Source organism: Bacteroidia bacterium, from assembly GCA_016218155.1.
Lineage (GTDB): Bacteria > Bacteroidota > Bacteroidia > Bacteroidales > GWA2-32-17 > GWA2-32-17.
Genome location: JACREQ010000027.1, coordinates 1 through 48219 on the forward strand (window position 1 = coordinate 1; position 48219 = coordinate 48219).

Below are 48219 nucleotides of genomic sequence, written 5' to 3' on the forward strand. Positions count from 1 at the left end.
AAAATCTTTTCAACTCCTTCCGGCTCTTGTTCCGGTTCTTTTTTGTCAGTTGTGTTTTTAGCGGAAGCGGATTCCTTTTTCGGTGGACTGGTCTTTGAGATTTTCCGAACAGCTTTCTCTGCTTTCTTTTCGATTTCTTTTTCCTTATCCTGTTTTATTTCAGATTTGGGTTTTTCCGGTGGATTCTTTTCCAAGTATTCATTCAGCTTTTGAATATAAGCATCTACAACCCTTTTGATATTTTCATTTGAGTTGTATGCAGACCAGTTATTTGTTGCAGCTCCTTTAGTGAGTTTGTCACCGTTCTTTAACGCTGCCGGTAATTTATCGAAATCAATGTTTCGGGTTTGCTCGATGTAATTAGATGTGGTTATCATAATTTTTAGTTTTGATTTTATAACTTTGAAAAAATTTGAATCATGCAATTGAGATTTAACAAGGAAACCAGTAAGCATACTCTCATGTGTGAAAAGATATTTTTCTTATCCGTTGTTTTTAAGAAAGGGGATGAAAAAAATGCTTTTGTTAACCTTGCCTGGGAGAGTGAAGAAGGTAAACCATCCTTAGTAAAGAAAAAGAAACAATTAAAACTCAATTCCTTTATTGACATGTACGCTCCTAAAACGGCAGGAAAATTAATTCTCAGAAAAGATAGTCCGCAAGGCTGGATAACATTCCCGGACATTATCGGAGAACTGAAAATCAGTTTCCAGAACAGTCCTGATAGTACTGTTAATCCTGAGTTTGATGTTATAATTGAGTTTATCATAGCTTAAATCGATAATAAATCAAGTTCAACTTCCAATGCCAGTGCTTCCAGTTCCAATTCACTCATAGATGGAGCCAATGAAGGAGTTTCCGGTATTCTGGGTTCTGTTGCCTGAACATCTTCCGACTTAAATTCAAGCAGGTAATTCAATTTTGCAAATTCAGCAGCCCTGTCAGATACAGTTCTTCCTTCCACCTGTAAAGCAGATTTCTTTTGTTCAATTTCAACACGAAGGCTTTTCCAGCGTTCAGAGTTTACTTCACCTCCATAAAGTTCGGATTTCTTTATTACAGCTTGTTTTTCGAGTTGATATGTTTCAAGCACTTTGGCAAGGTCGCTGTCAATAGAATATCCTTTGGGTTTTAATATTGTGCGCTCTGTTTTCCTGACTTTGGAAACGTATTCTTTAAAATATTTTAAATACCAAGAATGGTCAAAATAGATACTCAATGTACTATAAGAATTTTCAATTTTTCTCCCGATTGCAAGTACATCCTTATCCTCAAAGGTGGATGAGTTCAGGAACGTTTCCATATCCTCTTTAAGTTCTTTTGCTTTCTTATAAATCTTGGCTTTTGTACTTTGTTCTGATTCCGGTTCAGCTACGGAAATATTTTCAAAATATTCAGAATTAATAAGGCTTTCGTAGAATTTACGGATAGCATCGAGAGATTCTCCACGATAACGGTTGTATTCCTCAATATCGGATTTTACTTCTTCAATCATTTCAATTGCCCTGCCTGCTTTTGCCATTTCACGGTTGAGTTGTTCTTTCTCCTGGTCGAAAAACATTCTTACCAAACGGTCAACATCTGTAATTAAAGCAAGTTTAATTTCTTCAGGGTCGAGACTTTCCAAATCAAGTACATTTCCACGATCTCCTTTAAACCAAATGTCATTTATCCGGCTTGTTTTTTCTTCGAGTTTCTGAAAGACAAAAACATCCATTGAATCCTGCACCAATGGCATTACAATACGCACATAAGCATAACGGTTGCCTTGTCTCCAGATACGTCCTTCTAACTGACGAATATCAGTAGGATTCCATTCAGGATAACAGTCATAAATTACCGTTCCCTGCTTTTGTAAGTCTATCCCTTCACGGATGGTTGCAGTACCAATAATCACTTTTACTACTCCTTCCAGAAAGGCTTCTTTTATAGTTTCTTTCCGGTTGTCGTTTATTTCGGAACTGATAATTTCTACTTCATCAACTTTGGTTTTATCGAACATTACACCCTTTTTAAAACCAACTTCATTTTCGAGGTATTGTTTAATTAGTTGAAAAAACTGTTTCCCCCGATTCATGTAAATAACCTGACCGGAAACAGATTCTCCACGTTGTTCGTGCCAATCCTTTACAGACTGAATACAATCCATGACATATTTAATTTTCGGACTTTCATTTACAAATTCATTGTAATCTTCCGGTGAACCATTCAAGAGAAATGGTGAAAGAGCATTGTCTAAAGAGTAAGCTAATGCCCGGAATAAATTACCCATATCTAATTTTCCGGCTGTTGATTTTTTTGCCATTGCAACAATACTGTTCTGATTCTCCCTTTGTTTCGGGGTCATGTTGATATAGGTTAGAACCTGCTTTTCATGTTCTAATCGTTCACGTTTTCCGGCAACAGCATTATATAACATCGGAAGGTTAATCTTTTTCGGTCTTTTTACTCCGGCTTCTTCTCCTGTACGGTAAAGAATATGATTGTAAATGAGTTTTTGAAGTATTCTGCGGTTGGTAAAGGATTTGATGACTTCCTTTTCTACAATTTCTTCTTTGTAGTTTGCTGTCCATTCAACAGTAGGTAATACAAACAGGTCAAAAAATGTATCAATGTTGTAGATTCCGCTTTTGTTTAAGCTCTCATAAGCAACTAATGAAAGCATGGAATAAATTTCGAGGGGAGAGTTGGTAAAAGGCGTTGCAGTCAGGAGCATGGTATTTCTGCCGAATTTCCGCTGAATATAGTTCAGGATGAGAAAAGCCTTCTGTCCGGTTTCGGAGGTTGCAGATTGAATATTATAGCGTTTATTTCCGTCTTCGTCCGCTTTTACATTACTGAATACATTTTTACAACGATGAGCTTCATCAATAACAACGTAGTCCAATCCCAGCAAATCCACATCGGCAACCGTATCTTTTAAACCGACACCAATCATTTCACGGAATTTCTGATATTCTATTTCTTTATCTCTGGCAGATTTTTCTTTGCTTTGTCCTAAAATATTGACAAGTTCAACAAATAGTTCATCGGAAACCGAATCACCAAAGCCCAGCTTTTTAAACCCTTCGTAAGTAACGATTGTAATGGATTTTTCAGGAACAACTTTATTCAGGTTGATTCTTTTGACAACATCAGTTCCCAGATTATACCAATCGTTTAGGGTGATTCCGGTATGAGAAAGTATGCCGGAAATGAACTCACCGGATTTTTTATCTTCAAATCCGAATATTTCATTAATCCATTTTTTATAAGTTGGTTTTGGTACTACAATCAAAGGTCTTTTACATTTACCGGAATAAATAAAATTAGCCAGAGAAGCTATGGCACAGGCAGTTTTTCCGACACCAACATCAAGTGTGCATATATTTTGTAATGCTGTTTAATATTTACTCTATTCTTTATTAAGGCACTATCACAGCGTATTACATAATTTTACACAAAACATAAATTTGCTTTTCAGAGTAAAGTTTTGTATCATTGCGTTACCTGAGTGTTACCCACGAGTGACAAATGGTTAAAAGTGACAAAAAAATGATTACGATACGCTATAAGCCTTTACGCAACGGAGAATACAGCATTTATCTGGACATTTATTCTATCGGAAAACGGGAACGGAAGTTTCTTGGTCTTCGTTCATCCAAAGACTACTCAAAAACAAAATTTATCTCCAAAGAAGATTTTGATGCTGTAGAAAAAGCCAGAAAAATGGTAAAGGAACTTTCAGGTGAAATACCGGAAATAACAAATCCTGATAAAAATCTGAACAAAAAAGAAACTGCACCCTCTTTTATAGAATTTATCCAAGCGACCAAATTATCACCATCTAAATCTCCGTTACTCATAAAACATCTGCAATTATTCATCGAAAAAAAGGATATTTCATTTAATGTAATCACTGAAAAGTGGATAAAGAACTTTGAAACGTATCTTAATAAACAATTAGCAGAATCTTATGTTAACGAGTTACTTTTAATATTACGGAATTTATTAAATAAAGCTGTTAAGTCAGGTTTTCTCAGCACTAATCCATTATCAGGATACAAGTATATCAAACATAGCAATGACAGACCATTTCTGACAAATACTGAAATTGAAGATTTGTCCATAACTTCAATACCAAATCCACTCATCCGGTTAGCCTTTTTCTTTTCCCTTCATTCCGGTCTGACTTGGGAACAGGTAACAACATTAACATGGGAACAAATAAAAGTTGAAAAGGGAAAGAAAAAAGAAAAATGGACAGTTACAATTAATGGATATTTAAACCATGCCGTTTATACTAATGAACTTTCAGATTCTGCTGTTGAAATTCTGAAAGAAATAGCTTCAATAAAAGTTTTTCTACATAAAATAAGACTTAGCGATAAATTTCAAACAGATAAAAACGTTTATTTAAACGTTAACGAACTTTCAGGAAACGTTTTTAAACATTTACCGAACAAGCCAAATGTTAATATCAGTCTTCGTTTATGGGGAGCAATGGCAGGAATTAAAAAAGACGTCTGTTTCAGTATGGCACGTAATACCTACGCCATGAAACAGGTTGAGAACGGAGCAAGAAAACAACAATTGAAACGTTTATTAAACGTTTCCAGAGCTTATAATATCAGTATTTACGAAAGAATGGGTAAAAAAATAGCTTATGATAAACCTACGGTATAAAAAACTCTCAACTGGAAAATTCAGTATTTACCTTGATTATACTATCAGGGGTAAAAACGGAAAATCCCATCGTGAATATGAGTTCCTGAAAATTCATGTATCGAAAGATTACAGCCATTCCAAAAGAATAACAACTGGAGATAAGCCATTGATGGAACTGGCTCAAAGTATCCGTTCAAAAAGGGAACTGGAACTCTATGGAACCGTTAAAGGACTAAATGCAAGTTCCAAAAGAGTAAATGTATCCTTGTTGGCATTTGTTAAGAAAGAATATATACGAACCAATCGAAATAGTTACCTTGCTTTCAGTAAGCATATAGAAAAATTTTCCAAAGGTAAGGATATCCTGTTTTCAGATGTAAACACGTTTTTTATTGAAGATTTTGCACAATATCTTAAAAAACTAAATTCTCACAACACAGTAATTCTTTATCTGGAAAACCTGAAAACAATTCTTAACAGTGCAATCCGTCAGGAAATAATTGCAGTAAATCCGTTTATACGGTATAAGATTCCTGTAAAACAGGATACTGACCGTACTTTTCTTGAACTACATGAAGTAAAAAAACTGAACGAAACACCCTGTAACTGCGAACCGCAAATCAGACAGGCATTTTTATTTTCCTGCTTTACCGGTTTACGTTTATCAGATATAACAACATTAAAGAAGGAACACATCCAGATAGATAAAGACAAAGACGGTAAATCGTTTCATGCATTAGTTATCAGACCAATTAAAACTACCCAAACATCCGGTCAGCTTTTAAAAGCTCCATTATCAGAACAAGCCGTTAAAATCATCAAAGAAGTTAAAAGCAGTTCCAAAAGTGATTTGGTATTTGATGCATTACCACACAAACAAATAATAAACAACTGGCTGAAAAAATGGGCAAAAGCAGCAGAGATTAAAAAAAATCTGCATTTTCATGCAGCACGACATACTTTTGCTACACTTTGTTTAACTTCCGGTATAGACATTTATACTGTTAGCAAGCTATTAGGACATACCCGTATTGATGCAACACAGATTTATGCCAAAATCATTGACGAAAAGAAACAAAAGGAAGTAAAAAAGTTTCCTTCATTCATGGAGAGAAAAAAAGTAAAGAAAGTAATTAAGTGATTGAGTTATTAGGTAATTAAGCAAATAACATAATAACATAATAACTCAATAACATAGTAACTTAATAACTCAATAACCAAACAGCGAACCACAAACAATAAACACTGAACAATAAAACAAAATGTTATGATACATGTTCGTTACAAATCACTCAAATCAGGTAAATACAGTCTTTACCTTGATATTTTCTCAACAGACGATCAGGGAAATCAGAAACGCCAGTATGAGTTTTTGAAGCTTTATACACAGAAAGATTACAGCAAACTAAAAAATATCATTGCAGACGATAGAAATGTTGTTGATCTGGCTGAAGACATTCGTAAAAAACGGGAAATGGAGCTGACCGGAGAAATCAAAGGATTACGAACCAAACAAAGAACAACTCATCAGTCGGCTCTTGAATATCTTCGTGCCTTTCAAAAAAAGAAAGGAGATTTTCATATAAAAAGTCTCATTTATCATCTGGATAATTTTACCGAAAATAAGGATGTAAAGTTCATGGATATTACCCCTGAATGGATAGTTCGATTTCAGGATCACCTCGTAACACGAGTATCGCATAATACGGTAAAGGGTTATCTGAAAATACTCAGGGCAAGAATAAAAGATGCGTATCGTCAGGATATAATCACAATCAACCCATTTGATAAGTTTGATATGCCTCATGAATTGGAAACAAGAAGAACAACTCTGGATGCAGAAGAAGTGCAAAAGCTTATTGCCACTCCGTTTCCCTCACATCCTCATGTGCGTTTGGTGTTTTTATTTTCCTGCTTTACAGGACTTAGGGTATCCGACTGCGAAGCTCTGCTTTGGGAAGATATTTCCGAAGAGAGGGACAAATCAAAAAAACTGGTACACTTTTTAAATATCCGTCCCATAAAAACACAAAGTACTTCAGGTAAAATATTAGAAGTACCCCTTACCGAATCAGCCGTTGCAATTTTAGATGAAGTGAAACAGGAAAAGAACCGTTCCGAAAAAGTGTTTTGTGATTTTCCAACTCAGAGAAATGCCCGAAATCTTCTTAAACTTTGGGCTGCCAAAGCTGGAATAAAGAAAAATATACATTTCCATGTTGCCCGTCATTCCTTTGCAACCATAAGCCTGACCTATGGAATGGACATCTACACAGTAAGTAAACTTCTGGGACACGTCAACCTTCGCCATACGGAAATTTATGCTAAAATTGTAGATGAAAAGAAACGACAAGAAATCCAAAAATTACCAACTTTGTAATCATAAAAAATAAAAATATGTCAACCAACCTCGATACCTATTTTAGTGAGACTACTGAACGTTATTTTAACCGTTTGGTTAATATTTACAAAAAACGCATGGCTAAAGCCAATGATAAGGATTATGCTCATAATGAATTTACAAATTATTGTGGAGCCATTCTGGAAATTCGTTATAAAGCAAGTGAAAGGGAGGTGATTGTTAATGCACTGGAACATGAATATAAAATCGGGAAAGAATTTGCCCTTGTCATAAAAGTATTGCGGAAAGAAATACATAAACAGATTCTCAATGATACGATTGACTTTATTGAAATAACACAGGATACTAAAACACCGGCATTTGATGAAACCATTCCTAAGAAGAAACCGGAAACTTATTTCATAGATCAATATTCGGATTTGGAATTAGTACGAATGTTTTCAGAATATAAAGCCTATGAAAAGTTTAGTGAGTTTTTGAAATCAGAAAAACTAAATAAAGAAATCGAAAAAAGATTAAAAAAAGAAAAATTTCTCCCTGAAAAAGAAACCGAAGAAAAATACAAAGACTATACAACAGCACGACAGGTTTTAGCAGTTCATTATCTCTTACAATATTACAATGTGAAAAATGTGGACAAAACCGAAATAGCCCGTTTTATTCAGTTTCTCACAGGAAAGAACTTAGATAATATCTATAAAAAAATACAAAATCCCTTTAAGGTTAATGATAAATCAGTAAAAGATGACCTTCGTTTTGTCAGGGAGTATTTTGAAAAGATGGGAATGGCAGAAGTGGTTAAGATGATTAATAGCGAACTGAATTCGTGACTTAAAGAATGTTTTATTAATCTGTTCCAGGAATATCTGGGATTTACTTTTCCTGCAATCTTAATGGTTTCTTGGCGATCTTCCTTTAGCTATGCTAAGTTCATTTTCTAACCGTTGAATTTTCTCGTCTTTATATTTCAACTCATTTTGAATGAGTTTCTGTTCTATCATGGATTCCATTCCTTCAAAGGTTTTCTGTTGAAATTTTTCTCTTTCATCCAACAGTTTACTTTTTATCTCAAGCAAATTATTTTTTTCCTGTAAGATTTCCTTTTCACGTTCATTCAGCCTGATTTCTTTCTCCTGTGATAACTTTTGTTTCATAAAAAGCTGTTCTTCCCAACGCCGAAGCCTCTTTTCGGTATTGGAATCTATCTTATTTGTTTCTAAATCTGACTGTTCCGAAGGGTGAATACATTTTTGTACATCATTTTCATTTTCATCCAGCTTTTCAAGGCAATATTCCATGATTATTAAAGCCAGAGCAGGTTTTTTACCTGTTTTGAATCTGCGTTTTTCCTGTTCGGCCTGTAATCTTTCATATAAGCTCTGTGGGACTTCAAGGCGGATTCCGGTAGTTGTGTTCATCTTTTTTGTTTTTAGGTCTAAAAAGGGACAATAATTATGTTATTGCCCCAGGTAAATTCTTTTGAGGTTAATCTTCTTCTTCTGGATCGAGTAGTTCTGTGAGTTCAAATACTGCCAGACGTTCGTCCGGTTCGTAATGCACATCAACTATAATTTCGTTATCATCATTAACTCCCTGAATATCGTTATTCAGTTCATGATTGCCGATGATTTCTGCAAATTCCGACATTTGTTCTATCGGAACTTCAAAGGTTCTTGTTTTCATCTTTTTGAATTTTAGATTGATTAATAATTGGTAAAAGGATTAGCTTTTCAGATGATCTTTCCTGTATAGGTAGTTTTCTGCTTCTTTTTCGGAATCATAGATGGTTTTTTGCCTTCCGTTTTTCAGCCATTCTTCTATCTGGGAATTTTCAAAAATGAGTTTTTTACCTCTTTTGATGTATGGTATCTGTCTTCGGTGAACCAGACCGTAAATACTTGGAACAGCCAGGTTGAGTTTCTGTGCTACTTCCTGAATGTTTAACAAATCATTTTCTGAATGTTCTTTGATCGGATTCTGACTAAATTCCCTGAGTGCCTGTCGTACTTCGTCCCGAAGCATGTTTCGTATTTCCTGAACCGATAGCTGGGTGAATACTATATTTTCCATTGGATAAAGAATTATAAACTTTCTCCAAAGTTGCTATCAAAAACGCCGTTAGGGTGACCCTACGGGTGTACCCTAAATTTATAAGTGACTGATATTCATGTTGAAAAAACAGTAAATAATCCTGATAAAATGAAAGTGTATTATATAACCATCAGAAATTTGTTGACCTTCAACCGGTAAATATTCAGTTTAAAGCTATTATTTATTATCTCAATACATTTTAAGTGATTTAAAATTCTAAATGCTTTGTATCTGCTTGTGAAACCATAAACAGCTTGTCGAATTTCATTAAAGTTTCATTGATTATTTTGTACGCTTTAAATATTTTCCATGTGCAAAACGAAAAAACCAGGCGATTTTTGGTAAACAAATTATAAAAATCATTGATAAACCGAATTTCAAAATGTACACTTTGTTTTTTTTCGGCAAATTCCAGAATCGCCCTAATAAAAAATCGAAAATTCCAGGCGATTTTTAAAAATCGCCAAAATGAAATGATGAAATTCTCATTTTTCTCTATTATTTCATGGTCGTCTTTCATTCACCAAAGGTAAAAACCAGAATGGGATTAAGAATTTTAAATAAAAAACTATATTTTTCTATTTTTTTTACCGTGTAAACTGAAAAAAGAAATTACAAATGAGAAAAATAAAAAACCCCGCAGTTGTACTTATCGTTCATCCTGCGGGGCAATATCAACCTTTCTACAAAATATGAAAAACAAATATACATAAATAAACAAACGAATTCAATTTTTATTTTTGAAAGATGAACTTTCTTGTTTTTTTACCGCCTTACAATTAATATTCTCAGTGTTTATAATGGATTCAGACGAAATACTTATAAAAAACCCCGCTGTTGTACTTTTCAGTTCAACTGGCGGGGTAGTATTAACCTATTTATAACAAATTATAACACTAAAGAATAAACGGTTTAAAATTGGATATATTGTTTTTTTTTACTTTAATTTTTTGCTGTTTCTGCTTTCATAGAATGATTTAGAAAAAATGATTTTTAGTTATTTTATCCTTTTCAAGTGTGGAAAATTTAAAGAATACAATCTCAAAATCTAATTTATGAGGACAAAACTTTGATTTTTTAACTGAAGAACGTTTTAAAACAAAGATAAAAATCTATTGGTCTTTAAATAACTATTATTCCAGTGTTCAAGTGTTCAAGTCTTTCAATCTTAAAACTACACAAAGTTATCATAAACTGCTTATTGAATTTTATCAATTTTGGGATATTTTTTTAATTTTTATCAAAAAAATCAAGTTGTAGATTTTACTTAAAACCCTGTTATACAATGCATATTATTTAGACTTAAAATATATTACAACAAATACGTATAATTATTCAATTCCTTTATTTATAAATTTATCTTAATTAAAATCAAGTAATACGATTGCAGTTATCACAATTACAGGATATTGTAAGGCATTGTTTTGATTTTTCAATATTTTTTTATTACAAGCTTGGTATTTTATATTTTACCAGTTAATCACTAAAACATGCCAGTTACAAAGTATTGGTAGCCAGTTATGGGATAACAACACCCATCTATAATTTTAAATATATGAATTTGGATTTTGTAACTAACCTTTGTAAATTTGGGAGTAATGAAAAACAACTTAAAACTATATAACCTATGAAAACATTGTTAATGTTTACTTTTGGATGTATTATTTCTTTCTTTTGTACAGCACAGGTGCAACTGATGGACTTAAACGTAATGCCTTTGCAATCTGGTTCAAATACTGATTCTGTTCTGGTGCTTATACAATTAAAAATAAGTAACCCCGCCAATGCACAAAATATTCATTTTCAGTTTGGATCTCAACATGATAATGGGGATGTGATTAATGAAAGTGCTTCTGTAATACTACAAGGTGCTGATTATTATACAAGTTTTAATGGGCGACAGGAAATAATACAAAACCACGACACCCGCATATATTGCAAAATGAGTATGAGTCAATACAATACGTGGCAACATTTAACTGTATATGCTGCAATTCCGGGAGGTGGAAGCTCTAACCATTTATATCAAACACGATAAAATAACATAAAAGATAAATACTATGAAAAAGATATTTTTCCTTTTAGCCGGAATATTCATGTTTATAATAAACATAAATGCTCAAACTATTTTTTATGTTATCAAACCAGGCGACTTCGACCCTTTTATATACCAATATAATTATATTGACAGTCTTTGCGATACAACCATGTATGGAACGTTGCAGTGGGCTGAAAGAAAATCTCTTGACACGCCCGGACCATGCGAAATACGTTTTGCAATTCCCGGAGCAGGACCACATATTATATATTTAAATGGCTTTTTACCCGGAATAAATAAAAAGGTATATATAAATGGGACAACCCAACCCGGTTATCAGGTTGGAAACCCACAAATAATTTTAGACGGTCAAAATACAGTTGTGCAGGGACTTTTCTTTTATCATGCTAATGGCTCTATTATAGAGGGTCTTTATATTAAAAATGTGACTACACAGGGTATTGGCATATCTGGAACAGATAGCTTAACGGTAAAAGACTGTATAATTAATCGGATTTTCAATGGAGCAAGCACTGATGCTGCTATGGGAATAGTAATAGTAAATTCATCATATAGTATTATTCAGGGAAATATTTTTGGAACAGATAATTTAAACTCTGTATTACCTATTGAAGATTATGGTATTTTCATGTGGCTATCTTCAAATAATTCAGTCATTGGTGGTACAGTAGCAGGCGAGTCAAACATTTTCAGAAATTGCGGATTTAGGGCAATTACTATTGGTGCTAATTGTATTTACAATCGCATATCGGGAAATATTATTACAGATTGTCCAAATGCAATTTATCTTGGACCGGGTGCCAATTTAAATAAACCGTCTCCGGTAATAGTTTCAGCAACAACAAATTTTATAACAGGAACATCAGAATCAGGAGATATAATTGAAATATTTGGTAGTACAGGAAATGAAAATGCAAATGAATACTTCACCATTACTCAAACAGATATAAATGGTAATTGGTCAACTTCTTTAAGTACATCTTTTAGTTATATTATTGCTACAGCTACAGATAATAGCAATAATTCTTCTATGCTTTCTGCTTCTTTTCAGAAACAAACAATAACAACAAAATTGATTAGCTCTGATTGTGGATTAACAAATGTTGCATTCAATCAAGATCTAACATCAGAAATAATTTCTGGAGCTGAAAAATATGAGTTTTTTGTTGAGAATAATGATTTAGTTTTTTCTGAAAGTATAACTAAAGGCACAAATGTTTTTAATTTACTTGAAGTATCGGATAATATTCAATATAATACTGATTATTCTATTTCAGTTAGAACAATAATGGATAATGACACTAGTGAATGGGGAGAAGTCTGTTTCATTACTACATGGAAAGAAGAGAAATTTAATGATATTGAAACCATCAGCGAGTTTACGTTACAAAGTAATCCTGAAATAAAGGAAGAAATCGATTATAAAAATCAAATAATTCAAAATTATATTAATGAAAAATCGACTTATTCTGGTCCCAAAAGCACGATAAATTATGTTATACCTGTAGTCGTTCATGTAATTCATAGCGGAGAACCATATGGTACAAACCCAAATATTTCGTATGCTCAGATTCAGAATCAAATCACCGCTCTAAATCAAAAATATGCAGGTGTTTATAGTATTTTTAATGGAACTGAAGATGTAACAATAAGTTTTTGCTTAGCAAGTAATTTACCAGTCGGCACTTCTGAAGTATGGGCAATTGGACCCGGCGGAAATGAATATGGAGTAACACGTAGAAACTCAACACTTACAAATCATGATTTTAATCCCACTGATGCAAATCAATTATTTAATTTAATTCATTTTCCTATAGATCAATATCTTAACATTTGGATTGTTTCAGCTATAGAACCAAATGGAGCAGGTATTTATCAGGGATATGCTCCGCAACCATTACAGTCTAATTTGAATATTTGGGAGTTAGATGGTATTGTAATGAGGAGTACTGTTTTTGGAAGTGATCCAAGTTTTACATTTGGTTATGATCTATATCCTAATAGAAGAGAAGGAGAAATATTAGCTCATGAGGTCGGGCATTATTTAGATGTAATTCATGTTTTTGAGTCTGGTACGTGTGCTGGCAGTAATCCAGCAACTTGTCAAACTGAAGGAGATAATGTTTGTGATACTCCTCCATGTATGGAACCTGCAAGTACTTCATGGTGTTCTGATCCTAACCAAAATACTTGTACAGAAACACCATCTGGACTTGATCCAATTCATAATTATATGTATAAGGCTTGGGACTTTTGTTGGACTGAATTTACAACTGGTCAAATAGAGAGGATGATTTCATGCATTGATCTATTAAGACCCAATCTAGTTACAGAGCAAAATCTTATTTATACTGGGGTAATTAATCCTAATGGATGCATGTCACCTGTTTTAGCAGCATATTTTGATAATCCCTCAATGTCATGTGTGGGTACAAATGTTCAATTTAATTCGGTTCTTGATGATCCAGGCGTTATAGTTAATAGTTGGATATGGGATTTTGGAGATGGAACAAATAATACAACAGATACAGATCCTGTTCACATTTATAATGTAGCAGGTGTATATAATGTTATATTAACTGCAATAAATGGTGGAAATACTGTAGTAGAGTCATCATCTATTTACATTTCACCATGTACAAATATAAATCTTTCACAAGCAAATTGGATATTTGGAAGATATTGTGCTTTAGATTTCCAATCAGGCTTGCCAGTTGTTTCTAATGTAGCATTAACCAATAATACAATTTATAGTGTTGAATCAGCAATAACAGAAAGTGACCCCTTAACAGGAGAACTTGTTTTCTATGCAAGTGGTGAACATGTTTGGAATCGTTTTCACATTGAAATACCATTAGTTGGGGGTCAACCGTTAGGTGGTCATATAAGTTCAAGCCAAATGGTTTCTGTTCCATTTCCAAACCATGCAAATCAATTTTTTTTAATAATGCCAAGAGCTTCAGAACAAGCTTATAATGGAATTAGATATGCATTAGTAGATGCCAATGGTACAGGTAATCTTTTATCGCAAAATCAAATATTAAGTCTATTTCCAGGAGTTACACAAATGTCTGAAGTTATTACATGTGTACCTCACTGTAATGGAATTGATTATTGGGTAATTACACATGGACATTCTAATGACGGTCGTTTTTTTGTTTATCTGGTAACAGAAAATGGAGTCTCAAATCCTTTGAATTTTTCTTTGCAATCACCTGTATCTTACGGCCCATTTTTATTAAAAGGAACAGTAGGGCAACTAAAAGCTTCTCCTAATGGTGAGTTTTTAGCATTGACTATTCAGGGAGTAGGAAGTCCTAATGGTTGTGGTTTGTACCATTTTAATAATTCTACAGGTGAAATTGCTAGTATATGGGAAAAAACAGGTTTATATTACTCTTGTTCATTTGATCATAGCTCTACATATCTTTATGCAACATTTGGAAGTTCATGGCCACCAACTCAATTATTTCAATATGACTTACTTGGAAATCCTTTATTAGTGGCTCAGAATAGTACAAATCCATATAGAAGAATGGGGCTTGGTCCAGATAACAATATATACATAAATAAATTTAATACTAATAACATGCACGTTATTATGAATTCTAATACTCCAACTCCAGTTTATATGCCTGATTTTATTAACTTTTCATCTGTCAGCACCCTGTTAATGCCGATATCAAGTGTTCCAAATATGATTGATGCCGTTAAACCTGCTCCATCTAATCCTGATTTTACAGTTGCAGTTTCCTCTAATTGCATTGATGTTACTGTTGATGCAGATGATTGTTTTGATGGCTACTACCATATATGGAATTTCGGAGATGGTACAATAACAACCCAGAACCCAGGAAATGTTCCACTTCTTAATCATTCATACTCTACTAACGGTAATTTTACAATTACACTTGATTTAGCTTATTATAATTCCATAACTGGGTACCAAATTGTGTATTCTATTCAACATAATGTATATATAGGAGTCCCTATTGTTAATATATCAGGGATAAATACAGCATGTCTGGGTTCAGAAACACATTACAACGCTAATAATTCAGGTGTATGGGCAATAACGAGCGGTTCTGGTAACTTTGTTGGCCCTAACAGCGGTGATAATGTAACTGTTATTTGGAGCAGCACCGGAACGAATTCTCTTTCTTTAACCGTTACCGATCCGTTAAGTAACTGTAGTGGAACAGATAATATTGTAGTACAGGTATTTCCTGTACCTGTTGTTTCTTACACTAATGGTAATTCATGTAATGGAATATGTAATGGTAGTATTTCAATAAATGCTTCCGGTGGAACTCCACCTTATTCATATTACTGGAATAATGGTTTAACAGGATCTAACTATAATAATCTTTGTTCAGGCACTTATGATATTCTAGTAAGCGATGCAAATTGTAGCGCAAATCCTATTTCAATTAATTTATTAGATTATCCTGCTCCCATAATAACTCTTGTAAATATAACTCCATCTGACCCATGCATACCAACCTGTAATGGCTCTATTGACATTTCTGTTTCAGGAGGTGGAGCACCCTATACATATCAATGGGGTGATGGAGAAAACCCGCCTTTCCCAATTACACAAGATTTAAATAACGCATGTGTAAACACTTATATGGTATTTGTTACAAATAGCTTTGGATGTACTGCAATGGGAACATTTTCTGTTCCGTTACCGTTAAATTATCAAACTATTACTTCTATTTCTGGAATAACCCAATCAGGAACTACTACAATTGTAAATGGTAGTTGCACAATTCCATTTGGAAGTACTTTTGAAATTCCGGGTCAATTAACAATAAATGCACTTAGTACTTTAATAGTAGATGGAACTTTGAGATTTACATCTGGCAAGAAATTATTTGTGAGTCCTAGAGCATCACTAGTTGTTAGCAGCACAGGAGTATTAACATCTAATACTGTTTGTCCGGCATTATGGTATGGCGTGTGGGCTGTAAAATCAACAACAGCATTACCTCATACTGTAATTGACATTAATTATGGAACAATCGAAAATGCTACAACAGGAATTTATGCTTCAGGATGGGTTCGTGTTAATTCTCTGGGCGGAACATATAATAACAACAGACAATCCATTTATTTGGTCAATTCTCGTACTGAATTTACAGGTATGCATGATATTTCACTTAATAATTTTAACACTACTTCTGCATCAATGGTGATTCCTTATGCTCAGTTGACGTTAAATAATGCACATTTAGTTAAAATTTCTACGAATATTTTCACTAATTTTAATTCATTATCATCAACGGGTTCTCCTGTAGGTCGTGGTATTGGAATTAATGTTATTGGAACAAATAATCAGATTTATAATGTTAGTTCATGTACGTTCTCAGGCTTGCAATATGGTATAAAGGCCGATTACATGATTGATGTTGATAATAATACTTTTAACAATAATAACCGTGGTGTATTAATTGAAAATACCAACTCATCCGGTTCAAAAATTATTCATAATACTTTTGATGGGAATAAGTATTTTAACAATAATGATATAAATACCTATCCGTGGGGCATAGGTTTGCAGAATTGCCCAAATGTTACTGTAGAACGGAATACTGTGATAAATGGATTTATTGGAATTGGTTTAATTAATAATTCTACCAATGTTAACATTATTTACAATAATGAGATTTATGGTAATAGTGTTGGTCTTGGAGCCTACATGAAAAACAATATGAAACTCACTTGTAACGACTTTGTTAAACCTTCTCCATCAGGATTAGCAAGCACAAATCCCATTAATTTTAACACAAAAGATATAATTGTTAATGCAGGGTCGTTATTTATTAATCAGGATCAGGCATATTGGGCTATAAATCTAGGGATAAGTATCAATTCACACAACCGTTTTACAAAAGGTAAAGATCTTAGTTCGTCACCAGAATATGCGCTTAAATTCAAAATTAAAAATCCTAATCCTATAACATATTATCAGTATTATTTTGGAGCTTATAATCCTACACCTGGAGGTATAAATGATCTTACACGAAATACCCCATTACCTACTTCCTCTGTTCCATACATTACTAATATTGGAAACATTGCCTTGCCTTGGGATAGTTCAACATATTGCAAACCTATAGTCCTGACTTTAAAATCTGTTCATTCATCACTTACTCAGATTGATTCTTTAAAAGATATTGCAGAAAATCAGTTGAATTATTATAATGAAATTGTTGATAATGGAAATACCGATTATTTTTTGTCATTAATTGAAAATCTAAGACCTAATAATTTCAACAGTTCATATGCTATACTTATGAATGCTTCGCCTTATCTTTCAGATTCGGTTCTTATAGCATTTATGACAAATCCTATAAACAAGCCACCACAGAAAACAAATCTTGTACTTGCCAACTCACCTTTGCCTAATAAGGTGCGTTCTTATATTAATCAGATGAATGTTAATAATCATTTTAAATTGGTAATGTGGGCTGCTCAAAATGGAAATAATCTGCGAGAGAATATCGAAAACAGTATTGCAAATAATAACTTTGGAATAGACAGTAAATTCGGAATGGTTTTAACAACCGTATTGAACGATTCATTATACGGTTCTTCAGTTGTTGATTCTGTACTGACTTACGTTCTACAAAGTGGTACGTTAAATGAAAGACTTATTACTAACCCTGTTTTTATCGGAAAAGAAAAGTATTCCGATGCACAATCTAACTTAAATAGTATCTCTTCATTGAATAATACAACTGATTTTCAGATTGATGATTTTATTCAATTACAGCAATTCGAAATACAATTATGTCAGGCTCCCGATTCTGTCAGGAAATCGCTGATTCAGCAAAACGAATCGTGGATAAGCGATATTGCTGCAAATCCTTCACATTTCTGCCAATCATCGGGCTTAAGTCTATTGGAAGAATTATATGATACCACTTTTGCAAGAGCTATTGATTTAGGAGATGATTTTTCGGGAAGATATATACCTGTAAAGCAGGAAGAAACGGTTGAGGAAACAGGATGTGTTTTTATTATTAACCCTAATCCTGCCAACGAAATAATCAGTGTTCTGTTAAATCCTGAAGAAATAACAGGCGAAGAAACAATTTCGATTTACAATTCGGAAGGAAAGAAAGTGAAATTTATTACAGCCGAGAAAAACAGGGGTTTGTATATTATTGATGTAAGCAATCTTATAAAAGGTAATTACATTGTTGATTTAGAAAATAAAGGAGTAATTTTATGTGCCCAAAAATTAATTGTCGAATAAATTGAGAAAAGTTTTTTTCATATTAGTTATTATGTTGTTGGGAGAGTTTTCTTTCTCCCAACAATATTTAAATAAAACTTTTAATATCCCCAATAATGCAATGCATACAATTTTACCTACTGATAGTGGGTATATTTTGGGACTTCGTAATGGTAATGGAATATGTCTTGTAGATTTTCAGGCAAATATTCAATGGATTAAAACTTTTTACGACCAAACAGGAATGTGGGTGTCCTATACAGGAAGTAACTCTCCAAATGCATTAAAAAGTACTGGTCATAATACTTTTATTGCTGGTGGTCTTATGCAAAATGGCGGACCTACTGCCAATAAAGTATTTTCTGTAAAGTATTCAAGTACTTTTGATACATTATATTTAAAGTTATTACTGCAAGATACCGTTACTACAAACAATTATGTTAATAATTCATTTATAAATAACACTGGAAATTATGTTTTTTTTGGACATTCAGGTAACAGTGGTTTGATAATTCAAACTGACACAAATAGTAATTTTTTAGACAGCAGCTTAATATTAAAAGACAATGAAGTAAGCTGGTTTAATGCTGGTTTACAGATGGGAAACTATTATTATTTATTTGGTGGAACATATTGCTATGCACCTGTGCAAGTAACCGGTTTTGATAGATTAGACGGTTGGGTAATAAAAACTGATATATTGGGAAATGAAATATCTGATACTGTTTTTGGAAATCCAATACTTTTCGATTCTGAATTTAAATTTGTATTAATTCATAACAATTTACTTGTTACTTCAATTTCATCTGGAAACATCAAACATTCCAGTGGTGCTATTTTTCTTAGTCCAAAAATATTGATCTTAAATGAAAATTTGAGCCTCAAAAAAGAGATTAAATTAAATGAATCAGTTCTAATAGTAGATACAATGTATCGTTCATATATAGAGCAAATTGTAGTAGATTTCAGAAATAATTTGTTTGTATTAAAAAGAGATAGTAAATTCAATGTGAATACTTATATTAACGGTAACACAACATCTATTGTGAAATTAGATAGTTTATATAATATTTGTTATTCTAGAAATTACACTCATATAGGGGGTCAGTTTAATAGTGAAATTCCATTAACAATGAGTACAACAACTGATGGCGGTTACGTTTTTGGAGGTTTTGTAACAGATTATACTTTAACCCCTTCCCAGCAATCCTGGCTTGTAAAAACAGATAGTTTAGGTTGCGATGGTTTTCACAGTTGTAATGATACTGCTTTAGTATGCCAAATAATACAAGCCCCAGATACAGTTTGCAAGAATGATACATCTTGGCTGCAAGTAAAATTTAAAGGAAGAAGCGCACCGTATTTTATATATGCAAATAATACTCTTGCATTAGATTCTGTTTATTATCCTTATACCTTACCTTTATGGATTGATACTCTTGTGCCATATTATCCAACAACAACAGGAATGCAACAGGTAATTGTAAAAGTAAATGATCCTTGGGGATGGAATCGGACTGATACAGTTCAGATTTTTGTAAAAAACTGTGGAGCAGGAAACATAGAAGAGGTGTGGTATCCTAAAAAGGTGGAAATATATCCCAACCCTGCCACCAATGAATTACATGTGAAAATACGCTCGGTTATAGCCACCCCTGTTTCTATAACAATTTATGATATGCAGGGAAAATCTGTAAAACAAATTATTTCAAAACAAAGTGAAAATATGATAGATATTAGCGAATTGCAGCAAGGAGTTTATGGGGTAAAGGTAAATGGCAATGGGCTAATTTGTAATGAGAGATTTGTAAAAGTAGAATAAGTCATACAGCAAACTCACTTCTAAGAATTAAGTGTGACAAAATTAATTGTCGAATAAATTGAGAAAAGTTTTTTTCATATTAGTTATTATGTTGTTGGGAGAGTATTCTTTCTCCCAACAATATTTAAATAAAACTTTTAATATTCCAAATAATGCAATGCATACCATTTTGCCTACAGACAGTGGGTATATATTAGGGCTTCACGGTGGTATGGGAATTTGCCTTATTGATTTACAAGCAAATATTAAATGGATTAAAACTTATTATGATCCAACTGGGACATGGGCATCATATACAGGAGGTGCTAACCCAAATGCTTTGAATAGTACAAATCATAATACTTTTATTGCAGGTGGTACTATGCAAAATGGGGGACCTACAGCTAATAAAGTATTTTCTGTAAAGTATTCGAGTACTTTTGATACATTATTTTTAAAGTTATTACTACAAGATACCGTTACTACAAACAATTATGTTAATAATTCATTTGTAAACAACAGCGGAAATTATGTGTTTGTAGGGCATTCAGGTAACAGTGCTTTAATAATACAAACGGATACAAATAGTAATTTTATAGATAGCAGCTTAATATTAAAAGGCAATGAAGTAAGCTGGTTTAATGCAGGTTTACAGATGGGAAATTCTTACTATTTATTTGGAGGAACTTATTGCTATGCTCCTGTACAAATAACTGGGTTTGACAGACTAGATGGCTGGGTAGTAAAAACTAATTTACAAGGAAATGAATTAATAAGTGCTGCATTTGGGAATTCACTTTTACAAGATGGAGAAATTAATAATTGCAAAATTATTAATGGTAATAAATTAGCATTTGTAAGTAATAAATCTCTTGAAAAGCTTGCAATTTCAGCTTGGATAAAAATGGTATTTAAGACAGGTTTAACAATATTAAATGATGATTTAACAATTAATAAAGAAATTTATTTTAAACCAAGCGAATTTATTGGCGATTCAATGTTTTTTATTGATGTAACTAATTTATTGTTAAATAATGATTCATCATTTATTTTGTTTGGTACACAAGGTTCAATAAACATTAACTCTACAATAGGCAATAAAAATGGTTTTGCTGTTAAAGTAAATAAAAAGCTACAAATTAAGTACTTTAGAAAGTATTTATATTTACAATCAGGAATACCACAGAGTTTAAATGTTTACTTACATTGTGGTAGTATTACAAACGATAATGGCTATATTTTGGGAGGAATGGTTTCTGATTTGAATTTATCTTCAGATAAATCTTGGCTTATAAAAACAGATAGCCTCGGTTGCGATGGCTTTCACAGTTGCGATGATACCACCCTCGTATGCCAGATATTAAATGCACCCGATACAGTTTGCAAGAATGATACTTCGTGGTTACAAGTAAAATTTAAAGGAAGAAGCGCACCGTATTTTATATATGCAAATAATACTCTTGCATTAGATTCTGTTTATTACCCTTATACCTTGCCTTTATGGATTGATACTCTTGTGCCATACTATCCAATAACAACAGGTTTGCAACAAGTGATAATAAAAGTAAATGATCCTTGGGGATGGAATCGGACTGATACAGTTCAGATTTTCGTAAAAAACTGTGGAGCAGGAAACATAGAAGAAGCATGGTATCCTAAAAAGGTGGAAATATATCCCAACCCTGCCACCAATGAGTTACATGTGAAAATACGCTCGGTTATAGCCACTCCGGTTTCTATAACAATTTATGATATGCAGGGAAAAGTAGTAAAACAAATAACAACAAAACTAAATGAAACAGTAATTGATGTTAGTGAATTAGAATCAGGGGTATATGGTATAAGGATATACGGTAATGGGTTAAATTGTAATGAAAGGTTTGTGAAGTTATAATCTTAATTTGTTGTTTTTCATAAGCCGTATTTATTAAATATTTCTTTTCTCACTGGACAACTGCAGAAATACGAATAACCAAAAGATTGCATATTAAAGCAATGTGTACGCTCAACTGGTTCAACAAAGTGAACAGCGCCATCAATACATCTTACAACCTTGCAACAGTGGTGTGATTCGCTATTAAAACAAGGATATTCCCTTATGCAATTTGTTGTAGTAATAATTTCTTCATTAATTTCTATTTTCATTAATTTTTAATTGAGATGTGTGTCATTTGTTAACGAGTCAAAATATTCTTTCTCTTTTTCTTCCAATACCATTTTCATTTTAATATGCCTGAATACCATTAATACTATTTCTTCTACAAGATTTTCTTTTTCAATATCTCCGTTAAAAAGTATTTTTTCATTTTTACCTGGTAATTCAAAAATTTCAGATTGTAATTTCGGGTCATATAATACTACCCTTTCATCCTTTGTTATCGGTAATTCTTTAATAAACGAACCAAGTAATTTTATAAATTGTTTTTTATGAATTGTGGTCTCAATTTCGTAACAATGCCAACCAACTTCAGATTCTAAACTTATAATAACTGCCTGGCTGGAAATATAATTTTCCAGAATCCGTTTTGTTTTCGGAGATTTTATAGTATGTATGAGTTGGTACAGGTGCATAAAAAAAGACGTGGAACTATAACTAAATTCGATTGCGAGGTACCACCAAGCACCTTCATTCTCAAATAATAGTTTAGCCCACGCCATAGCATGAGCATTATATTATTATAAATGAGAATGATTGAAAATTGGTGGTTTTCGCAATCATAAATAACAATTAACGCTACAAGTATTATAAAAAGAACCTCTATGAAAACATTTTCATGTTCACAATACAAATTTACTACACTTATTTAAAAGAAAAAAATATATTTACATGATAATTAATGTTCTGACATTCACATCCTCACTCCCTCCAAATAGTTCTCATTAATCCCAAACAATCCGAAGATCTCATTTTTCAATCGAACAAGGTTAACAACGTCCTCCATATTGTATTTTAACACTTTCTGCTTTTTGTATGGATTTCGCCAGTCTTCAGCCAGTTTAAAGATATTGGACTTGTACTGCTTTTCTGAACGCTTCAATTCGAATATTTCTTCAAAATATGCCAGCTTGTATGAATTCATTCCCGGCATAATATTGTAGTAATTGGTTTGTGAAGTTATGATTTAATTTGTTATTTCTACAAGCCGTATTTATTTAATATTTCTATTCTTACGGTACAAATACAATAACCGGAGCCTCTATACACATAATAGTATTGTTCTTAAAAACTTGAACAGAGGACAAAAACTCAATCTAACTCAACCAAATTATTTTTAATAGCATATAAAATTAGACCTACAGTATTTTTAACCTCGAGTTTTTCCATAATATTCGCCCTGTGTCCATCAACTGTTCTATGGCTAATAAATAACTTTTTCCCTATTTCGGCACTTTGCAATCCCTGACAAATTAAATTAAGAATTTCTTTTTCTCTATTCGATAAAATGATTTGATTATCTTTTTTAGGATTCAGGAAATTTCGGGTAAGAATTTCTAACATCTCTTCAGAATAGTAATTATTCCCTTTCATTACAGCATCAATAGCCCTTGCAAGGGTGTCTTTCTTTATATTTTTAAGAAGAAAGCCCTGTGCACCAGCATCTAACATATTTTGAAAAGACTCTATGTCATTTTCTCGAGTAAGTGCAATAACTTTTAACAAAGAGTACTTTTGAATAGCTTGCCGAGTAGCTTCAATTCCATTCAAAACAGGCATGTCAATATCCATAAAAACCAAATCTACCTCTATTTTTTCTAATGAATCAACGAACTCTTGTCCATTTTCAAATTCAGAAATTATTTTAATATTTTTAATTTCTTCTAACTGAAGCAAAAGCCCTTTTCTTAAAAGCTCGTGATCATCAACAATTGCTATTCTAATTTTTGTTTCCATACTATTTTATTATCAATTATCAAATATACTATTTTTTCATAATGTAAATTATCTTAGAATCAACCTTTTATATTTTCCACAACTTCTCCATTAAATATTTTAATAACATACAAGAATTCATGCTATTACTTATTGTTGTTTATATCTCTTGAAATAGTAAAATTAAATATACTACCAACATTATTTGCTTTTTCGACCCAAATATCCCCACTGTGATATTCAACAAATTCTTTACATAAGATTAAACCCAAACCTGTACCCTTTTCATTAGCAGTTCCGGGCATTGAACAGTTTTTATCCAGTTTAAACAGTTTTTTACTTATTTCCTCAGAAATGCCTATTCCAGTATCTGTAACCAATATTTGCGTATTGTCATCATTATTAATCGAACTTATTGTTACAACACCGGAATCAGGAGTATATTTTACAGCATTAGTAATTAAATTACGCATTATTGTTTCCAGCATGTATTGATCAGCAATAAGCAATACATGCTCAGAAATGTTATTAATAAGCTTAATGTTTTTATTATTTGCGGTTGCAGTAATATTGCTCATACATTTCTCAATCACTTCATATAGTTTAAGTTTTGTAGGCTTAAAAGCTATTTTACCTGTTTGTGATTTTGACCATTCCAAAAGATTTTCAAGCAATGCCGAACCTTGTTTAGAAGCATTAAATATAGTTGCTACTAAACTCTCCGTTTTTTGGTAGTCATATGTTTTCAGGTTTTTAAGCAACATCTCAGAAACCCTTTCCAAACCATCAAAAGGATTTCTGAGGTCATGAGCTATAATAGACATAAACTTATCCTTTGTAGCATTAATTTTCTTAAGCTCTTCAGCATATTCCTTAACCTCTTGAGTTTTCTGTTTTAACAGCAGATGAGTACTTATTCTCGCCAACAATTCTTTTGAATTAAAAGGCTTTGTAACATAATCCTGAGCACCAGCATCAAATCCATTCACAATACTATCCGAATCATTATATGCTGTTAAGAAAATTACAGGAACCTCTTTTAATTTGGAATTATGGCGCATCTCTTTACAAGTCTCTATGCCATTCAATATTGGCATCTCAATATCAAGCAATACAAGGTCGTAATTGCCAGCTTGATCAAGAATCTTGAGTGCCTGTTTTCCATCAGATGCAAATCCAATAATATATCCGGCACCTCTAAGTATATTGCCCAAGACCTTCAAATTCTCTGGATTGTCGTCAACAATAAGAATATTAAACCGTCTATCTTCTTCTGATTTCATTTACTTTGTTAAAAATTTCAGATGTTCAACAAAATTAGGAAAGTTTTTCATTGTGTCCATTAGTTTTACTGTTTCAAAATTATCTGCATATGAACAGATTTTTCTTCCAAAATCAATCAAAAGACTGTTAGAATACTTCTCACCTAATAGCACCAACTTTTGCCCAAAGTCTTCCATTTGATCTATCATTTGATTATCCCTTGTTTTATTATACATCGGGATAAATTCTTTTTCAAGAATCTCAATTATTTCCGGGAGTTTTAATCTCTGATCATCTGTTAATGCAGCCTCTAAATTAATCCCATCTTGATTATCAACAAGTGATTCTTTCTCTTGAAATTTCAGATGTTTTTTAAATACTTTTATAAGATCAGATAGGTTTACCGGTTTTAATAATAAATCATCAAATAATTTCATCTCCTCTTTATCTGACATCATTTTTACCGATGCTGAAATTGCTATAACTGGAATATTACTGGTTTTTGGTTGTTGTTTAATAATTTGGGTGGCGTCAAATCCATTCATCACAGGCATAAGCAAATCCATTAATATAAGATCGGGTAAACTTTTTGTAGCTTTCCGAACCGCTTCTTTTCCATTTTCTGCTTCTAAAATTATTATGGAAGAATTAGCAAAAAAATCTTTCAAAATCTCACGATTACCAAAATTGTCATCCACAATCAAAACTGTTGCTTTTTCAAACAATATTCTTGACGGATCGAAATCTTCTTCCTCTGGTTCAGCTATCGCATCTGTTACTTCAATATTATGGAGAATTACAGTAAAAACACTTCCTTTACCTGATTCACTTTTCAGGATAATTTTACCATCCATCATTTCAACAAGCCTATTTGTTATAGCAAGCCCAAGACCTGTTCCTCCATATTTTCTTGAACTTTGTCCTTCCTGCTGAATAAAAGCATCAAAAATAATTTGTTGCTGATCTATTGGAATTCCAATACCGGTATCTTCCACAGAAATTAACAAATCAACATTTTTCTTATTGATGGAATTTTCTTTTATATCCATCGAGATAAATACATGACCACTCTCAGTAAATTTTACCGCATTGCCAACCAAATTAAACAAAACCTGACGTAATCTTACTCCATCAATAATGAGCGAACCTGATATTGTGCTATTTGTTTCCACAATAAATTTAAGATTTTTCTCCTTAATCTTTGTATTAAATATACTTTCAATATCATTTGTTATGGAATCTAAATTGACCGGTTCTTTTTGAATTTTCAGTTTTCCCGCTTCAATTTTTGACAAGTCAAGAATATCGTTAATGATTTTGAGTAGATTTTTTCCACTTCTGCGTATGGAATCAACTTGTGAAAGTTGTTTCTCGTTTTGCAATGTTAAATGAAGCAAATCAGAAAAACCAATAATAGCATTCATTGGCGTACGTATTTCATGGCTCATATTTGCAAGAAACTCGCTTTTAGCCCGATTTGCTGATTCAGCATTCTCTTTGGCTGTTTTTAACTCCTCAACAATTCTTCTGCGCTCTGTTATATCAGACACAATACCATAAGTGATTCCAGACTGATTAGATATATTTATTCTTATTTCAGCAAAAAATGTTTCTTCATTTTTTCTTATACATTCTACCTCAATGGGGCTTGTGTCATTATTTCGAACCTTCTTAAAAATGTTTTTCTTTACTTCATCTCTGATATCAGGTATCGCAAGATGCCAAACAGGCATACCTATCATTTCACCGGTGGAATAACCAAATATTTTTTCCATTGCAAGGTTTATACTTTTAAACCGTCCACATTCGGTAGAATAAATACCATCAATAACATTTTCGCTCATCAGCCTGTATTTTTCCTCGCTATCAATCAAAGCTTTTTCTGATTTTATTTTATCAGTCATATCCCGAATAATACCTGTAAATGCACGATTACCATTAACAACAAACTCAGATACGGAAAGATCCATCGGAAATGTACTACCGTCTTTTCGAAGTCCCATAACAATATGGGTTCTACCTGTTTTTTCTTGCCTTTCTGATTTTAAATAATTTTGCAAATAACCATCGTGTTCGCTACTATAAGGTTCAGGCATTAGTATTCGAATATTTTCACCTAACACTTCGTTCCTTTGATATCCAAATATTGTTTGTGAAGAGTTATTATAGGTTTGAATTATTCCCTTGTCGTCAATTGTTATAATTGAATCCACAACAGTATCAAAAACAGCTCTGAGCTGAGATTCGCTTTTGGCAAGTTCAAAACTTCGTTTTAATACCAATTCTTCAAGATGCTCTTTATGTTTTTGTAATTCAACTTCAGCTTTTTTTCTAACAATTATACTAGCCAAAGTATTTGCAACATTATTTAAGAAATCAACAGCCAAAGATGAAAATTCCTGATGAAAAGGAATATACGTATTAATAACTCCTAGTATTTCATTCAAATAAGTAATCGGAATACAGTAATGTCCGTGTTCAGAAATTCCCTCATAGCTAATCTCATGATCTGTATTTAAATTACCGCTATATTGAATCTCTCTTGTTAATGCAGCTTTTCCGCATAAACATTTTCCAAAGGGCACAAGCTTACAAGCTTGTTTGATGGATTGAGACATATTATTCTCAACTTTCATAACTAATACATCCTTCTGATCTTCTACTAAAAAAATGCATCCTTTCTTATCTAATGTTATCCAATCTAATGAAGTTATCAGGTCAAAAGACAGAGTAAGTATCGCTTCAATTGTTGCATCTGTTGTAGAAAGTTTCAGTATAGAATTTATGATGGTCTGTGCTTCATTTTTTCGTTTTATTTCTTCTTCTACTTCTTTTCTATTTGTTATATCTCTAAAACTGACAATAATAGAATTGTTTATTCCCTCTGAGTCACTAATTTTTGCAGCTGACATTTCAGCAATAAATGTTGTTCCATTTTTACGAATTACTTTATATTCACTACTAATAATTCTTCCGGTTTCAATGATACTCTTTAAATTCATTTTTGCCTTTAACAAGTCAGATGGGTCAACAAAAATAAATGCACTTTTGCCAACAATTTCTTTTTCATCCTGATAATCAAAGAGCATTAAGCCTCGTTGATTAACCTTTATTATATTACCTTCAAAATCGCAGAGTGTAATTCCATCAGGAGATGTTTCAATTAGTGTTCGGTAGAGTGTTTCACTATTTCGTAATGCGTCTTCAGCTTTTTTTTGTTCATTAATATTGATAATGGACCCTACCATTCTATATGGTTTATTATTTTCATCAAATTGAGCTTGCCCATTACCAAGAAACCATACATATTTGCCAGCCTTTGTTCTTAATCGAATCTCGATACTCACCGGTTTTTTTTGAGCAAAATGCAAGTCTAATTTCTCAAAAGCCTTATTTTTATCTTCCGTACAAATCAGTGATGTAAAGGCAGAAAAACTTGATTCTATTTCGTTATTTTCGTATCCTAAAAGTTCGTAATATTTCGGAGACCACCATTGTTTTCCGGTTTTAATATCCCAATCCCAGATTCCTGCATTTACACCTTCTACGGCTAAGTGAAATCTTTCTTCACTTTCTTTAAGTGCTTTTTCATTTTCCCTGCGATCAGTTACATCTTCCATCGTCCCTTCATAATATATGACTTTTCCCATTTGATCTTTCAACAGCCGTGCACTTTCATTTAAAAATAACAGTTTGCCATCTTTACGCTTCCATACGGACTCGAACCCTATAACTCTCTCTTCTTTTTCAATACGTTCTTTGAATTCCTTTCGTGGGTATCCTGAATCAAAACCTTCACTTTCAAGATTACGTTCTTTAAGTTCTTCAAGTGAGTCATAACCAAGAATTTTAACGAGATATGGATTAGCCATTACTATTTCGCCTTCCGGTGTCGTTTTATAAATACCAATATTTGAGTTTTCAAAAATACTTCTAAAACTTTCCTCGCTGTTTCTCAATAAATGGTTAGAATTTGTAAGCTCTTCTGTACGTTGTTCAACCTTAAGTTCCAATTCCTTATTTGTTTGTTTAAGTGCTTCATCAGCCTTGTTTAAAAATTTCGCATTCCAAAACAAGAAAATGTTCAGAATTATCATGGTAAAAAGTGACATAAAAGCTTCCGCGAACTCATGATTAAATAATCCTGCATCTTCGCCCTTAATTTGCAAGACACTTTGTAATACTGCTAGGGCAAAAGCAATAGGAAGCATTCGGCGTAAAAGTCTTCCGCCCGACAAATTACTGGTAGCAATACCTGCCAATCCAGCTTTAGGCTGTGTAAGCAAAATACCAACACCAAGAAAAAGAAAAGCAAAAGTGACGTGTAGAGAAACCTGAGTAAAAGAACTATGACCCAATATGGTTTTTACTCCAAGCACATAACCGGTAAAATTGATAAAGCCAATAAATAACAAGAATATACAATATACCTGAATAAAATAAAAAAAGCGTTTTTCTTTAATTAAAAAAAGTACAATACCTGTAAAGAAGAATAAAATAGATGTAAAAGGAGCCATTCGCCCGGGTAAAGTATTCCCAACAATGGAAGATGGATTTTCAGCAAATATAAATTGATCGATGAATAAATCAATATTAGTAATATGCTCAAATAAAGTAAGTAAACTAATAAGGGCAATCATCAAAGCAAAGATTTTTGACAAAATTATTTGAATTCTGTTTTGAGTTCCTGTATTGAGAAAATACAATGAAATTCCGGCAAGAATCATAACAACAGCTGCGTTCGGTTTTATTTCCATAAATCCCGGAATAAAACTTTTCAAAATGGGTATATCCGTAATCCACCCTAACAATCCTATAATACCTGTAAATAAAATTGCAACTCCACAGAATTGTGCAATAATTAAATATGATTTATTAAAGTCACTGTTAGAATCTTTATTCATGTTTTTTCCTTTAATAATTATAGGTTATTCTATTTTTCATTGCAAAAACAATTATCACTATGCAGTTTTAATTAATCATTAAAAATAAGGATATTTTTCCTTACTTTAATATTAAGGGATTTTATAACCAATAACTAAGACATCGTCTACTTGTTCGTTGACACCTTTCCATGTCTCAAACTTCTCTTCTAATTTCTGTTGTTGTCTCTTCATTGGTAAATTTTGTATTTCGCAAAGTATTTTCTTGAATTTTCTATAGTTCAGTTTTTTATTTTTCTCGCCTCCAAACTGAGAAAGATATCCATCGGAAAAGAGGTATATTGAATCACCTGATTGTGTTTTTATCTCATGATCTGTAAAGCTGTTTTTATAATTAGGATGAACGCCAACAGGCATACGATCAGGTTTAAGTTCAATTATCAGGGTCTTATTTTTATCTTGTAACAAATTACTGTTCTGTGATTGTTGAAAGCAATCAGGAGTTTGATTCTTTTTTGAGATTTCTTCATGCGCTCCAGATTGTTTAGCAGAAGGACGAACTATATATACCACACTATTTGCTCCTGCATAGTGCAAGGTATGATCATTACTATTAATAGAGCAAATGGAAATATCCATTCCGTCCCGGGTTTCGTGATGATTATTGTTTTGATTTAGCGCAATTACTAATCGTGTTCTTAGTTTATTTAGCAGTTCGCTTGGTTTAATTGTATCAGAGCCATTGGTGATTTCATTCAGATGGGTTATACCCAGCATACTCATCAATGCGCCTGGCACACCATGACCTGTGCAATCGGCAGCTGCAAGATACAATGTGTTCTTGTTATTTTTAAACCAATAAAAATCTCCACTGACAATATCTTTTGGCTTATGTAAAATAAATGAATCAGGATTATTATCAAATAGAATATTTTCGGATGGTAAGATGGCTGATTGTATTTTTTTAGCATATAAAATACTATCGGTTATATCCTTGTTTTTTTGAGTAAGCTGATGATTCAATTTTTTTATTTCATCTTTTTTTTGTTTCAACAGGATATGAGTTTGTATTCTTGCCAGTAGTTCTTTCTGATTAAATGGTTTTGATATGTAATCCTGTGCACCGGCTTCAAAACCGGAAAGAATATTAATATTTTCAGAGTAAGCTGTCAAAAATATTACAGGTATTTCACTCAATGAACTATCTGTTCTCATTCTTTTACAAGTTTCATAACCATCCAGTTCTGGCATTTCCACATCAAGAAGTACCATATCGAAATCCTTAGTTTTTTTCAGAATCTCTAATGCCTGAAGTCCGTTAGTAGCAAAACTTACTTTGTAGTCAAAGTTTCGTAATACACTTCCTAAGACTTGAAGGTTTTTGGGTTGATCGTCAACTATTAAAATATTGCACATTTTCTTTATTTTTTAATTAGTTTATTAAACTAAGCGATGACAAGTCTTAGACAAGTCAAGCTTATTTAATCATAAGTTTATTAACAATATGAGTCCCTTTAAAGGTTACAGTAATAAAGCACAAGCCCGGAATCATATTTTCATTATTTAAAAGAGTAATGTTCTGATTATTTTCAGTAATCAGAATTGAATTGGAATAGACCTCTTTCCCTAGCATATCGCTTAAATTAACCTGAATACTTTCATCTTTTGCGTTTACTACCTGCAAATTAATATTGTCGCTTGTGGTTGGATTCGGATATACATTTAAATAAAAATCAGGCGATGAGTTAAAATCAACAGATTGAATATTGGAGTAAGAAAATTTACCATCAAAATCTGTCTGCTTTAGACGATAATAAGATATTCCGCTATAAGGTTCATTATCAATTGTTGAATAGGATAATTCATGATTACTATTTCCTGAAGCATCAACTATAGCAACATTTTGAAATTCTGTTCCGTTTTTTGATTTTTCGATGGTAAAATAATCATTATTTGTCTCGGAAAGTGTTGCCCAATTTAATAGAACCTGATCATTATTTTTTGAAGCAACGAAACTTATTAGTTCGACAGGAAGTGGTGACATATTTCCTGATAAAGCCCAAACTGAAAAATTTGTAACAGCCGGAACAGTTGCCGAGTTTGAGGTGTTTGTTTGCCCTGACAACGGAGCTTCCCAAGTACTTGTTATAGGATTCCAGCTTTGTGCCTGTAAGTTTCCTATTGACCCTACTTCTGTAGATGAAGCTGTGAATGTTAATGTTGCAGTTCCGCTGGTTCCGTCTTTATTTACTTGCCAAAAGCGATCAACAACATTCCCACTGTTGTTATTACCTAAAGCGTCATTCATATTTGTTACAGGATCGGGGGAGGTCGGATATGGAGTATTATCATTAGCAGTAGGAAATGTTGAAACGGTCACATTGCCTATATTCCCAGATGTTAGGGTTAATGTAAATGGGATATATTCACCTGAAATTGTTCCAAATGGAAATGTATAAGAACCAGTATTGCTATCAATAACCCATTTCAATTTACCTGAATTATCAACTTTCTCGCTAAGTATAAACCCATTAGTTCTAGTTAGGGACAATGGTGAATTATTATTTATTGTAAGTGTATTGGAATTTAAATCTAATACTCCAGAGGTTAAGGTTAACGAATTGTTAATAGTAACTGGCTTCTCCATTGTAACGCCCGAAGGATTATTTATAACTAAGTTTGTAATGGTAAGTCCTGATGACCCCGAAATTCTTTGGTTTACAGTGCCATTAAATTCAACAACTTGCCCTCCATCATCGAATGTTCCATTGTTAGTAAGGTCACCAAAAAAAGTCACTTTTCCATTAGAATAGATTTTTAAATTCCCTGAATTAACCATTTGATTTTGTGCATACATCGAGATGCTTATAATCAACATTGCAATTTGTATATTAAATTTTTTCATGACATTTTTATTTTTACCATTGTGATTATAATAAATACCTTTATTCTTATTTGTCTATTCTATTTATACTTAGGTTTGTATAAAGCATATTGTAGACTGTTCCTGCAATATTGCAGGTAAATCTTAGGTCCAGAATATCACCAGCACTAAGGCTTAGTAAACCCGAAATCTTAACATTCACGGTTCCTTTATCTGATGTTAAAATAAATTTATCAATATTCAAAGAATGCGATGATGATCCATAATCTGACTGGTAAAATCTTACAATCATTTGACTACTCCCATTATAATAATTATTAATATTTCCGGGTATTGTAAATTCTCTGAAAATATCGGATGTTGTACTTGGTATATCTCTTATTGTTGACAATACATTATCCCAAGAAGATGTGCTAACATTATAAACCTGTAACTCTACTTCATGAGAACTACTGCCAACATTATAGCCATTAAATAAAAGTACATCCGCTTGTTTTTCTAAATCTGTAAATGTAAACCTAATGTCGTATCCCGGATTACTATTTCCTTCCTGAACAATATAATTAACCCCATCAGCAGTTTCTACGTCAGATACTGTTCCGCTTGTGAGTATTCCGCCGTTTAATGAAACACTTCCCGGAGGAATAATGATTCCCGATGGTGTTGTTTCCCGTGAATATAAATTTTCCTGAGCAACTCCGTTTTTAAACAAGACCATCTTGTTACATCTTCCGTCATTACTCTTCAAAGAAGAATTAGCATCTATACTATAAATTCCTCCACCTGATGCACCAATTGTAAGGTTATCGGTTGATGCACTACCAACCACATATCCGGTACCCTTTGTTATACCGACAGTGGTAGTTGTCCACTGGTAATATTCTGCGGCATTTGTTATTGTAATGGAACTGCTTCCATTTTCGTAAAGTTCACCATATGAGGGAACATTATTGTTTAATATAGGTCTCCAATTAGTTCCATCCCAATAATAAAAACCATCGGTAACAGCACCACCAGTACTATAAACAAGCATACCTGCCGGTACAGGTGTAGTTAGCGGGGATGCTGAACTTAAACTATTAATTGCTACTCTCGGTGGAAGAAACCCTTTTGTAGTACTTTCCATTTCAAGTAGAGAGTTTGGATTAATTGTGTTTGGATTGTCACCTATTTTCACTTGTGAGAATAGTAGATTTACTGTTCCAGTTAACAGAAAAGTTATTGTTATTGCTAAGTTTTTCATAATGCATTTTATTTAATTTGTTCTTATTAGCAAAATTAAATGCAATAGAGCCTTAACTTTAGAGTAAAATCTTCAATTATATTGGAATAATATACCCAGAAGAAGTACGTAAAATTCCTTAGTGTTTTATATTGTATGTAGTCTTGTTAAAACAGACAATAAAAGGGGGATAACTTAGACGGCCTTATTTCAAGTCTTTTTTCTAAGGTTATGGCATTCTTGTTTTACAAGCGCAATTACATATTTAATGCAAGATTTTAATGTATCGTTTAAAAGTATAATGATTCCTTTGATAAAAAATTATCAACGGTAATATTATTAAAAGTGCAATTTCTATTACGCTAATAAAATAAGAAATAATAATTTAAATAACTTCTAACCTTAATTTCTCTTCTATCATTTTTAATGCACATATTATGGTTTTTTTCTCAGCTTTTTCGGCAGTTTTGTATTTTGCATAATCTTCAATAAAAGAAACTTCTCCAGATGGAATATTCAATTTATTATTAATATAATATTTTATGTAAGATCGGTAACCTAAAAGCTTTTTGGGCTCATCAGAATATACTGGCACAATGTTAATACCTATTCTAAAACTAAACAACAAAGAATCAATTCCAAAATTTAAGTTTGAATAATCATCTCCTTCAATTTTCATATATTCCCGATAACAGTTGGGATAAATTCTTTTGAATTTATTAAGAGACATGATTTCACTTGTTATCATACTTTTTTCAATTTTATTAATTACTGCTCAATTAACTTTGTTTTAGAAATAAATACGCTGGATTAAAATTACGAATATTTATAATTAATTGATTTGACTGAAATTGTTCAAAATAGTTTAACCTACTATAAACGTCATGCAACAATCTTAATAGTATTGCAGAATGATTGATTTTGAATAAAATTTTCATGAATTCTATTTTTCTATAAATCTATATCCCAAATCCCTACAGCTCTTTCAAGCTCAACCAACGAAGCGTAACAATTATACAATGTATCGTAATAAGAGGTTTGCAATTCGTTGTATGTTCGCTGAGCGTTTAATACTTCGAGTAAAGAAGTTTCGCCACGAGAGTAACTATAAATTTTCCCATTTAATACCGTTTTTGTTTGCTCTAAAAGCCCATGATTATAATTCTCTACCTGTTTACACAAAGATTTATATTGATTGAATGCTTGCATTACTTCATTTTGAATTTTTATTTCGATATGCTTATATTGTAATTCTGCTTGCTCTATTTTAAATTGAGCAATTTTTATCTCACCTTTATTAAAATTAGAAAAATTCAAAGGAATTGCAATACCTGTGTATATTTCAGTTGAAGAAGGCGAAAATAAACCGGTTTTCAAATACGAATTATTAGCACCTACTTTAAAATCAATATCTGCCATCCTTTCTCTTTTTGTTAAAGTCAGTAAGTTTTGGTTATATGTTATATTACTTTTTGAAGCCAACAAATCAGCCCGGTTATTTAAGGCTATAGTCAATAATTCGTTAAGTTTAAAATCTCTTTCGGGTTTATCGAATTTGCCATTAGGAAAGAGAATGGTGTCGTTATAATACAAACTTATTCTGGTTGACAGGCTTATGAATGAATTTTTTCTATCGACATCAATTTGAAAAAGTTCATTTAGTAATATTCCGGCTTCTATTTTACTTTGTGTTGCATCAATAGCTTTAATACTCCCAAGGCTAAACCGGATACTATCAGCATCAGATAATTCTTTCATCATCTGATATGAATTTAACATTACTGCAAATAAATAATTTTGTTTCAATGCAGTTAAAAAATCAAGAGTAGCATCAGCTTGTAAATTTCTTAAGTAATCAGCAAGCAACGCATTGGTTAAGGCACTTTCACTTTTTGCAAGGTTTATTCGGGCTTTACGCTTTTGGACAAAATTAATTGACTTTGAAATTTCGGTTGAAAAAGAATAGCCATTAATGGCATCATCTTCTTTGTTTCCTGCCCAATCAACAGCTAAAGATGGATTTTGGAAAATTCTGGCAGCTTCAACTTTCGCATCAGCAATGTTAACATTATATTTTTCAGTTAAATATTCAAGATTACCGCTTACAACCATTTTTAAATAATCTTTATAATTCAGATTGATACGGTTAAACGATGAATCAACTTGTGAAAAAGCAAACTGCGATAAACATAAACAAATTGTAAAACTCAGTCCTGTTTTTATCGTCATTTTGAAATGTTTATTATTATTCATGATTTTGTTCCTCCTTTCCCCAGCGTTTTTCAAACATATAATAAAGTGCCGGAAGTACATAAAGTGTAATTATTGTTGCAAACAAAAGTCCATACACAATTACTGTTGCAAGTGGACGCTGAACATCAGAACCGATTCCGGTTGAAAGTGAAGCCGGAAGTAGACCAAGACCTGCTACGGTTCCAATTAATAATATAGGGCGTAAACGATGACGTGCACCAGAAATAACTGCTTCTTTAAGTTGCATTCCGTGTTTTCGTAGGGCATTCATATGATCTATCATAATAACTCCGTTTTGAATGGAAACGCCAAATAGTGCGATAAAGCCTACAGCCGATGATACATTAAAAGTTAATCCGAACGCATTCAGGGCAAGCATACCTCCAAACAGTGCAAAAGGAACAATAATCATCAACATTCCTGCCTGTCTGAATCTGCCAAACGCAGCAAACAGAAGAAGAAACATAATGGCAAGTGCCAAAGGAACAATAAATGCAAGTCTGGAATAGGCTCTGTTCTGATTTTCAAATTGACCGCTCCATTTTATATGGTTTTTTTCGTGATTGTAATTGACATTTTTTTCAATCTTATTATTTGCATTTTTCAGAAAAGCTGTAAGATCAGTTCCTCTTAAGTTAAGTCGGATTATTAAATACCGTTTATTCATTTCTCGGGCAATTAAACTGGCACCGGTACTTCGTTTGATTTCTGCCACCTGTGATAGTGGTATTTTTGCGCCACTTGAAGACGTTAGCATGAGATTTCCAATGTTTTCGGGTGTATTACGACTTGCTTCATTAAAACGGCAAATTACATCGTAAACTTTATCGTTAATAAATATTTGTGAAATGGCTTTACCACCAATAGCTACTTCAATTAATTCGGAAACATCTGCTACGTTTAATCCATATTGTGCGATTTTATCCCGGTCGACATGAATTTGCAGTTGCGGTAATGGCGGTTCCTGATCGATAGCAACATCTGCTGCACCCGGTATGGTCTTTATTTGTTTCAGAATATCTTCTGCAATTCTGCGGGATTCAATAAAATCTTCACCGTAAATATTTAACGCCAGATCGCTGTGTGTTCCGGCAAGTAAATCCATTACCATATCGATAATCGGTTGCGAAAAACCTATTGTATAACCAGGCATAGTCTCAAATTCTTTTGCCATTTTTTGTATAAGTTCATTTTTCGACAAACCGCTTTTCCATTCGGAATATGGCTTAAGACCAATGGAACATTCCAAGTGTGAGGTGGAAAACGGTTCAGTTCCTGCATCATCACGCCCGGTTTGTATCATAACATAAGTTACTTCTTCGTACTTAATTATTCTTTTTCTAAGAGTATCACTCATTTCTTTTGATTTATCAAGCGAAATACCCGGAGGTAGCTGTACTTGCAACCAGATTGATCCTTCATCTAATTGGGGAAGGAAATCTTTTCCTACTGTTATCGTTAAAATAATTGCAGAAACAACAATCAAAATCAGAGGAAGAAATACCTTTTTAGGTTTCTCTATAATCCATATAATATGTTTGTTATATATTAAGATAATCTTTTCAAGCCATTTGTTCTTATACATTTTTCGCGGTTTTCTGTATATCACATAAGCCAGTCCGGGAATTAACAATAATGCTACAGCCAGTGCACCAATCAATGAATATCCAATAGTGAATGCCATCGGTGTAAAAAGTTTTTTCTCGATACGCTCAAAAGCAAATAAAGGAAGGTAAGCTGTAATAATAATGATGGTAGAAAAGAAAATTGGCTTTGCCACTTCTGCACAACGCTCAATAATTGATTTTTCATCTAACACAATACCTGGATGATCTTCCCTTTTCTTTAAAACAGTTTCCAACATAACAATGGAGCCTTCAACAATAATCCCAAAATCAATTGCTCCGAGGGAAAGTAAATTTGCAGGTATATCTGTCAAATACATCAGAATAAATGCAATTAAAAGTGAAAGTGGGATTGTTATTGCAACAATTAAAGCTCCACGCCAACTTCCCAGAAAAACAATGAGAACAAAAATGACAAGAAAAACGCCCAATAATAGGGTATGTGACACCGTGCCCAGTGTTTTATCTACTAGATTTGTTCTATCCATAAAAGGTCGTATTTTAACACCTTCGGGAAGAATTTCATTGTTTAACTCGTCAACAGCTTTGTGAATTTCTGTAAGAACTTCGGTTGGATTCTGGTATCGTAACATTTGCACAATACCTTCAACACCCTCCGAATAATCTGCTTTATGATCTGTAAAACCTAAAACACCTTTTCTTTCAAGATTACCATATTTAAGGGTTCCTACATCTTTCAGAAACACCGGAATTCCTTTTTCAGATTTCACTACAATTTCCCCAAGATCGCTTAAGTCTTTAACTAATCCGATTCCACGTATTACATAGCTTAAATCACCACAATCAAGCATACTACCACCAGCATTGGTGTTGTTCTTTTCAATTTTTTCAGTCACATCAGAAAGAGAAAGTTTATATTGTTCGAGTTTTTGGGGATCAATTTCAATCTGAAATTGAGTAGTGATACCACCAAAATTACTGACTTCTGCAACTCCCATAACTTGCTTCAATCTTGGAATAATAACCCATTTTTGCAGTTCAGTAAGTTCACGCAAATCATAGGATTTACTTTCTATGATATAACGATATATTTCACCTGTAGGAGAGGTTAAAGGGTTAAGACCCGGCGCAGCTCCGAATGGCAGCTCCACTTCATTTATTTTTTCCTGTACACGCTGTCTTGCCCAATAATCATCTGTTCCGTCTTTAAACACCAATATTACTGTTGAAATACCAAATGCACTTTTACTACGCATAGTATGTAGCCCCGGTAATCCGTTTAAGCAACGTTCAATAGGAATTGTAATTTGTTGTTCAATTTCTTCGGCAGCCAATCCCGGAACTTGTGTAACAACTTGAACGGTAACATCGGCAATGTCAGGATAAGCTTCAATAGCTAATTGTTCCCATGAGTAATAACCTAATATCCCTAACAAAATAAAAACAGTTAGTATTATCCAGCGTTTACCAACGGCAATTGAAATTATTTTTCTCATATTATTCTGCCTCCATCAGATAAAATCCACCCTTTGTTATTATTTCATCATTTGGATTTAAACCTGTTTTAATAACAGCACTGTCCTTATCAGTTGTGAGCATTTCAATTTTTTGCTTAACGTACTTATTTTTTCCAATGTGTATAAATACAAAACTTGCATCATACATTTGAAAAACAGCTTTTGCCGGAACAACAATAGCATCATCAACTTTATTAATAAATTTTACTGTAACATACATTCCCGGCTTCATTATCTTATTCTTGTTCTCGCATTCAATAAGCACCTGAACAGACCGTGTATCTTCATCAATAATTGAATTAATGTGATAAATATGTCCTGTAATAATTTCATTAGGAAAAGATAAAAGTGTTATTTCAACTTCAGTTGAATCATTGATATACTGAATATCTTTTTCTTTTACTTGTCCGGCAACCCATATTTTACTTAACTCAGCAATGGTTGCAACTGGGTCAGAATCCTCCTTAATGTATTGACCGATAACAATGCTATTTTCTACTATTGTTCCTTTTATTGGTGAACGAACTATTAACGGCTGTCCCAAAATTAAATCAGATGTATCAACCTGAAAGACTTTAAGGCTTGCAAGTGCGTTTTCAAAATCTTTTTTCTTTAAAGCATAATTAACTTCGGCTTCTTCAACCTCTTTCTGTACGCCTACTCCTTTGTTTAATAAATCATTTTGCCTTTTAAGATTCTTTGAAGCCAGATACATTTCTTCTTTTGCCTGATAATAGTCTTTTCCGGTTTCAAAATAAGTTGGCGAACTTATCTCGAAAATAGGAGACCCGGCATTTACTTCTTGCCCAAGACGTACATATGATTTTGTGATTCTTCCAGCAAATGGTGCTGCCACTAAAGCATAATTATTTGGAATTGCTTTTACAGTTCCGGCGGTTGTGAGCTTAAATGTGAATGGTCTCGAATTAACTTTATTTGTTTCAATATTTTTAAGAATAGAAGAACTATCTGTTATTGTAATAGTATCATTAGACACATTATAATTTTTTGTTTCAAGAGTTTCGTTTTCTTGGTTACATGCTACAAAACTCATTGCAGCAATGCAAACCATAAATAATTTATACATGTTTTTAAAGTTTAAATACACAATTATTCATTTGCAACCGACATTTTGGTTACAAACATTACTAAGAAAATTCAGATGAAATCAGGTTTCACCAACTAAGATGTGTATTTAAAAGGGGGAGCTCGTAATCCGTTTGAAAATAAAAAGGCAAGGTTTGAGAAATTCTGTTTATTCTTTTGGAAATTAATTTTTCTAAAAAATACTTTTAAGGCTTCAATGGAAAGTGCAAGAAATGAAACAGTAGTTAAAAAATTAGAAAGTAACTGAATAAGAACATACCCATTTTTAGTATGATTGTGGTTTACCGGAATATTACCTGTGCTTGCTTTAAATGGATGGGAATGAACAATGATTACTCCATTTTCAATATGATGGGTGTGAGTAAATAATGTTATACTTCCGTAATACCCCAAAAAGAGGAATAAAAGAAAGTATTTCATTATTTTATTTGACCAGTGTTTCAAGTTTGGCAATAACTTTTTAGCAAAGATAGTTATTTTATAAGCATTCCAAATAATGCTTAATAAACAAAAAAAGAAGGCAAATACTCAACGAAATGTTATCTTTTTACCTTTCACAACAATAAAGCTCCCTGTTCCGTAACCTACTGATGGCGTTTCGATTGCTGCAAAATCCAGACTATTTAATGTTTGAACTGTTTTTACAATTTCGAATCCATTATTTTGGAGCATTGCATTTATTTCTGGTACTGAATAAAAAGTTGCCTGTTTATAAAACACACTATTTTCTTTGTCTTTTAATAGAATTTGTCCCAGTCGGCTTTCTCTGTCTATAAAAGCAATAATTATTTCGCCCTCATCCTTCAATATTCTGAACGTTTCTTTCAAAGCTTTATCCGGATCTTGAATAAAGCATAGTGAGGTAATAAATACTGCAAAATCAAAACCAGCATCAGGATATGGCAGGTTTTCTGCAACACCGCTTTTTACTGTAAGATTACGTTTTCTGGCAAGTTCCAGCATTTTTTCAGATGGATCAACACCAAAGTTAATACCGAGCTTTTCTGCAAATATTCCACTGCCAATACCAATTTCAATACCCGTTCCGGACAATGGCAACAATGTTCTGATGGCAAGCAATTCAGATTGAAAAATTACATCATTTAATCTGAACCATTCTTCGTATTCATCAGTATATATATCAAATGGATTGATTTCCATTTTAAATTAAAATGTAATTATTTTATCAGATTCCATAGTCAACTTTGTAAGCTCCGTCATACTGCTTAAGCTTGCTCCTTCAAGAAACTTCAACTCCTTTATTCCTCTAGCTTCTACACATGATGTACATATTTTAATTTGTCCATTTTTTAGTACAACTGCCTTTAGCATTCGTTCTATATTATAATAACCATTAGGCGTATTTTGATTTGGTATGGCACAACTAACAGCATCTGCCATTAAAAAAATAGTTAGTTCAGTATTCTCATAATCTTTCTGAATCTGCATTGCCAAACGCAAAGCATTAAATGCTTTTTCTGTTCCATAAGGTGCATCGTTGATGATAATTAAAATTTTTTTCATGATATTTATGTGATTTGTTATTTATTTACTAAAGAATCCATTAATGCTTTAAGCATATTGAAGACCGTCATTGCATTTGAGTATAGTTCTACATTAGACTTTATTGCGTTAAGCATAATGTCCATATTCATTGTTGAAATGACTGTTTTTCCTTCATGCTCATAAATTGCTAATTTGCAGGGCATAAATATTGAAAATTCCGGATTGTCAGTAAGCATTAAAGCCGCTGTTTTTGCTTGACAAATCTCATAAATAAAAACTTTTCTTTTTATTGGGAATCCCTTACTTTCAACAATGTCGTGATAAACATATGTTTGAAGCAATGCGAATTTATTATTTTCACATGCTTTAGGAACTTTTTGCGAAATATTCTCGATTGATTCATTACTTATTATTTTCAAAGTAAACATTTCAATCATTTTTTCGGCTGGCATTTGGTCTTGCATTTTTTATTTTTAGAAATTTATACACTTTGTTAATTATATTGTTTTGATGTTCTTAAAGCTTATACTCAATGCTTAATAATATATGATGTTGAAAGTTTAAAGCTGTATTGTCTGGTTGCCATCCTTGATAATTCAATGAAAAATTAATCCCTTTTACTGGATTATAGTGTATGCCACTAATATAACCTTTACCAGTATTCTGATAGTACCAGTTGTGAGTTTCATTATTAATTATATTTGCCTGTAATTGGTCAAAACGAGCAAATAATTCTATTTTTTTTGAAATAGCATAACTACCATAAAAAGAAAAGCCAAACAAGTCGTGCTGATTTATATTTAAATGATTTATACGATAGTTGTATTCTCCTCCTAATCTGAATTTTTCTTTAAACTTATAGCCTGTAAAAAATGAAAATAGCTGCTGTTCTGCTGGTTTTAATGGGTTCTCAGATTTAGTGTAGTCGTAAAAAATACGTGTCTGTAGTCCTTTTAATGGTTTAAAATCAATGCCCGACGCAATTTTCACATCACCATAAGCATCCTGATCGAACCTAAAACCTTCGCCATTAGTTAATGCTAAATCGAATCCAATTTTTTCGTTTATTTTATAAAAAGCAATAACACCAAGATCACTGCTTGGGATTTTAAAATATCTATCCTGAAATACTTCAGCTAAATACCTGTAACCCCAAAATTTTTCCTGAGAAATATAGTGGTTTTGTAAAATAGCACCTATTTGAATTTTTATTTTTTGTGTTGGTTTCCATTCTAAAGAAGCAAATTTTAAAGTCATTTCATAATAGCTTCCTTCTTTTGAAGTATTTGAGACATTTAGGTTATTTCCAGAAGTGTCGGTAACCGAAATTGTGCCAATTGTTGTTGGACGTCCTGCATCAATGACTATTTTACCCGTAAACTGCTTTGCAAACTGATATTCATAGCCAAAATGTGCACGCCCAAACCAAAATCCATAATGTTTATTTACTTCTTTAGTCGCATTATAGTCAAAATTACTAAAGACATTGATAATAGGACTGCCAAAGGGCTTAAACGTAGTGTCTGACTGTGAAAATACAGAATTGGTATATGTTAATACCATCATTATAACAATATATATATAAATAGAACTTCTCATATTATTGTTTTATTAATAAGTATTTTTTTGTTTTTATTGAAAAGAATCAAACATTTAAAATGTCAGAACAATTTTATTTGAGCGAATTAGACTGTACAAATCTGCCATTGATGAAAATTTGCAAACCTGTGGGTTGTCATTCTTTCTGCTTGTAAGGCATGTGCCACAACCGAGAATGATTCCACCACTATCAAGAAATTTTTCAGCTTGTTCTTTTATGTCAGTATTTTCTTTTACCAAAATTTCTACTTCTACGCCTTTGCCAAGGAGAAATATTTTTATAGTATCTCCTTCATCTTTTGAGAAATTTGCGAGACGTAATGCATTCCACACTGTTTCTACATCATTTGTAGAAATAACCATGCCGATTGATGTGGGTAATTTTTTTTCTGTTTTCTGACCGTCACATTGTGCAAATGTTATTTGTCCATTAAATCCAATTAAACAAATAATACTCAAAATTAGTTTTTTCATCTTTTATTTATTTTTAGTTAACAATATTCCAAAATGATAAGGTTCAATTATAAATGGTTTAAGTTTTACTTTAAATTTGCTTTCGTCAATTAAACTTATTATTTCTTCTGGCTTTGGTCTGATTGTTAAATCGGGACCTCTGGGTGTTTCAATATCGCTGCGCCAATGAATAATGCCTAACTTACCGCCAGATATTAATATTCTGAATGCTTCGTTTAAAAAATCTTTAGGAGTTTCGTTATGCAGAAGATTAAATAGCATCACATAATCCACCGATACATTGGGTAAGCCTGTAGTATTGGAATGTACATCTCTGTTTTCAAGTATAATGTTATTTATTCCTTTTTCGATTGCTTTCTGCTTTACAATTTCAATCATTTCGCATTCAATATCAAAAGCGAATAGTTTTCCTTTAATAAGATTTGATGCAAGTATTGTAAATGTGCCATAGCCACAACCAATTTCAACTAAATTAATAATATTGTTGTCGATTTCAAGTGATTGAAATATATTTTCAATATTGAAAAAGCTTTCCCACATTTCCACATTCGGCATTCCACTGTCACGTACTTTCATAAAACGATTCTTAATAATTCTTTATTAAAGCACTTTGCTTTTTAATATTCTCAATCAATACTTCTCTCATAATCTGACATGCAGTGGCAATGCGTTCAGTTGAAAGTTTGAAGAATGTATTTGCTCCTTCTTTTCGCTGAACTAATATCCCACTTGACACCATTAATGATAAGTGTTGAGAAAGGTTGGATTTTAAAACACCCGTTTCTGCAAGAATATCACCAAATGTCATTTCCTTACCGTTTAACAAATCAATTATCTCAATACGAATAGGATTTGCCAAAGCCTTACATATATTAGCATGAAGTACGTATAACGTTTTATCTTTCATTGTTCGATAGTTTATGTGTTTATAAGTTTACAAATATATAAACTATTTAAATAAAAAAATATCAATCTATGGTTTCTGTAATAATTTTCAGATAAAATTTCATTTCGAACATTTGCCTATTCCAACATGTCGGCTGTTATCTGTTAATGTAAAAAGATGTCGTAAAATGTTTTATTTGTTCCAAGTCTTGCAGGAATTCAATCGAAACACTTACTTTTGAGTCTGCTGTTACATAGATTTAAATCGTGAAAATAGCCTAAAAAACCAAACTGAATCTTTTTTTTATTTTTACCTTTTCGGAGAAAAAAAGTAAAAAAAATCAGCTTGGCAGGACTAAATATTGAAAATGAATAAATTAAAAATGGAAATTGGAGATTGTGTTAGAATAAAAAATGGCGTTTTAGACCCTGATTTTGAAAAATATGATATGTCCGGCTGGCAAGGTCGTATTATCGAAACAGACTTTGTAAATGGAATTACTTTTGAAATTGAGTTAGACAGTTTCACACTGAAGAAAGTACCAAGACAATACATATATGACAGCCTTGATGATGGTTGTGACTATGCTATAATGTATGTAAGTTCATCTGATGTTATTAAAGTGGAGCCCAGAGATACTGTAGACGAAGTAAGAGCCGTAAGAAAAGAAATGAATGAAAAATTGGATTATGTTTCTGTATTGGATGAAGATGAAGCAGAAAATAAAAGATTTCTTGAAATGTGTAATTTTGTATTCGGTATAAGAAAACAGGGAATATCAAATGAAGATGTTGAATTTCCATCTTTGAATTAAACAGATTCAGTAATAAAGTCTTTACAAATGGCAGGTTTATTTGATTTTTTATTCGGGGTAAATGGCGACATAAAAGTTGAAGCTTTTCGTGTAACAGAAATTTTAAAGAATACTTTGATCAATGATTTTGCTGTTGTTTCTATTGAGTTAAGAATTACCAATAATTCCGGTAAAACAATTTTTATCGAGAAACCGATTATTAGAATAAATAAAAAAGTTCATGGCAAAAACGAGTATGATATATTAAGCCCGGCAGAATTATATCCTTTGCAGTTAAGAGAATCAAAAGTGCATTTAAGAAAGTTTGCGCTTGAACAAGTATTTTTTGATAAACTTGTTATTAACAGTAAGATCAGATTTGTAGTAGCAGACACATTGGGAAATACATATTCATCCAAAAAATATAAAGTATCGGAATTCTTACCAGATGTTTAGAATCATTTTATTTAACGTCGTATTTTTAATAATGCAAAAACTGAATTTCTACTTCTTTACTTGAATATTTTGTTCAAATTCGGCGTAAAAAACAGAAAAAACTGTTTTTCATAAGAATAAATAAATTTCTTTTTAATGTTTATTTTATAACATAAAAAAAGAGACTGTCATTTTGAGGCTGTTTCTTATGTTATTTTTATTAGAAGTGAGTTTTTAAATATTTTTTTATAAAATATTTATTATCTTTGAATACAGGTTAAAGTATTGTAAAAACACAAATCAGGTTTAGAGTTACCCTATTGTTACTCATGTCGTGTAAATAGCACATATATAGCACATATACCAACTCCAACATCAAAAGAATTTATACCGCTTCCCATGACTTCCATAAAAGCAATTCCCTCACGCTGAATATCGGTTAACTGGAGAATACCGGATTTAAAAGTAGCTGAACATTCAAATCCAATAGGAACTTTCTGGTAAGATATATCGCTTTGTCCATTATACAGACGATTCCATGTATAATCCAATCTTTCCTGATCTTTAGCAGAAACAACTTCATGCAGAAAACGTGAAAAGAGTTTTTCTCCTTCAATCCTTGCATTTGCTTTGAGTTCGGATTTTTCTTCCTTTGACATTTTATCATCACGTAAAGGACGGTTAGCAATATAATAGTCTGCAATATCAATGGCAGAGGACTTTTCAAAGTCTGCATCAGAATTTAAAGTAAACAACCATTTTACAAAAACCTGTTGTAAACTGTACTTTGTTTCACCATCAAAACGTAAATGGATTTTCTCATTGTTTTTCTTCCGTTCGACTTTACCGTTTACTTTTTTCAGTTCCTCTGAATTTTCAACGTCCATGAACTCCTCACGGACTTCTGTTATAGAAAACACATCCGTATCGTCTGCAAAGTCGGAAATAGCTGTAATAATCGGTCTTTCTTTTTCGTCGGGATTTGTAACGGTAAGCATTACAGGCTTTGATTTTTCAATGGCTACACGATGATTTTCATAAACTTCATCACCCCATTGTTGCTGTATGGTTTCCTTATCTGCTTCAAGCTGGAGTTCCCTGTCATACATATTGCCAAAAGTGTAAATTGGGTAAGGAACCACTTCACCACCCATAAAAAATAAAGCTCCTTTTTTAACAAGGGCTGAAAGTTCATTTTCATTGGCTGCAATGGATGTTTTAACCAGCTTACAGGCTTTTGCAGAAACAAAATAAAGTCCGTCATCAGAACGGTAAATAAAATAATTGTCCCCTTCTGCGTATTTGTGGGTTTTGATGTATTTGCCAAGAGTTATTCCTTTCTCCACATTTTTAATATCCCGAAAATGGTTGTCTTTTACGGTTACGGAACTATTTGTTACGACATTTTCAACTACGTTACCGCCTTTGATATAGTAGCGTTCCCAATTTTTCATTTCAATACCCAGCGAACGTTTATACCAGACCCATGCTTTTATTTCTTCAAATGAAATGCCTTTGTTGTAACGTGCAACCACATCATCAAAACTCATGGTTTTGGATGTGTCTCCCAATCCATGCAGTTGTTTTGCTTCTTTGACAACTTTCAGGATTTTGTCTGAGTTGGAGAGAATGACACTGACAAGAGCCGGATTTAACCAGCCCAGATTGTCTGTATTTGATATTCCGTTGAGAAAGTTCATAAATTCAATGTTTTTTGTTTATTGTTCTATGTTTTCA

The 48219-nt window shown here is 32.5% G+C and carries 38 protein-coding genes; 11 read left to right on the top strand and 27 right to left on the bottom strand.

Features of this window, described 5'->3' with window-relative positions; all coding sequences use genetic code 11:
* A partial coding sequence (locus tag HY951_03295; GenBank protein MBI5539057.1) for a hypothetical protein occupies window positions 1-377 on the bottom strand: 377 nt, incomplete at its 3' end.
* 42 nt (window positions 378-419) lie between these two features.
* Here HY951_03295 and HY951_03300 point away from each other — a divergent pair.
* Window positions 420-776, top strand: coding sequence for a hypothetical protein (locus tag HY951_03300; protein ID MBI5539058.1), 357 nt, complete (start codon window positions 420-422; stop codon window positions 774-776).
* On the opposite strand, the gene HY951_03305 is transcribed toward HY951_03300, so the two are convergent.
* Complete coding sequence (locus tag HY951_03305; protein MBI5539059.1) at window positions 773-3277, bottom strand: hypothetical protein; 2505 nt, start codon at window positions 3275-3277, stop codon at window positions 773-775. The genes HY951_03300 and HY951_03305 overlap by 4 nt on opposite strands.
* Before the next feature lie 257 nt (window positions 3278-3534).
* Here HY951_03305 and HY951_03310 point away from each other — a divergent pair, with 257 nt between their 5' ends.
* The 4 genes from HY951_03310 (at window position 3535) to HY951_03325 (ending at window position 7839) form a co-directional block, all read left to right on the top strand.
* Window positions 3535-4665 carry a phage integrase SAM-like domain-containing protein gene (locus HY951_03310; GenBank protein MBI5539060.1) on the top strand — a complete coding sequence of 377 codons (1131 nt, stop codon included), beginning with the start codon at window positions 3535-3537 and terminating at the stop codon, window positions 4663-4665.
* Window positions 4646-5788 carry a site-specific integrase gene (locus tag HY951_03315; GenBank protein MBI5539061.1) on the top strand — a complete coding sequence of 381 codons (1143 nt, stop codon included), beginning with the start codon at window positions 4646-4648 and terminating at the stop codon, window positions 5786-5788. Before HY951_03310 ends, HY951_03315 begins: the two co-directional genes overlap by 20 nt.
* 126 nt (window positions 5789-5914) lie before the next feature.
* Window positions 5915-7027, top strand: a complete 1113-nt coding sequence (locus tag HY951_03320) for a site-specific integrase (GenBank protein MBI5539062.1) — start codon at window positions 5915-5917, stop codon at window positions 7025-7027.
* Between the two features lie 17 nt (window positions 7028-7044).
* On the top strand, window positions 7045-7839 hold the full coding sequence (locus HY951_03325; protein ID MBI5539063.1) for a hypothetical protein: 795 nt from the start codon (window positions 7045-7047) through the stop codon (window positions 7837-7839).
* A 60-nt stretch (window positions 7840-7899) separates the two neighbouring features.
* On the opposite strand, the gene HY951_03330 is transcribed toward HY951_03325, so the two are convergent.
* The 3 genes from HY951_03330 to HY951_03340 form a co-directional block, all read right to left on the bottom strand.
* The gene (locus HY951_03330) at window positions 7900-8427 is read right to left on the bottom strand and encodes a hypothetical protein (protein ID MBI5539064.1); all 528 of its coding nucleotides are present in this window, start codon (window positions 8425-8427) and stop codon (window positions 7900-7902) included.
* 67 nt (window positions 8428-8494) lie between these two features.
* Window positions 8495-8692, bottom strand: a complete 198-nt coding sequence (locus HY951_03335; GenBank protein MBI5539065.1) for a hypothetical protein — start codon at window positions 8690-8692, stop codon at window positions 8495-8497.
* Between the two features lie 39 nt (window positions 8693-8731).
* Window positions 8732-9079, bottom strand: coding sequence for a helix-turn-helix domain-containing protein (locus tag HY951_03340; GenBank protein MBI5539066.1), 348 nt, complete (start codon window positions 9077-9079; stop codon window positions 8732-8734).
* Between the two features lie 1648 nt (window positions 9080-10727).
* On the opposite strand from HY951_03340, the gene HY951_03345 reads away from it, so the two are divergent.
* From HY951_03345 to HY951_03360, 4 genes are all read left to right on the top strand, one after another.
* Complete coding sequence (locus tag HY951_03345) at window positions 10728-11138, top strand: hypothetical protein (GenBank protein ID MBI5539067.1); 411 nt, start codon at window positions 10728-10730, stop codon at window positions 11136-11138.
* A 22-nt stretch (window positions 11139-11160) separates the two neighbouring features.
* On the top strand, window positions 11161-18423 hold the full coding sequence (locus HY951_03350) for a PKD domain-containing protein (protein MBI5539068.1): 7263 nt from the start codon (window positions 11161-11163) through the stop codon (window positions 18421-18423).
* A 100-nt stretch (window positions 18424-18523) separates the two neighbouring features.
* Window positions 18524-20224, top strand: coding sequence for a T9SS type A sorting domain-containing protein (locus HY951_03355; GenBank protein MBI5539069.1), 1701 nt, complete (start codon window positions 18524-18526; stop codon window positions 20222-20224).
* Window positions 20225-20282: 58 nt separating this feature from the next.
* Window positions 20283-22097 carry a T9SS type A sorting domain-containing protein gene (locus HY951_03360; protein ID MBI5539070.1) on the top strand — a complete coding sequence of 605 codons (1815 nt, stop codon included), beginning with the start codon at window positions 20283-20285 and terminating at the stop codon, window positions 22095-22097.
* A gap of 17 nt (window positions 22098-22114) precedes the next feature.
* On the opposite strand, the gene HY951_03365 is transcribed toward HY951_03360, so the two are convergent.
* The 21 genes from HY951_03365 to HY951_03465 all read right to left on the bottom strand — a co-directional run bounded on the left by HY951_03365 (window position 22115) and on the right by HY951_03465 (window position 45275).
* On the bottom strand, window positions 22115-22348 hold the full coding sequence (locus HY951_03365; GenBank protein ID MBI5539071.1) for a hypothetical protein: 234 nt from the start codon (window positions 22346-22348) through the stop codon (window positions 22115-22117).
* A 6-nt stretch (window positions 22349-22354) separates the two neighbouring features.
* Complete coding sequence (locus tag HY951_03370; GenBank protein MBI5539072.1) at window positions 22355-22861, bottom strand: hypothetical protein; 507 nt, start codon at window positions 22859-22861, stop codon at window positions 22355-22357.
* A 191-nt stretch (window positions 22862-23052) separates the two neighbouring features.
* Complete coding sequence (locus tag HY951_03375; GenBank protein ID MBI5539073.1) at window positions 23053-23283, bottom strand: ribonuclease H-like domain-containing protein; 231 nt, start codon at window positions 23281-23283, stop codon at window positions 23053-23055.
* A gap of 167 nt (window positions 23284-23450) precedes the next feature.
* The gene (locus tag HY951_03380) at window positions 23451-24095 is read right to left on the bottom strand and encodes a response regulator transcription factor (protein ID MBI5539074.1); all 645 of its coding nucleotides are present in this window, start codon (window positions 24093-24095) and stop codon (window positions 23451-23453) included.
* Between the two features lie 125 nt (window positions 24096-24220).
* The gene (locus HY951_03385) at window positions 24221-25357 is read right to left on the bottom strand and encodes a hybrid sensor histidine kinase/response regulator (protein MBI5539075.1); all 1137 of its coding nucleotides are present in this window, start codon (window positions 25355-25357) and stop codon (window positions 24221-24223) included.
* On the bottom strand, window positions 25358-30241 hold the full coding sequence (locus HY951_03390; GenBank protein MBI5539076.1) for a PAS domain S-box protein: 4884 nt from the start codon (window positions 30239-30241) through the stop codon (window positions 25358-25360). It lies immediately after the preceding gene.
* A 111-nt stretch (window positions 30242-30352) separates the two neighbouring features.
* Window positions 30353-31492: a response regulator gene (locus tag HY951_03395; protein MBI5539077.1), complete on the bottom strand. Its 1140-nt coding sequence runs from the start codon at window positions 31490-31492 to the stop codon at window positions 30353-30355.
* Window positions 31493-31697: 205 nt separating this feature from the next.
* Window positions 31698-33125: a T9SS type A sorting domain-containing protein gene (locus HY951_03400; protein ID MBI5539078.1), complete on the bottom strand. Its 1428-nt coding sequence runs from the start codon at window positions 33123-33125 to the stop codon at window positions 31698-31700.
* 46 nt (window positions 33126-33171) lie between these two features.
* On the bottom strand, window positions 33172-34347 hold the full coding sequence (locus tag HY951_03405; protein ID MBI5539079.1) for a hypothetical protein: 1176 nt from the start codon (window positions 34345-34347) through the stop codon (window positions 33172-33174).
* A 364-nt stretch (window positions 34348-34711) separates the two neighbouring features.
* Window positions 34712-35074, bottom strand: coding sequence for a hypothetical protein (locus tag HY951_03410; protein ID MBI5539080.1), 363 nt, complete (start codon window positions 35072-35074; stop codon window positions 34712-34714).
* Window positions 35075-35277: 203 nt separating this feature from the next.
* The gene (locus HY951_03415) at window positions 35278-36579 is read right to left on the bottom strand and encodes a TolC family protein (protein MBI5539081.1); all 1302 of its coding nucleotides are present in this window, start codon (window positions 36577-36579) and stop codon (window positions 35278-35280) included.
* On the bottom strand, window positions 36572-39661 hold the full coding sequence (locus HY951_03420) for an efflux RND transporter permease subunit (GenBank protein MBI5539082.1): 3090 nt from the start codon (window positions 39659-39661) through the stop codon (window positions 36572-36574). The genes HY951_03415 and HY951_03420 overlap by 8 nt, the downstream gene beginning before the upstream one ends.
* 1 nt (window position 39662) lies before the next feature.
* On the bottom strand, window positions 39663-40769 hold the full coding sequence (locus HY951_03425; protein ID MBI5539083.1) for an efflux RND transporter periplasmic adaptor subunit: 1107 nt from the start codon (window positions 40767-40769) through the stop codon (window positions 39663-39665).
* 95 nt (window positions 40770-40864) lie between these two features.
* Window positions 40865-41209, bottom strand: a complete 345-nt coding sequence (locus HY951_03430) for a hypothetical protein (GenBank protein ID MBI5539084.1) — start codon at window positions 41207-41209, stop codon at window positions 40865-40867.
* A gap of 108 nt (window positions 41210-41317) precedes the next feature.
* A complete protein-coding gene (locus HY951_03435) occupies window positions 41318-41950 on the bottom strand; it encodes a class I SAM-dependent methyltransferase (GenBank protein MBI5539085.1) in 633 nt (210 codons plus the stop codon).
* Between the two features lie 6 nt (window positions 41951-41956).
* Window positions 41957-42313 carry a DsrE family protein gene (locus tag HY951_03440; GenBank protein MBI5539086.1) on the bottom strand — a complete coding sequence of 119 codons (357 nt, stop codon included), beginning with the start codon at window positions 42311-42313 and terminating at the stop codon, window positions 41957-41959.
* A gap of 17 nt (window positions 42314-42330) precedes the next feature.
* Entirely contained in the window at window positions 42331-42747 is a 417-nt protein-coding gene (locus HY951_03445) for a DUF302 domain-containing protein (protein ID MBI5539087.1), read from the bottom strand.
* 64 nt (window positions 42748-42811) lie between these two features.
* Window positions 42812-43894, bottom strand: a complete 1083-nt coding sequence (locus HY951_03450) for a hypothetical protein (GenBank protein ID MBI5539088.1) — start codon at window positions 43892-43894, stop codon at window positions 42812-42814.
* 54 nt (window positions 43895-43948) lie between these two features.
* Window positions 43949-44257, bottom strand: a complete 309-nt coding sequence (locus HY951_03455; protein MBI5539089.1) for a sulfur reduction protein DsrE — start codon at window positions 44255-44257, stop codon at window positions 43949-43951.
* Between the two features lie 114 nt (window positions 44258-44371).
* Window positions 44372-44944 carry a class I SAM-dependent methyltransferase gene (locus HY951_03460; GenBank protein ID MBI5539090.1) on the bottom strand — a complete coding sequence of 191 codons (573 nt, stop codon included), beginning with the start codon at window positions 44942-44944 and terminating at the stop codon, window positions 44372-44374.
* A 10-nt stretch (window positions 44945-44954) separates the two neighbouring features.
* The gene (locus HY951_03465) at window positions 44955-45275 is read right to left on the bottom strand and encodes a winged helix-turn-helix transcriptional regulator (GenBank protein ID MBI5539091.1); all 321 of its coding nucleotides are present in this window, start codon (window positions 45273-45275) and stop codon (window positions 44955-44957) included.
* Between the two features lie 361 nt (window positions 45276-45636).
* Between HY951_03465 and HY951_03470 the strand changes: the two genes are divergently transcribed.
* Entirely contained in the window at window positions 45637-46068 is a 432-nt protein-coding gene (locus HY951_03470; GenBank protein MBI5539092.1) for a hypothetical protein, read from the top strand.
* Window positions 46069-46095: 27 nt separating this feature from the next.
* Window positions 46096-46503 (top strand): hypothetical protein, encoded by a 408-nt coding sequence (locus HY951_03475; GenBank protein ID MBI5539093.1) that lies wholly within the window; start codon window positions 46096-46098, stop codon window positions 46501-46503.
* A gap of 302 nt (window positions 46504-46805) precedes the next feature.
* Here the strand turns inward: HY951_03475 and HY951_03480 are convergent, their stop codons facing one another.
* Window positions 46806-48182: a hypothetical protein gene (locus HY951_03480; GenBank protein MBI5539094.1), complete on the bottom strand. Its 1377-nt coding sequence runs from the start codon at window positions 48180-48182 to the stop codon at window positions 46806-46808.
* Window positions 48183-48219 lie beyond the last annotated feature (37 nt).

Excerpts from the sequence above, each read along its gene's own strand:
- HY951_03300 (MBI5539058.1), top strand. The coding sequence starts at position 420 with ATGCAATTGAGATTTAACAAGGAAACCAGTAAGCATACTCTCATGTGT.
- HY951_03310 (MBI5539060.1), top strand. The coding sequence starts at position 3,535 with ATGATTACGATACGCTATAAGCCTTTACGCAACGGAGAATACAGCATT.
- HY951_03315 (MBI5539061.1), top strand. The coding sequence starts at position 4,646 with ATGATAAACCTACGGTATAAAAAACTCTCAACTGGAAAATTCAGTATT.
- HY951_03320 (MBI5539062.1), top strand. The coding sequence starts at position 5,915 with ATGATACATGTTCGTTACAAATCACTCAAATCAGGTAAATACAGTCTT.
- HY951_03325 (MBI5539063.1), top strand. The coding sequence starts at position 7,045 with ATGTCAACCAACCTCGATACCTATTTTAGTGAGACTACTGAACGTTAT.
- HY951_03330 (MBI5539064.1), bottom strand. The coding sequence starts at position 8,427 with ATGAACACAACTACCGGAATCCGCCTTGAAGTCCCACAGAGCTTATAT.
- HY951_03335 (MBI5539065.1), bottom strand. The coding sequence starts at position 8,692 with ATGAAAACAAGAACCTTTGAAGTTCCGATAGAACAAATGTCGGAATTT.
- HY951_03340 (MBI5539066.1), bottom strand. The coding sequence starts at position 9,079 with ATGGAAAATATAGTATTCACCCAGCTATCGGTTCAGGAAATACGAAAC.
- HY951_03345 (MBI5539067.1), top strand. The coding sequence starts at position 10,728 with ATGAAAACATTGTTAATGTTTACTTTTGGATGTATTATTTCTTTCTTT.
- HY951_03350 (MBI5539068.1), top strand. The coding sequence starts at position 11,161 with ATGAAAAAGATATTTTTCCTTTTAGCCGGAATATTCATGTTTATAATA.
- HY951_03355 (MBI5539069.1), top strand. The coding sequence starts at position 18,524 with ATGCATACAATTTTACCTACTGATAGTGGGTATATTTTGGGACTTCGT.
- HY951_03365 (MBI5539071.1), bottom strand. The coding sequence starts at position 22,348 with ATGAAAATAGAAATTAATGAAGAAATTATTACTACAACAAATTGCATA.
- HY951_03370 (MBI5539072.1), bottom strand. The coding sequence starts at position 22,861 with ATGGCGTGGGCTAAACTATTATTTGAGAATGAAGGTGCTTGGTGGTAC.
- HY951_03375 (MBI5539073.1), bottom strand. The coding sequence starts at position 23,283 with ATGAATTCATACAAGCTGGCATATTTTGAAGAAATATTCGAATTGAAG.
- HY951_03380 (MBI5539074.1), bottom strand. The coding sequence starts at position 24,095 with ATGGAAACAAAAATTAGAATAGCAATTGTTGATGATCACGAGCTTTTA.
- HY951_03385 (MBI5539075.1), bottom strand. The coding sequence starts at position 25,357 with ATGAAATCAGAAGAAGATAGACGGTTTAATATTCTTATTGTTGACGAC.
- HY951_03390 (MBI5539076.1), bottom strand. The coding sequence starts at position 30,241 with ATGAATAAAGATTCTAACAGTGACTTTAATAAATCATATTTAATTATT.
- HY951_03395 (MBI5539077.1), bottom strand. The coding sequence starts at position 31,492 with ATGGTACTTCTTGATGTGGAAATGCCAGAACTGGATGGTTATGAAACT.
- HY951_03400 (MBI5539078.1), bottom strand. The coding sequence starts at position 33,125 with ATGAAAAAATTTAATATACAAATTGCAATGTTGATTATAAGCATCTCG.
- HY951_03405 (MBI5539079.1), bottom strand. The coding sequence starts at position 34,347 with ATGAAAAACTTAGCAATAACAATAACTTTTCTGTTAACTGGAACAGTA.
- HY951_03410 (MBI5539080.1), bottom strand. The coding sequence starts at position 35,074 with ATGATAACAAGTGAAATCATGTCTCTTAATAAATTCAAAAGAATTTAT.
- HY951_03415 (MBI5539081.1), bottom strand. The coding sequence starts at position 36,579 with ATGAATAATAATAAACATTTCAAAATGACGATAAAAACAGGACTGAGT.
- HY951_03420 (MBI5539082.1), bottom strand. The coding sequence starts at position 39,661 with ATGAGAAAAATAATTTCAATTGCCGTTGGTAAACGCTGGATAATACTA.
- HY951_03425 (MBI5539083.1), bottom strand. The coding sequence starts at position 40,769 with ATGTATAAATTATTTATGGTTTGCATTGCTGCAATGAGTTTTGTAGCA.
- HY951_03430 (MBI5539084.1), bottom strand. The coding sequence starts at position 41,209 with ATGAAATACTTTCTTTTATTCCTCTTTTTGGGGTATTACGGAAGTATA.
- HY951_03435 (MBI5539085.1), bottom strand. The coding sequence starts at position 41,950 with ATGGAAATCAATCCATTTGATATATATACTGATGAATACGAAGAATGG.
- HY951_03440 (MBI5539086.1), bottom strand. The coding sequence starts at position 42,313 with ATGAAAAAAATTTTAATTATCATCAACGATGCACCTTATGGAACAGAA.
- HY951_03445 (MBI5539087.1), bottom strand. The coding sequence starts at position 42,747 with ATGCCAGCCGAAAAAATGATTGAAATGTTTACTTTGAAAATAATAAGT.
- HY951_03450 (MBI5539088.1), bottom strand. The coding sequence starts at position 43,894 with ATGAGAAGTTCTATTTATATATATATTGTTATAATGATGGTATTAACA.
- HY951_03455 (MBI5539089.1), bottom strand. The coding sequence starts at position 44,257 with ATGGTTATTTCTACAAATGATGTAGAAACAGTGTGGAATGCATTACGT.
- HY951_03460 (MBI5539090.1), bottom strand. The coding sequence starts at position 44,944 with ATGAAAGTACGTGACAGTGGAATGCCGAATGTGGAAATGTGGGAAAGC.
- HY951_03465 (MBI5539091.1), bottom strand. The coding sequence starts at position 45,275 with ATGAAAGATAAAACGTTATACGTACTTCATGCTAATATATGTAAGGCT.
- HY951_03470 (MBI5539092.1), top strand. The coding sequence starts at position 45,637 with ATGGAAATTGGAGATTGTGTTAGAATAAAAAATGGCGTTTTAGACCCT.
- HY951_03475 (MBI5539093.1), top strand. The coding sequence starts at position 46,096 with ATGGCAGGTTTATTTGATTTTTTATTCGGGGTAAATGGCGACATAAAA.
- HY951_03480 (MBI5539094.1), bottom strand. The coding sequence starts at position 48,182 with ATGAACTTTCTCAACGGAATATCAAATACAGACAATCTGGGCTGGTTA.